General features: G+C 61.2%; 52 protein-coding genes and 1 tRNA gene (2 of these 53 cut by a window edge). 18 read left to right on the top strand and 35 right to left on the bottom strand.

From position 1 onward, the window contains the following. Both CR917_RS20340 and CR917_RS20345 read left to right on the top strand, forming a co-directional pair. A protein-coding gene (locus CR917_RS20340) for a GGDEF domain-containing protein (RefSeq protein ID WP_043863685.1) crosses the window boundary here: on the top strand, nt 1-494 show its 3' portion. 790 nt of this gene lie to the left of the window's left edge; the window shows 494 of its 1,284 coding nt (coding positions 791-1,284); the start codon falls outside the window, past its left edge; the stop codon is at nt 492-494. 122 nt (nt 495-616) lie between these two features. After that, nucleotides 617-2,395, top strand: coding sequence for an acyl-CoA dehydrogenase C-terminal domain-containing protein (locus CR917_RS20345; protein WP_104572862.1), 1,779 nt, complete (start codon nt 617-619; stop codon nt 2,393-2,395). Nucleotides 2,396-2,624: 229 nt separating this feature from the next. Here CR917_RS20345 and CR917_RS20350 read toward each other — a convergent pair whose 3' ends face one another. After that, nucleotides 2,625-3,545: a LysR family transcriptional regulator gene (locus CR917_RS20350; protein ID WP_043863687.1), complete on the bottom strand. Its 921-nt coding sequence runs from the start codon at nt 3,543-3,545 to the stop codon at nt 2,625-2,627. Nucleotides 3,546-3,647: 102 nt separating this feature from the next. Here CR917_RS20350 and CR917_RS20355 point away from each other — a divergent pair, with 102 nt between their 5' ends. The 3 genes from CR917_RS20355 to CR917_RS20365 all read left to right on the top strand — a co-directional run bounded on the left by CR917_RS20355 (nt 3,648) and on the right by CR917_RS20365 (nt 5,936). After that, nucleotides 3,648-4,346: an MOSC domain-containing protein gene (locus tag CR917_RS20355; protein ID WP_058541823.1), complete on the top strand. Its 699-nt coding sequence runs from the start codon at nt 3,648-3,650 to the stop codon at nt 4,344-4,346. Beyond that, nucleotides 4,343-5,614 carry an aspartate aminotransferase family protein gene (locus CR917_RS20360; protein WP_043863689.1) on the top strand — a complete coding sequence of 424 codons (1,272 nt, stop codon included), beginning with the start codon at nt 4,343-4,345 and terminating at the stop codon, nt 5,612-5,614. The genes CR917_RS20355 and CR917_RS20360 overlap by 4 nt, the downstream gene beginning before the upstream one ends. 163 nt (nt 5,615-5,777) lie before the next feature. Next, entirely contained in the window at nt 5,778-5,936 is a 159-nt protein-coding gene (locus CR917_RS20365; RefSeq protein WP_011063854.1) for a YqaE/Pmp3 family membrane protein, read from the top strand. 97 nt (nt 5,937-6,033) lie between these two features. Here CR917_RS20365 and CR917_RS20370 read toward each other — a convergent pair whose 3' ends face one another. The 11 genes from CR917_RS20370 to panB form a co-directional block, all read right to left on the bottom strand. Beyond that, nucleotides 6,034-7,869, bottom strand: a complete 1,836-nt coding sequence (locus tag CR917_RS20370) for a S9 family peptidase (protein ID WP_104572863.1) — start codon at nt 7,867-7,869, stop codon at nt 6,034-6,036. After that, complete coding sequence (pqqE, locus tag CR917_RS20375; protein ID WP_043863691.1) at nt 7,835-8,995, bottom strand: pyrroloquinoline quinone biosynthesis protein PqqE; 1,161 nt, start codon at nt 8,993-8,995, stop codon at nt 7,835-7,837. Before pqqE ends, CR917_RS20370 begins: the two co-directional genes overlap by 35 nt. After that, complete coding sequence (gene pqqD / locus CR917_RS20380) at nt 8,967-9,242, bottom strand: pyrroloquinoline quinone biosynthesis peptide chaperone PqqD (RefSeq protein WP_043863692.1); 276 nt, start codon at nt 9,240-9,242, stop codon at nt 8,967-8,969. The genes pqqE and pqqD overlap by 29 nt, the downstream gene beginning before the upstream one ends. Further along, nucleotides 9,239-9,994 carry a pyrroloquinoline-quinone synthase PqqC gene (gene pqqC, locus CR917_RS20385; RefSeq protein ID WP_054915971.1) on the bottom strand — a complete coding sequence of 252 codons (756 nt, stop codon included), beginning with the start codon at nt 9,992-9,994 and terminating at the stop codon, nt 9,239-9,241. The genes pqqD and pqqC overlap by 4 nt, the downstream gene beginning before the upstream one ends. Before the next feature lie 8 nt (nt 9,995-10,002). Beyond that, entirely contained in the window at nt 10,003-10,914 is a 912-nt protein-coding gene (pqqB, locus tag CR917_RS20390; protein WP_054915970.1) for a pyrroloquinoline quinone biosynthesis protein PqqB, read from the bottom strand. Between the two features lie 67 nt (nt 10,915-10,981). Continuing rightward, complete coding sequence (gene pqqA / locus CR917_RS20395; protein ID WP_008365141.1) at nt 10,982-11,053, bottom strand: pyrroloquinoline quinone precursor peptide PqqA; 72 nt, start codon at nt 11,051-11,053, stop codon at nt 10,982-10,984. 120 nt (nt 11,054-11,173) lie between these two features. Beyond that, a complete protein-coding gene (gene pqqF, locus CR917_RS20400) occupies nt 11,174-13,510 on the bottom strand; it encodes a pyrroloquinoline quinone biosynthesis protein PqqF (protein ID WP_104572864.1) in 2,337 nt (778 codons plus the stop codon). Nucleotides 13,511-13,552: 42 nt separating this feature from the next. Further along, the gene (locus tag CR917_RS20405) at nt 13,553-14,353 is read right to left on the bottom strand and encodes a carbon-nitrogen hydrolase family protein (RefSeq protein ID WP_054915968.1); all 801 of its coding nucleotides are present in this window, start codon (nt 14,351-14,353) and stop codon (nt 13,553-13,555) included. A 12-nt stretch (nt 14,354-14,365) separates the two neighbouring features. After that, nucleotides 14,366-16,048 carry an NAD(P)/FAD-dependent oxidoreductase gene (locus CR917_RS20410; protein ID WP_100634773.1) on the bottom strand — a complete coding sequence of 561 codons (1,683 nt, stop codon included), beginning with the start codon at nt 16,046-16,048 and terminating at the stop codon, nt 14,366-14,368. Between the two features lie 247 nt (nt 16,049-16,295). Continuing rightward, on the bottom strand, nt 16,296-16,754 hold the full coding sequence (locus CR917_RS20415; RefSeq protein ID WP_054915967.1) for an Lrp/AsnC family transcriptional regulator: 459 nt from the start codon (nt 16,752-16,754) through the stop codon (nt 16,296-16,298). Nucleotides 16,755-16,831: 77 nt separating this feature from the next. Next, nucleotides 16,832-17,653 (bottom strand): 3-methyl-2-oxobutanoate hydroxymethyltransferase, encoded by an 822-nt coding sequence (panB, locus tag CR917_RS20420; protein WP_043863699.1) that lies wholly within the window; start codon nt 17,651-17,653, stop codon nt 16,832-16,834. A gap of 87 nt (nt 17,654-17,740) precedes the next feature. On the opposite strand from panB, the gene CR917_RS20425 reads away from it, so the two are divergent. The 4 genes from CR917_RS20425 to CR917_RS27180 all read left to right on the top strand — a co-directional run bounded on the left by CR917_RS20425 (nt 17,741) and on the right by CR917_RS27180 (nt 22,230). After that, a complete protein-coding gene (locus tag CR917_RS20425; protein ID WP_054915965.1) occupies nt 17,741-18,532 on the top strand; it encodes a helix-turn-helix transcriptional regulator in 792 nt (263 codons plus the stop codon). A 399-nt stretch (nt 18,533-18,931) separates the two neighbouring features. Then, nucleotides 18,932-20,068: an RNA ligase RtcB family protein gene (locus tag CR917_RS20430; protein ID WP_011531823.1), complete on the top strand. Its 1,137-nt coding sequence runs from the start codon at nt 18,932-18,934 to the stop codon at nt 20,066-20,068. Next, nucleotides 20,068-20,688: a peptide chain release factor H gene (gene prfH, locus CR917_RS20435; protein WP_043863775.1), complete on the top strand. Its 621-nt coding sequence runs from the start codon at nt 20,068-20,070 to the stop codon at nt 20,686-20,688. Before CR917_RS20430 ends, prfH begins: the two co-directional genes overlap by 1 nt. 402 nt (nt 20,689-21,090) lie before the next feature. Then, complete coding sequence (locus CR917_RS27180) at nt 21,091-22,230, top strand: phospholipase D family protein (RefSeq protein ID WP_146095034.1); 1,140 nt, start codon at nt 21,091-21,093, stop codon at nt 22,228-22,230. Here CR917_RS27180 and CR917_RS20445 read toward each other — a convergent pair. Next, on the bottom strand, nt 22,227-23,630 hold the full coding sequence (locus CR917_RS20445) for a DNA adenine methylase (RefSeq protein ID WP_146095035.1): 1,404 nt from the start codon (nt 23,628-23,630) through the stop codon (nt 22,227-22,229). The genes CR917_RS27180 and CR917_RS20445 overlap by 4 nt on opposite strands. 44 nt (nt 23,631-23,674) lie before the next feature. Between CR917_RS20445 and CR917_RS20450 the strand changes: the two genes are divergently transcribed. Beyond that, nucleotides 23,675-24,796 carry a site-specific DNA-methyltransferase gene (locus CR917_RS20450; RefSeq protein ID WP_104572867.1) on the top strand — a complete coding sequence of 374 codons (1,122 nt, stop codon included), beginning with the start codon at nt 23,675-23,677 and terminating at the stop codon, nt 24,794-24,796. A 337-nt stretch (nt 24,797-25,133) separates the two neighbouring features. Here CR917_RS20450 and CR917_RS27185 read toward each other — a convergent pair whose 3' ends face one another. Both CR917_RS27185 and mobC read right to left on the bottom strand, forming a co-directional pair. After that, nucleotides 25,134-26,000: a DUF5677 domain-containing protein gene (locus tag CR917_RS27185; RefSeq protein ID WP_146095036.1), complete on the bottom strand. Its 867-nt coding sequence runs from the start codon at nt 25,998-26,000 to the stop codon at nt 25,134-25,136. A gap of 96 nt (nt 26,001-26,096) precedes the next feature. Beyond that, a complete protein-coding gene (gene mobC, locus CR917_RS20455; protein ID WP_104572868.1) occupies nt 26,097-26,651 on the bottom strand; it encodes a plasmid mobilization relaxosome protein MobC in 555 nt (184 codons plus the stop codon). 396 nt (nt 26,652-27,047) lie between these two features. On the opposite strand from mobC, the gene virB5 reads away from it, so the two are divergent. The 5 genes from virB5 (at nt 27,048) to CR917_RS20480 (ending at nt 30,117) form a co-directional block, all read left to right on the top strand. Beyond that, nucleotides 27,048-27,812, top strand: a complete 765-nt coding sequence (gene virB5 / locus CR917_RS20460) for a P-type DNA transfer protein VirB5 (RefSeq protein ID WP_104572869.1) — start codon at nt 27,048-27,050, stop codon at nt 27,810-27,812. A 1-nt stretch (nt 27,813) separates the two neighbouring features. Then, a complete protein-coding gene (locus CR917_RS20465; RefSeq protein ID WP_104572870.1) occupies nt 27,814-28,305 on the top strand; it encodes a hypothetical protein in 492 nt (163 codons plus the stop codon). Next, nucleotides 28,302-28,556, top strand: a complete 255-nt coding sequence (locus tag CR917_RS20470; RefSeq protein ID WP_104572871.1) for an EexN family lipoprotein — start codon at nt 28,302-28,304, stop codon at nt 28,554-28,556. The genes CR917_RS20465 and CR917_RS20470 overlap by 4 nt, the downstream gene beginning before the upstream one ends. Continuing rightward, the gene (locus CR917_RS20475; RefSeq protein WP_256589732.1) at nt 28,553-29,638 is read left to right on the top strand and encodes a type IV secretion system protein; all 1,086 of its coding nucleotides are present in this window, start codon (nt 28,553-28,555) and stop codon (nt 29,636-29,638) included. The genes CR917_RS20470 and CR917_RS20475 overlap by 4 nt, the downstream gene beginning before the upstream one ends. A gap of 287 nt (nt 29,639-29,925) precedes the next feature. After that, complete coding sequence (locus CR917_RS20480) at nt 29,926-30,117, top strand: antitoxin VbhA family protein (protein ID WP_104572872.1); 192 nt, start codon at nt 29,926-29,928, stop codon at nt 30,115-30,117. A 254-nt stretch (nt 30,118-30,371) separates the two neighbouring features. On the opposite strand, the gene CR917_RS20485 is transcribed toward CR917_RS20480, so the two are convergent. The 8 genes from CR917_RS20485 to rpsU all read right to left on the bottom strand — a co-directional run bounded on the left by CR917_RS20485 (nt 30,372) and on the right by rpsU (nt 41,160). Further along, on the bottom strand, nt 30,372-31,139 hold the full coding sequence (locus CR917_RS20485; RefSeq protein ID WP_104572873.1) for a helix-turn-helix domain-containing protein: 768 nt from the start codon (nt 31,137-31,139) through the stop codon (nt 30,372-30,374). Nucleotides 31,140-31,141: 2 nt separating this feature from the next. Further along, nucleotides 31,142-31,372, bottom strand: a complete 231-nt coding sequence (locus tag CR917_RS27805) for a hypothetical protein (protein ID WP_104572874.1) — start codon at nt 31,370-31,372, stop codon at nt 31,142-31,144. Nucleotides 31,373-31,577: 205 nt separating this feature from the next. Further along, the gene (locus tag CR917_RS20495; protein ID WP_104573202.1) at nt 31,578-32,639 is read right to left on the bottom strand and encodes a site-specific integrase; all 1,062 of its coding nucleotides are present in this window, start codon (nt 32,637-32,639) and stop codon (nt 31,578-31,580) included. Between the two features lie 126 nt (nt 32,640-32,765). Further along, nucleotides 32,766-32,842: transfer RNA gene (locus CR917_RS20500), tRNA-Ile, on the bottom strand. Between the two features lie 13 nt (nt 32,843-32,855). Next, on the bottom strand, nt 32,856-36,596 hold the full coding sequence (locus tag CR917_RS20505) for a bifunctional diguanylate cyclase/phosphodiesterase (RefSeq protein WP_104572875.1): 3,741 nt from the start codon (nt 36,594-36,596) through the stop codon (nt 32,856-32,858). Nucleotides 36,597-36,723: 127 nt separating this feature from the next. Beyond that, a complete protein-coding gene (gene rpoD / locus CR917_RS20510; RefSeq protein ID WP_043863742.1) occupies nt 36,724-38,577 on the bottom strand; it encodes an RNA polymerase sigma factor RpoD in 1,854 nt (617 codons plus the stop codon). Nucleotides 38,578-38,644: 67 nt separating this feature from the next. Further along, nucleotides 38,645-40,624: a DNA primase gene (gene dnaG / locus CR917_RS20515; protein ID WP_043863743.1), complete on the bottom strand. Its 1,980-nt coding sequence runs from the start codon at nt 40,622-40,624 to the stop codon at nt 38,645-38,647. A gap of 320 nt (nt 40,625-40,944) precedes the next feature. Further along, nucleotides 40,945-41,160: a 30S ribosomal protein S21 gene (gene rpsU, locus CR917_RS20520; RefSeq protein WP_002551877.1), complete on the bottom strand. Its 216-nt coding sequence runs from the start codon at nt 41,158-41,160 to the stop codon at nt 40,945-40,947. 202 nt (nt 41,161-41,362) lie between these two features. On the opposite strand from rpsU, the gene tsaD reads away from it, so the two are divergent. Continuing rightward, nucleotides 41,363-42,388 carry a tRNA (adenosine(37)-N6)-threonylcarbamoyltransferase complex transferase subunit TsaD gene (gene tsaD / locus CR917_RS20525; protein ID WP_054915962.1) on the top strand — a complete coding sequence of 342 codons (1,026 nt, stop codon included), beginning with the start codon at nt 41,363-41,365 and terminating at the stop codon, nt 42,386-42,388. A 26-nt stretch (nt 42,389-42,414) separates the two neighbouring features. On the opposite strand, the gene plsY is transcribed toward tsaD, so the two are convergent. Next, on the bottom strand, nt 42,415-42,984 hold the full coding sequence (plsY, locus tag CR917_RS20530; RefSeq protein ID WP_043863745.1) for a glycerol-3-phosphate 1-O-acyltransferase PlsY: 570 nt from the start codon (nt 42,982-42,984) through the stop codon (nt 42,415-42,417). A 74-nt stretch (nt 42,985-43,058) separates the two neighbouring features. Between plsY and folB the strand changes: the two genes are divergently transcribed. Together folB and folK are read left to right on the top strand one after the other, a co-directional pair. Then, on the top strand, nt 43,059-43,412 hold the full coding sequence (folB, locus tag CR917_RS20535) for a dihydroneopterin aldolase (protein WP_043863746.1): 354 nt from the start codon (nt 43,059-43,061) through the stop codon (nt 43,410-43,412). Further along, nucleotides 43,403-43,912 carry a 2-amino-4-hydroxy-6-hydroxymethyldihydropteridine diphosphokinase gene (gene folK, locus CR917_RS20540; RefSeq protein ID WP_043863747.1) on the top strand — a complete coding sequence of 170 codons (510 nt, stop codon included), beginning with the start codon at nt 43,403-43,405 and terminating at the stop codon, nt 43,910-43,912. Before folB ends, folK begins: the two co-directional genes overlap by 10 nt. A 48-nt stretch (nt 43,913-43,960) precedes the next feature. On the opposite strand, the gene CR917_RS20545 is transcribed toward folK, so the two are convergent. The 11 genes from CR917_RS20545 to CR917_RS20595 form a co-directional block, all read right to left on the bottom strand. Further along, complete coding sequence (locus CR917_RS20545; RefSeq protein ID WP_054915961.1) at nt 43,961-45,190, bottom strand: multifunctional CCA addition/repair protein; 1,230 nt, start codon at nt 45,188-45,190, stop codon at nt 43,961-43,963. 64 nt (nt 45,191-45,254) lie between these two features. After that, complete coding sequence (locus CR917_RS20550) at nt 45,255-46,817, bottom strand: SpoVR family protein (RefSeq protein WP_043863749.1); 1,563 nt, start codon at nt 46,815-46,817, stop codon at nt 45,255-45,257. Beyond that, complete coding sequence (locus CR917_RS20555; RefSeq protein ID WP_043863750.1) at nt 46,814-48,085, bottom strand: YeaH/YhbH family protein; 1,272 nt, start codon at nt 48,083-48,085, stop codon at nt 46,814-46,816. Before CR917_RS20555 ends, CR917_RS20550 begins: the two co-directional genes overlap by 4 nt. Nucleotides 48,086-48,208: 123 nt before the next feature. Continuing rightward, entirely contained in the window at nt 48,209-50,131 is a 1,923-nt protein-coding gene (locus CR917_RS20560) for a PrkA family serine protein kinase (RefSeq protein ID WP_043863751.1), read from the bottom strand. Between the two features lie 281 nt (nt 50,132-50,412). Next, nucleotides 50,413-50,742: a thiosulfate sulfurtransferase GlpE gene (gene glpE / locus CR917_RS20565; RefSeq protein WP_043863752.1), complete on the bottom strand. Its 330-nt coding sequence runs from the start codon at nt 50,740-50,742 to the stop codon at nt 50,413-50,415. Between the two features lie 11 nt (nt 50,743-50,753). Continuing rightward, nucleotides 50,754-51,629 (bottom strand): symmetrical bis(5'-nucleosyl)-tetraphosphatase, encoded by an 876-nt coding sequence (locus CR917_RS20570; protein WP_054915960.1) that lies wholly within the window; start codon nt 51,627-51,629, stop codon nt 50,754-50,756. Beyond that, complete coding sequence (gene apaG, locus CR917_RS20575) at nt 51,629-52,009, bottom strand: Co2+/Mg2+ efflux protein ApaG (protein ID WP_043863754.1); 381 nt, start codon at nt 52,007-52,009, stop codon at nt 51,629-51,631. Before apaG ends, CR917_RS20570 begins: the two co-directional genes overlap by 1 nt. Nucleotides 52,010-52,114: 105 nt before the next feature. After that, on the bottom strand, nt 52,115-52,915 hold the full coding sequence (gene rsmA, locus CR917_RS20580; RefSeq protein ID WP_043863755.1) for a 16S rRNA (adenine(1518)-N(6)/adenine(1519)-N(6))-dimethyltransferase RsmA: 801 nt from the start codon (nt 52,913-52,915) through the stop codon (nt 52,115-52,117). Continuing rightward, entirely contained in the window at nt 52,912-53,901 is a 990-nt protein-coding gene (gene pdxA / locus CR917_RS20585) for a 4-hydroxythreonine-4-phosphate dehydrogenase PdxA (RefSeq protein WP_078480892.1), read from the bottom strand. The genes rsmA and pdxA overlap by 4 nt, the downstream gene beginning before the upstream one ends. Continuing rightward, a complete protein-coding gene (locus tag CR917_RS20590; protein WP_104572876.1) occupies nt 53,898-55,214 on the bottom strand; it encodes a peptidylprolyl isomerase in 1,317 nt (438 codons plus the stop codon). Before CR917_RS20590 ends, pdxA begins: the two co-directional genes overlap by 4 nt. Then, nucleotides 55,195-56,551, bottom strand: the 3' portion of a protein-coding gene (locus CR917_RS20595; protein ID WP_104572877.1) for an LPS-assembly protein LptD. Its footprint extends 1,448 nt past the window's final position; 1,357 of the gene's 2,805 nt are visible here — the last part of the coding sequence; its start codon lies off the right edge, out of view; its stop codon occupies nt 55,195-55,197. The genes CR917_RS20590 and CR917_RS20595 overlap by 20 nt, the downstream gene beginning before the upstream one ends.

Raw genomic sequence — 56,551 nt, forward strand, 5'->3', positions numbered from 1 at the left:
GGCGCAACTATGTGCTGGCGATGACCGACGTCGACCACTTCAAGAAATTCAACGATACCCACGGGCACGACGTGGGCGACCAGGTGCTGCGCCTGGTGGCCAGCAAACTGTCCAAGGTCACCGGCGGGGGCCGCGCCTACCGCTATGGCGGCGAGGAGTTCGCCCTGGTGTTCGCGGCCAAGACCATCGAGGAATGCCTGCCGCACCTGGAGGCGGTGCGCGAGGTGATCGCCAACTACAATATCCAGCTGCGCAACCAGGACAGCCGCCCCCAGGACGACCAGCAGGGGCGACAACGCCGTGGGGCGGCCGGGGCCAGCAGCGTGTCGGTGACCATCAGCATCGGTGCCGCCGAGCGCCTGCCCGAGCACCGCAGCCCCGATGAGGTGCTCAAGTCGGCCGACCAGGCGCTGTACAGTGCCAAGGGAGCGGGGCGTAACTGCACCATGACCTACGGCCACCAGAGCAAGCGTGGAGCGGTGCGCACGGCGTGACCAGAAGTGACTATGCGGTCGCCAGATGACCCTATGTGTCACAAAAGTTGTTAGGTTACACTGGCTCGCAACTGTGTAGCGGCCCTGCGGGGCCGTCCCGACTCAAGGTGTGAGAGGTTGCCATGGCTGACTATAAAGCGCCCCTGCGCGATATGCGCTTCGTCCTCAACGAAGTCTTCGAAGTATCCCGGCTGTGGGCACAACTGCCCGGGCTGGCCGAGGCGGTCGACGAAGAAACCGCACTGGCGGTGCTCGAGGAAGCCGGCAAGGTCACCAGCCAGCGCATCGCTCCGCTGAGCCGCAGCGCCGACGAAGAGGGCTGCCATTGGGACAACGGCGCCGTGCGCACCCCGGCCGGCTTCATCGATGCCTACCGCACCTACGCCGATGGCGGCTGGGTGGGCGTGGGCGGCGACCCTGCCTATGGCGGCATGGGCATGCCCAAGGTGATCTCTGCCCAGGTCGAAGAAATGGTCAACTCCTCGAGCCTGGCCTTCGGCCTGTACCCGATGCTGACCGCCGGTGCCTGCCTGTCGATCAACGCCCATGCCAGCGAAGAGCTCAAGACGCGGTACCTGCCCAACATGTACGCCGGGGTCTGGGCCGGCTCCATGTGCCTGACCGAGCCCCACGCCGGTACCGACCTTGGCATCATCCGTACCCGCGCCGAGCCGCAGGCCGACGGCAGCTACAAGGTCACCGGCACCAAGATCTTCATCACCGGCGGCGAACACGACCTGACCGAGAACATCATCCACCTGGTGCTGGCCAAGCTGCCTGATGCCCCGGCCGGGCCCAAGGGCATCTCGCTGTTCCTGGTGCCCAAGTTCCTGGTCAACCCCGATGGCAGCCTGGGCGAGCGCAACCCGGCCACCTGTGGCTCCATCGAGCACAAGATGGGCATCCAGGCCTCGGCTACCTGCGTGATGAACTTCGACAGCGCCGTGGGCTACCTGGTCGGCGAGCCGAACAAGGGCCTGGCAGCGATGTTCACCATGATGAACTACGAGCGCCTGGGGGTCGGCATCCAGGGCCTGGCATCGGCCGAGCGTTCCTACCAGAACGCCATCGAATACGCCCGCGACCGCCTGCAGAGCCGTGCACCTACCGGGCCCCAGGCCAGGGACAAGACTGCCGACCCGATCATCGTGCACCCCGACGTGCGGCGCATGCTGCTGACCATGAAGGCACTGAACGAAGGCGGCCGGGCTTTCTCCACCTATGTTGCGATGCAGCTCGATACCGCCAAGTTCAGCGAAGACCGCGAGGCCCGCAAGCGCGCCGAAGACCTGGTGGCGCTGCTGACGCCGGTGTCCAAGGCGTTTCTCACCGACCTGGGCCTGGAAGTGACCGTGCATGGCCAGCAGGTGTTCGGCGGCCATGGCTACATTCGTGAGTGGGGCCAGGAGCAACTGGTGCGCGACGTGCGCATCACCCAGATCTACGAAGGCACCAATGGCATCCAGGCCCTGGACCTGATGGGCCGCAAGGTGGTGGGTAGCGGCGGGGCGTTCTACAAACTGTTCGCCGACGAGATCCGCCATTTCATCGCCACCGCCGACACGGCGCTGGGCGAGTTCGTCAAACCGCTGGAGACGGCGCTGGACAGCCTCGACGACCTGACCGCCTGGGTGCTCGACCGCGCCAAGGCGAACCCCAACGAAATCGGCGCGGCGTCGGTGGAGTACCTGCACGCCTTCGGCTACACCGCCTATGCCTACATGTGGGCACTGATGGCCCGCACGGCCCTGGCCAAACAGGGTGAGGACGACTTCTACGCCAGCAAACTGGGCACCGCGCGCTTCTACTTCGCCCGCCTGCTGCCGCGTATTCACTCGCTCAGCGCTTCGGTGAAGGCGGGCAGCGAGTCGTTGTACCTGCTCGACGTGGAACAGTTTTGATCTGACGGCGTCATGTAAGCATTTGCTTACATGACGTGGTGACGTTTGGCCTCTTCCGTAAGATTGGATCCACAGCTAATCTTCACCTCATGGACGTCGCGCAGGATGCGCACAGTACATAACAGGGACACGGAAGGATTTCCTGCCAGGACGGCGGGACGAAAAGGATGTCAGGGAAACAGTCTGCAAAACCCCGCTTCGGCGGGGTTTTCTTTTGCCCGGGTTTTTTCTAGCCGAGCACATCCAGAGGTGAACCGCCGATCTGGCGAGGGTCGATCTCTTCCTCCAGCAGATTGCGCAGCAACTCCACCGACGCCTGCTGGCGCTGCGCATCGCGAAACACCAAGCCTACCTTCAGTGGCACCCGCGGCTCGCTCAGCGGCTTCCAGAGCAGCTCTGGATCGTCCGTGGCGTCGCGCGCACGCCCCGGCAACACGGTTGCCAGCGAGGTATGCGCCAGGCTGTCGAGAATCCCGCCCATGTTGTTCATCTCGGCCTGCACCTGCGGGCGGCGCCCGAGGTTGGCCAGTTGCGCCTGCCAGATCTGGCGTACCTGGAACTCTTCGCCCAGCATCAGCATGGGCAGTTCGGCGGCCTGCTTGAGCGAGACCTTCTTGAATTCGCGCAGCGGGTGCGTGTGCGGGATCACCAGTTGCAGCTCGTCTTCGTACAGCAGCAGGCCGTGAAGGCCCGGCTGGCGCGGCGGCAGGTAGCTGATGCCGATGTCCAGGGTGCCGTTGAGCAGGCGCCGTTCGATCTCCAGCCCCGACAGTTCGTAGATCTGCACCACCAGGTGTGGTTGCGCCTTGCGCAGGCGGTCGAGCAGTTGCGGCACCAGGCTCGGCCGTACCGTCTGCAGCACGCCGATGGCCAGGGTCCGCAAGGCCTGCCCGCGGAAGTTGCGCAACGCCTCGCGGGCGCGTTGCAGGCCGTCGAGCAGGGGCAGGGCGTGGTTGTACAGTGTGTGTGCGGCCAGGGTTGGCAACAGGCGCTTGTTGCCCCGTTCGAACAGGCTCACATCGAGGCTGTGTTCGAGTTGGCGGATCTGCTGCGACAGCGCTGGCTGCGACAGTGAAAGGCGTTCGGCGGCCCGGCCCACATGGCCTTCTTCATACACCGCGACGAAATAACGCAGTTGGCGAAAATCCATAAGCAATACTTATCAAAAAAGCTCGAAAAACGAAATGGCCGAAGGCCCGCGAGAAGCCTAGTCTATCCCGTATTCACAAGGTTTACAGGGCCAGAAGGCGCGATGAATACCGTGTATGTGGATGGCGTTTACATAGGCAAGGCAAAAAATGTCGGTTATGGGTTACTCACCGATATCGATAAGGAACAGGTTGCAAGAAGGCTGTGGTTATGGCCACAGGGGCTGGGCAGCGACGAACACGGCGACCCGCGCTTCCATACCGGCCCCGAGCGGGCCTTGCACCACTATCCGGCCGAGCACTACGCCTGGTGGCGGCGACGTTATCCACAGATCGACTGGTGCGCGCCGGGTTTTGGCGAAAACCTCTCGACCCGCGGCCTTACCGAAGAGCACGTCTGCCTGGGCGACATGTTCCGCTGGGGCGGGGCGCTGCTGCAGGTCAGCCAGCCGCGCTCGCCGTGCTACCGCCTGAGCCATCGCTGGGGCTTGCCGAACCTGCCGCAACAGGCGCAGGACGCGCTGCGCTGCGGCTGGTTCTACCGGGTGCTCAAGCCTGGCTTCGTCAGCGCCGACGAGCCGTTCGAACTGATACAACGCAGCTATCCGGGCCTGACCGTGGCCTGGGCACTGCATACTTTTTACCGTGAACCTCTGGAGCATGCGGGTTTGAAAAAGCTGGTGGATTGTCCGGCCCTCTCGTCACGCTGGCGCGACATCGCGATCAAGCGCCTGCGCAGCGGCCAGGTCGAGGACTGGGCCGCGCGCCTGCTTGGCCTGCCGCTGGAAGGGCTGCGCGCATGAACCTGTTCAATCTGCGTCGCCAGGCGGCGCGCGCTGCCGAGCAGGCACCGGCGCCGGTGGCACTGGCCCAGGCCGAGCAGCTGTCGCGGGAATGCCTGATGCCGGCCACCGAGCGTGCGCCACAGGTGTTCGTGCGCGGCCAGGGTTCATGGCTGTGGGACAACGAAGGCCGCGCCTATCTGGATTTCACCCAGGGTTGCGCGGTGAACAGCCTCGGGCACAGCCCCAAGGCGCTGGTGCAGGCACTGAGCAGCCAGGCCCAGGCATTGATAAACCCCGGCGCCGGCTTTCATAACCGTGGCCTGTTGAGCCTGGTCAACCGCCTGTGCCAGAGCACCGGCAGCGATCAGGCCTACCTGCTCAACAGTGGTGCCGAAGCCTGCGAAGGTGCGATCAAGCTGGCGCGCAAGTGGGGCCAGCTGCATCGCAATGGCGCCTACCACATCATCACTGCGCGCCAGAGCTGCCACGGGCGCAGCCTGGGGGCGCTGTCGGCCTCCGACCCGTCGGCGTGCAACCGCTGCGAGCCCGGCCTGCCGGGTTTCAGCAAAGTGCCGTTCAACGATCTGGCCGCGCTGCATGCAGCAGTGGACTCGCGTACCGTGGCGATCATGCTCGAGCCGATCCAGGGCGAAGCCGGGGTGATCCCGGCCACCCAGCAGTACCTCAAGGGTGTCGAGCGCCTGTGCCGCGAACTGGGCATCCTGCTGATCCTGGATGAGGTGCAGACCGGCGTGGGCCGTTGCGGCGCGCTGCTGGCCGAGCAGACCTACGGCGTGCGCGCCGACATCATCACCCTGGGCAAGGGCCTGGGCGGCGGTGTGCCGCTGGCCGCCCTGCTGGCGCGGGGTACGGCCTGCTGCGCCGAGGCCGGCGAGCTGGAAGGCAGTCACCATGGCAATGCACTGATGAGTGCGGCGGGCCTGGCGATTCTCGATGCCGTGCTGGAGCCGGGCTTCATGGAGCAGGTGCAGGCGTCGGGGCGGCACCTGCGTGATGGCCTGAGCCACCTGGCGGGGCGTTATGGCCAGGGCGAGGTGCGCGGCCAGGGCTTGCTGTGGGGCCTGGAGCTGAGCGACGACTCGGCCGCGGCCCTGGTCAAGGCGGCGCTGCAGGAAGGGCTGCTGCTCAATGCGGCGCAGGCCAATGTGCTGCGCTTTTCGCCGGCGCTGACCGTCAGCCGCGGCAACATCGACGAAATGCTGCTGCGCCTGGCGCGTGCCTTTGCCCGTGTGCACACGGCGCAACTCAACCAGCGGCGTGCCTGACCCGGTAGCGCCGTACCGAATTCAACGAACCGTCTCGCGTTCCTGCGCATCGCCCCGGGCCTGATCCTTTTGGCCTGGGGCGTTTTTTTATGGGGGATGGCTATTTGAACCAGTGGGGGGTGCTTGCAGTCTGTAGTTAGGACTTTAGACAAGGAGCTGCCCGATGGACCTGATCCGAATTATCTTCGCCATTCTGTTGCCGCCGCTGGGCGTGTTCCTGCAGGTGGGTTTTGGTGGCGCCTTCTGGCTGAACATCCTGCTCACCTTGTGCGGTTACATTCCGGGGATCGTGCACGCGGTGTACATCATCGCCAAGCGCTAGACCGCGTCGCGGCCATCGCCTGTAGGAGCCGGCGTTGCCGGCGAATGGGCCTGTACGGTTCAGACCGCGCTGGGACATTCGCCAGCAAGGCTGGCTCCTACAATGGCAATGGCCGTGACAGAACCTCCCGGTAGAACTTCCACTCCTCTTCCAGCGCATGCGCCAGGTTCGCTGCCGTCCGGAACCCGTGCCGCTCGGTCGGGTAGAAATGCCCTTCGGCACGCACCCCATTGGCCTTCAGCGCCGCCAGCATCGAACGGGTCTGCTCCGGTACCACCACCGCATCCAGTTCGCCCTGGAAGAAAATCACCGGCACCTTGATCTGCGCGGCATGCAGCAGTGGCGTGCGCGCCTGATAACGCTGCACATCCTGATGCGGGTCGCCGATCAGCCAGTCCAGGTAAGCGCCTTCGAACTTGTGCGTGGCGCGCGTCAGCGCCAGCGGGTCGCTGACCCCGTACAGGCTCGCCCCGCCACGGAACACATTCTGGAACGCCAGCGCACACAGCGTGGTGTAGCCCCCGGCGCTGCCCCCGCGGATGAACGCCTGCGTCGGGTCGATCAACCCTTGCCCTGCCAGGAAGTCGACCACCGCGCAGGCATCCTGCACGTCCACTTCGCCCCAGCGCAGGTGCAGGGCCTGGCGATAGGCGCGGCCATAGCCGCTGCTGCCACGGTAGTTGAGGTCGGCCACTGCAAAGCCGCGCTGGGTCCAGTACTGGATGCGCGGGTCGAGCACCGGGAAGCACGCCGAGGTCGGTCCGCCATGCACGAACACCACCAGCGGCGGCGCCTCGACACCATTCATGGCCGGGTAGAAGAAGGCATGCGCCTGGGCATCGCCGCTGGGGTAGGTGATGCTGCGCGGCTGGCTGACCTGTTCGCTGGGCAAGGGCATCGCACCGCCGGCCAGCACCTGAACGGCATGGCTGTGGCGGTCGATGGCGATGACGGCGGGCGTGCTGACGGCAGAGGCGGCGATGGCATACAGGTACCGGTCGTCGATCTCCAGGCAGCGAAAGCGGGTGTAGACGTCACTGAAGTCTTCCAGGGTGCCATCGGCATGATGCACGCCCAGGCGGCTGAAGCCGCCCTCGAACCAGCTCGCCAGGTAGCCGCCGCCGTCCAGGGGCAGCCAGGTGCTGGCGCCCAGTTGCCACGGTGCGCCAGCATGGTCGGCACGCTCGGCCGGCAGTGCTGCCCAGCCCTGCGGGGTTTCGCCCCAGGGTTGCCAGTAGCCGTCACGATCCGACAGGCAGTACAGGCGACCGTCGGCATCGAAGCGCGGCTGCTGCAGCGATTCCGGTTGCGCCTCGCTGCCGGCGATGCAGCGCGGCGCTTCCCAGGTGTGTGCATCGCGGCGTTCGGCGCACAGCAGGCGGGTGGCAGTCCAGGGTTGGTGCGGGCGGCTCCATTCGATCCAGGCCAGGCGCTGGCCGTCGGCGCTGAGGGTGGGAGCGGCATAGAAGTCGGCGCCTTCGGCCAGTACCGTGCGGGTGCCGGCGGCGATCGATACCAGCCGGTGCACATCGGCGTCTTCTTCAACCGCCAGCACCTGGCCGGCGCCCCAGCGCAGGTCACCGTAGCGGCACGGGCCGTGGGTCAGCGGCTGCGGCTGCCCGCCGCCTAGCCCCTGGCTGTAGAGCTGCTGGTCGGCTTCGTTGACGAACACCAGCCCGTCGTCGCTCAGGCAGAAACCGCCGCCGCCATACTCGTAGACGCGGCTGCGCACGCTGAAGCCGTCGGGGGTCAGGCAGCGGGCCTGGCCGTCACGCCACTGCCAGATGCGGCAACCGCCGTCCTGGGGGCGAAACTCGTTCCAGAACAGCCCCAGCGGGCTGCGCTTGAGTTCGGCGTAGTCGGTGCCGGCGGCAACCGCCTGTTGTGCGCTGAAACGCTCAGCCGCGGGCGATGAGACGGGAGTTTCGATCATTGCGGAAGGTCATCTGGTCGATGGTCTGGGTGGCGGTTTCGGCCTCCTCCCGAGCAGCGAGGATGATCCCGTGGTCCGCCGATTTGGCGCAAACCGGGTCGGCATTGCTGGCGTCGCCGGTCAGCATGAAGGCCTGGCAGCGGCAGCCGCCGAAGTCCTTTTCTTTCTCGTCGCAGGAGCGGCACGGCTCGGGCATCCAGTCGTAACCGCGAAAACGATTGAAGCCGAACGAGTCATACCATATGTGCTGCATGCTGTGTTCGCGCACGTTGGGGAATTGTACCGGCAACTGGCGTGCGCCATGGCACGGCAGTGCGGTGCCGTCCGGGGTGACGGTGAGGAAGATGCTGCCCCAGCCGTTCATGCAGCCCTTGGGCCGCTCTTCATAGTAGTCGGGGGTGACGAAGATCAGCTTGCACGGGTTGCCCGCAGCCTGCAGTTTCTCGCGGTATTCGTTGGTGATGCGTTCGGCGCGCTCCAGCTGCGCGCGGGTGGGCAGCAGGCCGGCGCGGTTGAGCTTGGCCCAGCCGTAGAACTGGCACGTGGCGAGCTCGACGAAGTCGGCTTCCAGGGCGATGCACAGCTCGATGATGCGGTCGATCTTGTCGATGTTGTGCCGGTGGGTGACGAAGTTCAGCACCATCGGGTAGCCGTGGGCCTTGACCGCGCGCGCCATCTCCAGCTTCTGCGCGAAGGCTTTCTTCGAGCCGGCCAGCAGGTTGTTGACCTGTTCGTCGCTGGCCTGGAAGCTGATCTGGATGTGGTCCAGCCCGGCGCGCTTGAAGTCGGCGATCTTCTGTTCGGTCAGGCCGATGCCGGAGGTGATCAGGTTGGTGTAGTAGCCCAGGCGGCGCCCCTCGCCGATCAGCTCGGCCAGGTCCTGGCGCACCAGTGGCTCGCCGCCGGAAAAGCCCAGCTGCGCGGCGCCCATTTCACGCGCCTCGGCCATCACCTTGAACCACTGCTCGGTGCTCAACTCCTTGCCCTGCTCGGCGAAGTCCAGCGGGTTGGAGCAGTACGGGCATTGCAGCGGGCAGCGGTAGGTCAGCTCGGCCAGCAGCCACAGCGGCAGGCCGACTGCGGGCTTGGCCGGTACCTCACTCAAGGACGATCCAGTGTTGCTCACGGGCGACCTCCATGAATTGCTCGATGTCGTCACCGAGTTCGGGTACACCGGGGAATTGAACGTCCAGCTCGGCAATGATCGCGGCCACATCGCGCTTGCCGTCGATCAGCCCGCCGATCAGCGCGGCGCTTTCGTTGAGCTTGATCATGCCTTCGGGGTAGAGCAGCACATGGCCCTTCTGCGCCGGTTCGTACTGGAAGCGGTAGCCGGGTCGCCAGTGCGGCGTCTTCGAACGGTCGAAACTCATAAGGTGATCCCCTTGTGCCACACCCGCTCGCTGGTGACGCTGTGGTAGGGCGGGCGGTTCAGTTCATAGGCCATGCTCATGGCGTCGAGCATGCTCCACAGAATATCGAGCTTGAACTGAAGAATCTCCAGCATGCGTTGTTGACCCTGCACCGTGGTGTAGTGCTGCAGGGTGATGCTCAGGCCATGCTCCACATCGCGCCGGGCCTGGCCCAGGCGGGTGCGGAAGTACTCGTAGCCGGCCGGGTCGATCCAGGGATAGTGCTGTGGCCAGCTGTCCAGGCGTGACTGGTGGATCTGCGGGGCGAACAGTTCGGTCAGCGAGCTGCTGGCCGCTTCCTGCCAGCTGGCACGGCGGGCGAAGTTGACGTAGGCGTCGACCGCGAAGCGCACGCCGGGCAGCACCAGCTCCTGCGAGCGTAGCTGGTCGGGGTCCAGGCCCACGGCCTGGCCCAGGCGCAGCCAGGCTTCGATGCCGCCGTCTTCGCCGGGGGCGCCGTCGTGGTCGAGCAGGCGCTGGATCCACTCACGGCGGATCTCGCGGTCCGGGCAGTTGGCCAGGATCGCCGCATCCTTCATCGGGATGTTGACCTGGTAGTAGAAGCGGTTGGCGACCCAGCCCTGGATCTGCTCGCGGCTGGCGCGGCCTTCATACATGGCCACGTGGTAGGGGTGATGGATGTGGTAGTAGGCGCCCTTGGCGCGCAAGGCCTGCTCGAACGCGGCGGGGGAAAGCGGTACGGCTTCGCTCATGGGGGCTCCTACAGCTCGATGCTCATGCCGTCGAAGGCCACTTCGACGTTGCGGCGGGCCAGTTCGGCGCGCTCGGCGGAGTCTTCATCGAGAATCGGGTTGGTGTTGTTGATGTGGATAAGTACCTTGCGCTGGTCGGGGAAGCCTTCGAGTACCTCGAGCATGCCGCCGGGGCCATTCTGTGCCAGGTGACCCATCTCGCGGCCCGTGCGGGTACCGACACCGCGGCGCTGCATCTCATCATCCTCCCACAGCGTGCCGTCGACCAGCAGGCAATCGGCGTCGTGCATCAGTTGCAGCAGCTTGTCGTCGAACTGGCCAAGGCCCGGGGCGTAGAACAGCTTGCCGCCGGTGCGCAGGTCTTCGACCATCAGCCCCAGGTTGTCGCCCGGGTGCGGGTCGAAGCGGTGCGGCGAGTAGGGCGGCGCGGCGCTGCGCAGCGGGAACGGGGTAAAGCGCAGGTTCGGGCACGCCTCGATCACGAAGCTGCCTTCGAGCTCTATGCGGTTCCACTGCAGGCCACCGTTCCAGTGGCTGAGCATGGTGAACAGAGGGAAGCCGGTGCTCAGGTCCTGGTGGACCATGTCGGTGCACCACACCTGGTGCGGGCAACCTTCGCGCAGGCTGAGCAGGCCGGTGGTGTGGTCGATTTGGCTGTCGAGCAGGATGATCGCGTTGATCCCGGTGTCGCGCAGGGCGCGGGCCGGCTGCATGGGGGCGAAGCCTTGCAGCTGCGCGCGGATGTCCGGCGAGGCGTTGCACAGCACCCAGTGCACCCCGTCGTCGGACAGCGCGATCGAGGACTGGGTGCGTGCGCTGGCGCGCAAGGTGCCGTCGCGAAAGCCCTTGCAGTTGTCGCAGTTGCAGTTCCACTGCGGGAAACCGCCGCCGGCGGCGGAACCTAGAATCTGGATGTACATGGCCACTCCTGCTGCGTCCAAAAATGAAAACGCCCCGGCTGACCGAGGCGTTGTACCGCAAGCAGACTCAGCGACTTGCGAAATACATGGTCACTTCAAAGCCAATACGCAGGTCAGTGTAAGCAGGTTTGGTCCACATGGGAGTACTCCTTCCGGATAGGTCTGGGGGCGGGTGGCTACATATTTAGGCCCCCCTTTGAAACAAGGGGTTACAACGGCCCGGGTAGCGCCATCTTACTAAAATTAATGGACAGTTTGGTTAAACCTGCGAGAAAGGCTGTTGCGTTGCCGGTAACAATCCGCCCTGTGCGGCGCTGGCCAGGTACAGGGCGTTGTCGAACAGGTGCCGGGCGGCGTGTTCGAGCTGCTGTGCGGTGACGGCCAGCAGCTGCTGTCGCAGCGTGTCCAGGCTGGGGGTGTCGCTGCCTGCCAGCCGGGCCTGCCAGGCCCATTCGGCGACGTCGGCATTGCCCATGTCCGGTTCGTGGAACTGCGCCGCCAGGGCCTGACGCGCCTCGGCATCATCGGTCAGGTCATGGGTGAAGCCTGCGACCACGCAGCGCATGTGCTCGAGAATCTGTGCCGGGCCGGCCTTGGGCGACTGCACGCCCAGCAGCAGGCCGGTATGGCCCTGCACCTGGCGCAATGCGCTGAACACTGCATAGCCCAGTTGCAGCTCCACCCGCAGGCGCTGGTAGAAGGGCCCTTGCAGTCGATGCGCCAGCAGCCGGTACACCGCCTCGCTGCCGGGCGAGGCGGGGCAGAACACCAGCAGTGCGTGCTCGCCTTCGGGCAGCGGCACATGCTGCCAGGGCCCTGTGGCATCGCCGGTGATCGGCTCGGCCATGCCCGGCTGTCCCGGTACCTGGGCCAGCAGCGCATTCAGCGCCGGCTGCACCGCTTCGGTGAAGCCGCAGGTCATGCCCTGCCAGCGGGCATGCTGCCAGAGCGCGTCCAGCTCGGGCTGGGCGATCAGGCAGGCCGGCAATGGCCCCGGGTCACGCCCGACGATGTAGCTCGGCAACTGCTTTAGCAGCAGGCGGATCGGGATCAGCGCCGGCTCGGTGCCTGGGCCTGCGCTCCAGTCCTGGGCGGCAGGCAGGCGCAGCAGCGCCAATGCCTGCTCGACGACTGCGACCACGGCGGGCGGTGACCCGGCGCAGCGCAGTTGCCAGAGGTGCTCGCACTCGCTCCATTGCAGCTCCACCGAGGCGCGGGCGGCGCGCTCGACCAGTGGGCGCAGGGCACCTTCGAGTACGCGCCACAGCCGCGCGCGCAACGCCGAGCGCACCTGCCAGCGCAGGTAGATCAAGCCGTACTGCCGCACGGCCGGCAGCGCCGGGCTGTGGATAACCCCGGCGGGTGTCGGCGTAGCGGGTGCATCGCTGAACCCGACGGCCAGCAAGGGCTCGGCAGGTGGCAGTCGCCAGGGCTGGCGGGCTTGCTCGGTGAAGGGTTCGAGCAGGCCTTGCAGTGCCGCCAGGCCCTGGGCGTCGAGTGCACTGAATGGCTGGCCGCTGCTGTCGCGGCGCGCCAGTTCCAGGGCGCCGGCGGCCAGCGCGCGTGACTGCTGGATACGTGCATATTCGCTGTTCAGCGCCGTCAGGTCGGCATCGCGCAAGAAGCTCAGCCAATCCCGGAACAGGTCTTCGACCTGGTCGGCAGGTGCCGCGTCATTGAGCTTGAAGCGCGCGTGCAGCAGTGCCTGTGCGGCGAACTGATGCAATGCCGAAAAACTGAAATCCTCCAGCCAGCGCCGTTCGCGCAAAGCGGCCAGCAGCCCGCCCGGGCGGGTGTCCGAAAGCCAGGTGTCGAGAAAGGCGATCGCCTGGGCAGCGCCGGCGGGCAGCCGTTCATAGCCGAGCAGCACATCCCGTTGCCCGGGGAGCTGTTCAACCCGCGCAGCGCGAAGCTGCAGCGCCGGTGCCGGGCCTTGTTCGATAGGCTGCCCGGGTGCGAAGACGGCGCCGTACTGCATGGCCAGGGCTTCAAGGGTGGCCAGCGGCTGTGGGCCGACCAGGCTCAGGGTCATCTGCCCGGCCTGGTAGTAGCGTTGGTGAAAGGCTTGCAGGGCGCTCTGGAAGGCCGCGTCGGGTACCGGCAGGCTGTAGCGGTTGCCAGCGTGAAAACTTCTCAGCGGATGCTGCGCCGACACGCTCTGCAGCAGTGCGTGCTGACGCTGCGCTTCGGGGTTGCGCGCCCAGGCAATGAACTCGGCATGGATCACTTCGCGCTCGCGCAGCTGTTGCGCACGGTCGGCCTGGGGGTTGGCGAGCATTTCACACAAGCGCTCGATGCCCCCCTCGAAGGCGGCAGCCGGCACTTCGAAGAAGAAGTCGGTGGTGCGCTCCCGCGTGCTGGCATTGACCTGGCCGCCCTGGCGCTGCACGTAGCGCATCAGGGCGTCGTCGATGGCAAAGCGCGGGTTGCCGAGAAAGAACAGGTGTTCGAGAAAGTGCGCCAGCCCCGGCCAGGCGTTGGGAGCATCGTGGCTGCCGGCGCGAACCCGCACTGCCGCTGCACAGCGCTTGAGCCGCGGTGCATGGCGCAGGGTGACGTGCAGGCCGTTGGGCAGGGTGAGGTGGGCGCAGGACATGACGGCTCCGGTAACGTGCGAACCGTCATGCTAGCGGATAAATCAGTGCTTGCGCGGGCCGCCGTGGAGTTCCACACGCAGGTCGTGCAGGTACGGTGTGCTGGCGCGGCCTTCGTGCACCCGTTGCAGCTCGAGGTCGGCCACCAGCAGCGTGGGCTCATGCCCGGCCATGGCCAGCAGGCTGCCGTCCGGGCCGATGATGCTGCTTTGGCCGCAATAGTGGATCTGCTCCTCGGCGCCGCAGTAGTTGGCATACACCAGGTAGCACTGGTTCTCCTGGGCGCGTACGCGCACGGTGAACTGGCAGATGAAATCGTAGGGCCGCATGTTGGCTGTCGGCACCACGATCAGCTCGGCCCCGGCCAGGGCCAGGCGGCGGGCGTTTTCCGGGAACTCGATGTCGTAGCAGATCAACAGGCCCAGCTGCCAGCCATTGAGCGTGACCACCGGGAAATGGTCGGGGCCGGGGCTGAACATGGCGCGGTCCAGCCCGCCGAACAGGTGGGTCTTGCGGTAGTTGGCCAGGCTGCTGCCGTGGGCGTCGATCAACTGCACGCTGTTGTACACCTGGCCGTCCTCGCCAAGCTCGGGGTAGCCGTAGACGATGGCGATGCGGTTGGCCTGGGCGATTTCTACCACGGCCATGGCCGATGCGCCGTCCTGCGGCTCTGCCAGGCGTGCGACCGCTTCGCTGCCGATGTTGTAGCCGCTGAGGAACATCTCGGGGCACACCAGCAGTTCGGCGCCGCGTGCCGCCGCCAGCTGCGCCTGCTGGTGCAGGCGCTCGAGGTTGCCGGCCACGTCCATCGGGTGGGGCTGGCCCTGGTACAGGGCTATGCGCATGGGTCTCTCCTTTCAGTCGGCCAGGGCGATCGGGCCGATCTCGTTGAATACATCGCCAGGGCCGGGGTTGTCGACGTGGGTGCGGCCACCGAAGTGGTTCATGATGCCCCATACCGCGTTGAGCGAGGTCTGCACCGCGCCTTCGACCCAGGCCGGGGTCCAGGAGACGTCGTCGCCTGCGATAAAGATGCCGCGCTGCTCGGCAGGCAGGTCCTGCTGCATGAAGTGCGCGTACATGCGCTGATTGTAACGATAATGGCCGGGCAGGGCGCCCTTGAACGCCCCCAGGAAATGCGGGTCGGCTTCCCACGACACAGTGATCGGGTCGCCGATGATGTGCCCGGCGATATCGACCTTGGGGTAGATCTTCTTCAGGGCGTCCAGCGCCAGTTTCACGCGTTTTTCCACCGGGTGCGGCAGCATCTTGAGCGCATCGCTCATCCACGAGTACGACAGGCAGATCACCCCCGGCCTGTCGTCGCCGTTGTCGAACAGGTAGGTGCCGCGGGTGAGGCGGTCGGTGAGGGTCATGCTCATCAGGTCGCGGCCGGTCTGCGGGTCCTTGTCCTTCCAGAACGGGCGGTCGACCATCACGAAGGTCTTGGACGACTGCATGTAGCGGGTGCGGTCCAGGGCCATCCACATCTTCTGCGAGAACAGCGACTCCTCGCACTCGATCTGGGTGGTCAGCAGCCAGCTCTGACAGGTGGTGAGCACCGCGGCGTAATGGCGGGTGACGCCCCAGGTGTCGGTAACGGCCAGGCGCCCATCGTCGGCGCGGGCGATGCTTTTCACCCCTGAATGTGGCGTGCCACGGTGCAACGAGCTGAGGCTGGTGCCTTGCGGCCAGTGGGCGCAGCGTTGCGGCACATGCCGCCAGATGCCCAGGGGCACCTGCTCGACACCGCCCACCACCAGGTGCTGGTGATCGTCGCAGTTGGTCATCACCACGCGGAAGATCTCGAGCATCGAGTTGGGGAAGTCGGAGTCCCAGCCGCCGGTGCCGAAGCCGACCTGGCCGAACACTTCGCGGTGCAGGAAGCTGAGCTTGGCGAAGGCCTTGGAGGTGGCGACGAAGTCGTAGAAGGTGCGGTCGTCCCACAGCGGCACCAGGGTGTTCCACAGTGCCTTCAGGCGCGGCACGTCGCGATCGCGGATTGCCTGCTGGATGTCGCCGAAGCGTGCGCCATCCTCCAGCGCATCGGCCCAGGCATCGGCCACTTCCTGGAACAGTGCCGGCAGGTCGCTGAGTTTTTCGGCGTAGTGGGTCTGGCCCTCGAGGTCGATCACCGTGCTGCCGGAGGCGGGGGTCAGCGGGTTGGGGAAGGGTCTGGTCTCCAGGCCCAGCTTGTCGACGTAGTGATAGAAGGCCGTGGAAGACACCGGGAAGCGCATGCCACCCAGCTCGGCGACGATGCCTTCGGCGCCGGAGAAGGTCTGCGAGCGCAGGCGCCCGCCCATTTTCGACGCCTCGTACACCACCGGCTTGAGGCCCAGCTTCATCAGCTCGTAGGCGGCCACCAGGCCGGCGATGCCGGCACCGACGATGGCCACCTCCTCACCGTGGCGCTCGGCGGGAATGCTGCCCAGGCCGGCCGGGTGCTCGATCCAGTCGTCGAAGGCGAAGGGGAAGTCCGGGCCGAAGATGGTGACCGGTTTTTTGCCGTCGGCGGGGTGGCGATTGTTCTTGTTCATGGGAGACCTTGCCAGGGCTGCGCGGGGAGCGGAGCTTGAGTATAGGAAATGCTGGCGGTCATTCTACGAGGGGAGGGTGTTGGTTATTAAGATGCAGAGTGTCGTCGTTTTGTGGGGATTTTTGTCATTGTGACGGGATGCTTGAGCAGAGTGATGCCTTCGCCGGCAAGGCCGGCTCCTACAGGTTTGCGAGCACCGTTAGCATGCTTGCCAGCGAAGGGCCCTATCTGTTCCCCGCTAACCCATGTCAAACCGGTTGGCCGCGGTCCACCTTGCTGCTGAGGATGATCGAGGTGGTGGTTTTCTCCACGCCCTCGACACTGCCGATCTGGTCGAGCAACTGGTCCAGTTGTTCGGGCGAATCGCTGCGCAGCCACGCCACATAGTCGAACTCGCCACTGACCGCACACAACTGCTGGATCTGCCCCATGGCGCTCAGGCGGCGTACCACCTCCTTGCCCGAGCGGGGGCGCACGGTGATGCCCACATAGGCCTGCAGGCCGCCGTCGATCACGCGCTGGCCAAGGCGCACGCCGTAACCGCTGATGACGTTGGTTTTCTCCAGGCGCGCCAGGCGCGAGGTCACGGTGGTGCGGGCAATGCCCAGTTGCCGGGCAAGCATGGCCACGCTTTCGCGGGCGTTGATCTGCAGGGCGGCGATCAGTTGACGGTCGATTTCATCGAGGGCGACAGGGCGGGTGGGCATGGACAGGGATCGTTTCTTTCGCTTGGGAAGTGGGCCGATTAAGGCAGCTAATCGACCCACTGTCCACGCCGGTGCTATCAGGGCGCGGCCTTGAAGCAGTGCTCCAGCCCCGGGAACTCGCCGCTGCGCACCTCGCGGGCGTAGTGCTCCAGTGCCTGTTCGATCTGCGGTTGCAGCTCGGCATAGCGTTTGACGAAGCGCGGCTGGTACTCGCCGAACAGGCCCAGCAGGTCCTCGGTCACCAGCACCTGCCCATCGCACGCAGGGGATGCGCCAATGCCGATGGTGGGGATGTGCAACGCTTCGCTCAGGCTGCGGGCCAGCGGCTCGGCGATGCCCTCGAGCACCACCGAGAACGCCCCCGCCGCCTGCATGGCCAAGGCATCGTCGCGCACCTTGGTTGCGCTTTGTTCATCCCGCCCCTGGGCCTTGAAGCCGCCCATGCTGTTGACCTGCTGCGGCATCAGGCCCACGTGCGCCATCACCGGAATGCCACGGCGCACCAGAAATTCGACGGTGTGGGCCATTTCGGCGCCGCCTTCGAGCTTGATGCCCTGTGCACCGGTTTCGCGCAGCACCCGGGCGGCGCTGACAAACGCCTGCTCGGGCGAGGCCTGATAGCAGCCGAACGGCAGGTCGACCACCACGCAGGCGCGCTCTGCCCCGCGCATCACCGCCTGGCCATGGGCAATCATCATGTCCAGGGTCACGCCCAGGGTGCTGGGCATGCCGTACAGCACCATGCCCACCGAATCGCCGACGATGATCAGGTCGGCATGGGCATCCACCCAGCGGGCCATGGGCAGGCTGTAGGCGGTCAGCACCACCAGGCTGCCGGCGCCCTTGCGCTGCTGGATGGCGGGTATGGTCAGGCGGTTTTGACGTACATGGGTGCTCATCGATAAGTCTCCGATCAGGTTGTGCAACGGGTCGCGGCGCAGGCTACCATCGGCACTTTTGGCTCACTTGAGCAAAGGGGACAGCTGATGCCGCAAGCGGGACAGATACCGCAGGTGCCGCCCGTACCGCTGGCGCTTTCGCGCCCGGTGCAGCGGCGCATGTTCGGCATACCGGCAGGTTATGAAGTGCAGATGCACAGCCATGACTGGGTGCAGTTCACCTATGCCAGCGCCGGGATCATGCAGGTGCTGACCGAGCGCCACAGCTATCTGCTGCCGCCGCAGTGCGCGTTGTGGATTCCGCCGGGGGTGCAGCACACGGCGTTCAGCGAGCAGGCGCTGGCGTTTCGCGGGCTGTATCTGGATGCCGCGGTGCTGCCGGGCGCTCGCCGTGACTGCGCGGTACTGCAGGTGACGCCGCTGGTGCGCGAGCTGATCGAACGGGTCAGCCACTTTCCCGCCGACTACCCTGACGACGGGCCGCAGGCGCGCCTGCTGCAGGTGCTGGTGGACGAGTTGCAGGGGCTGGCCGAAGCACCGTTCAGCCTGCCGCTGCCCAGCGACCCGCGCCTGCGCCGGATCACCGATGCACTGCAGGCCGAGCCTGGGGACAACCGCACCCTCGAGCAATGGGCGCAGCAGGTGGGGGCATCGCGGCGCACCCTGGTGCGCCTGTTTCAGGCGCAGACCCAGCTTTCATTCCGTGAATGGCGCCAGCGCCTGCGCTTGCTGGCCGCATTGCCGTTGCTGGCGCAGGGCATGAGCGTGACTCGGCTGGCGAATGAACTGGGGTATGACTCGGTGTCGGCGTTCATCGGGTTGTTTCAGCGCCACTATGGGAAGACGCCGGGGGTGTATGCGGCCAGTTTGGGGATGTGATTGTGAAGTTCTGAGGGCCGGAAACGCAATGCGCGGCTTTGAGTATGGTGGGCCCACACGGACTAGTGTTTAGCGTAATTGGCGAAATGGTTGGAAGCTGGGCACTGTACCGCCAGGGTATGTTTTTTGTACCGCGGAGCGGTCAGGTTTTGCGGCCATGACGTTGTTCTCCTGGTAAAAATGTGATCAAGGTTGTTGCAGGGTGGCAATTACACACCTAAGATGCCCGCCTTCTCTCACCCGACAGCAAAGGAGGTACATCATGCAACAGTTGATCACCCTTTGCAGGTCGCGCCTGGCTTGAACGCATTCGCCGCTACTCGTTAGCGGTACCGCAACGCCCGGCCTCTGGCCTGCCAATCCGAACATCTTTTTGTTTCAACCCATCAGGATTGGACTATGGGCACTTGCATTCGCAATTTGTCCGACGGCGCCGTATTGGTCGCCGCGGACGACACCTGGATCGAAGGAAAAGCGATCCAACAACTCGAAACCACCGCTCGCCTAGGGGGCATGCATCGGGTGGCCGGCATGCCGGACCTGCATCCGGGGCGTGGCTATCCGGTCGGCGCGGCATTCTTTTCCGTGGGGCGTTTGTACCCGGCGCTGGTCGGCAATGACATCGGCTGTGGCATGGCGCTGTGGCGTACGGACATCCCGACCGCCAAGCTGCATCTGGACAAGCTGGAGAAACGCCTTGGCAACCTCGACCTGCCGCTCGACGAGACGTGGCAGGAGGCCGTCGCCAGCTTCGGTTTGCCTGCCACGGGGCACGAGCGTTCTCTAGGCACCATTGGTGGTGGGAACCACTTCGCCGAGCTGCAGCAACTCGATGAAAACTACGACGATGCGGCCCTGGCAGCCTTGGGCATCGAGCGCAAACACCTGCTGTTGCTGGTGCACAGCGGCTCGCGTGGTTTGGGCGAGGCGATCTTGCGTGAGCAGGTCGACCTGTTCGGTCATCACGGGCTGGAGGCGGGCAGCGAGGCCAGCACTCATTACCTGGGCCGGCACGACGGCGCGCTGCGTTTTGCCGAAGCCAACCGTCAGTTGATTGCCCGGCGCATGCTCGACCGCTTGCGTGCCGATGGCGATGTACTGCTCGACATCAACCACAACCTGGTGTCGCCAGCGCAGGTCGACGGGCTCGATGGTTGGCTGCATCGCAAAGGCGCCACACCGTCGGATCAGGGGGCGGTGGTGATCCCTGGTTCGCGCGGCGACTACAGCTACTTGGTACAGCCGATCGCCGACGAGCGCAGCCTGTTGTCCCTGGCCCATGGCGCCGGACGCAAATGGATGCGCAGCGAGTGCAAGGACCGCCTCGCCTCGCGCTACAGCGTCGAGCAACTGAGTCGTACGGCACTAGGCAGCCGCGTGATCTGCGCCGACCGGGCGCTGATCTACGAGGAAGCGCCGGAGGCCTACAAGGCTATCGACTCGGTGGTGGGTGCCTTGCGTGAAGCGGGGTTGGTTCGCGTGCTGGCACGACTGAAACCGGTGCTGACCTACAAGACGCGCGGAGGGTGCTGCTGATGATCCTGCTGCAACTCTCGGCGGCTCAGGGGCCGGAAGAATGTGCCCTGGCAGTGGCCAAGGCATTGCTCAGGCTGCAGGCCGAAGCGGATGCCCAGGCCGTGGCGGTACGGATACTCGAAGAAGAGCCGGGGCCGCGGCGCGGTACCTTGCGCTCGGTGTTGCTGGCACTGGATGGCGAGCAGGCCGAGCGCCTGGCGGATCACTGGACGGGCTCGCTGCAATGGACGTGCAGCAGTCCGTACCGGCCGGGGCATGCGCGCAAGAACTGGTTCTTTGGGGGTGCACGGTTTGCGCCACCGGCACCGGAATTGGCGAGCGAGATCCACTTCGAGACCTTGCGTTCGTCCGGGCCGGGTGGTCAGCATGTCAACACCACCGACTCGGCAGTGCGCGCCACGCACCTGGCCAGCGGCGTCAGCGTCAAGGTACAGAGCGAGCGTAGCCAGCACGCCAACAAACGCTTGGCGCTGCTGCTCATCGGGCAACGCCTGGCGCAACAGGCAGAGCAGGTCGACAGCGAACTGCGCGCGGAGCGGCGGTTGTTCCATCACCGCATCGAGCGTGGCAATCCACGTCGGGTGTTTCGCGGCGAGCGCTTCGAGCCGGCTGACGAGTAGATTGTGTGCGAAGAGTCGTCGAGCAAAAGTCAGGCCGGGCGGCGTAGGCGATGCCGGCCTCATAAAAACGGATGAGGAAAGGACCCGGCTCGCACTCGGGTTTACGAGTTGCAAATGAGCACTGCGTATCTGAGGCGATCCCGCCAAAAACGCAAAAGCCGCGCAATGCGCGGCTTTGAGTATGGTGGGCCCACACGGACTTGAACCGTGGACCAAAGGATTATGAGTTTGCGCGTGATACTAAAAGGCTAGTAGAGTCTCGTGTAGCCTATGTAAAGCTGTGTAAAAGAGCGAAAAGCTTGCTTTCGTATCTAGCAGTAACCAAGCGAAGCTTCGAAAAGCTTAGCACTGTACCTCCAGTGTACCTGTGCTGGAGAACAAAATCCTCCATGGACGACATGCATGACCACCCAAATTTGCATCCAAGATCCTGATTACCAAGCCTCCGTATCACTACATGAAGCGCTGAATGCTGCAGGCGAGGGCGCGACGTCGGCCGCTGGTGCCTACGCATTCGTTTCAAAGGGTGGTGTTGATCTGTTGATGGGCGCGCCCTCATTCAGCCAAATGCTTGGGAGAAATCCCGTTCAGCTCATCGTAGGAATGGACGCCATCACAAATGAGGCGGCCATAGGTGCACTACAGGCTCTCCAAGGGCGTCACCAAGGGCTACAGATCACTGCTTTTGTTCATGACAAGAAAGGAACAGTTTTCCACCCAAAAGTATGCTGGTTTAGAAACGACCAAGGTGGAGTTGTGGTCGCAGGGTCCGGAAATCTTACGGTGGGTGGACTCAGGAAAAATCGCGAGGTTTTCTCTGTAGCAAAAGTAGATGCGGATGAGATCGACTCAATTGAGCAGAATTGGCAAGCGTGGATTGAGTCCAATAGGGAGAATCTACACCCGCTTGATAGCGATGTCGTGTCGGAGCGGGCTAAACTAAACAACATTCGAAAAGCTGTATTTCTTGATGATCTTGAGAATGCGGATGTTGTCGGAGAAAAGCAGCTTCAAGAGGTTCAGGTGTTTGACGCTGCTGATGCAGTGGCAGCAGAAGACCTAGAAGATTGGAGTTTCGATTCTGACGCCTACTTTTTAGTTGCAGAAATCCCTAAAAGTGGCAAGCGGTGGAAACAGGCAAACTTTAGTCTTCAAACCTTCGTTGATTTTTTTGGCGGTATTCGCGGTGATAACTCCAAGCGCTTAGTGTTGCGAGCTATTTATGACTCGGGTGTCTATGGAGATCTTGAGGATCGCCCTTGCGTCACAGTAGCAAGTGACAATTTTAGGGTCGAGCTTGAAGCGGCATCCGGTTTAGATTACCCAGCAGAAGGACGTCCTATAGGGGTGTTTGTTCGAATATCTGTCAGGATGTTTGCATACTATCTGAGTATGCCTGGTGCTCCATCATATGAAATTCTGCAGGACTGGCTGGACCAGAATGCGGCGGCAGGTCGGAATGTACGGCGAGTGATTTCTTCCGTTGACCACTCGCCTGAAGTAATTGAGGCAACTCCACTTGCGAAATTTTTGAAAAACTAATTCTTGCAAACTATGAGGATCTCGCCGTGAGGCTTTTGCTCGAAACTATTTTTCCGGCTATTTAACTTGTTGTGCTTGAATTCTCCTGGGCACACTGTATAAATTTCTTGGAAATGGTTTCGGGCAAGCGCTGTCAAATCTTCTATTGTCATGACCCTCGGGTGCTCGCCTTCACGAACAATGTGGGGTGAGTACGATAATACCAAGCTTGCGCCCAATTTCGAAACTTTGTCGAATAGTGTTGTGAAGGCTTGAGGAGCTTGTGACCGGATGCAGAATGGGGACTGATGACGCTGTTCCCTATAAAGACCTCGGCTGAGACGCAAACTTCCCCCGATTTTGGTTCGAGAAACGGTTGGCGAGTCTCTAAGGCAAAGCGTCTCAAGAACGTGATAGAACCGGCTATAATGATCACGTGTGTAGGGGGGGTCGGCATACACAACCCGAGTATCTTTCGGCAACTGATCCAGCGCTTCCGAATAGTCCATGCACAGGGCTTGGTGCGGAAGCCCACTACAGTTCAACTCTACGTATCTCTGTAGGTTCTCAAAAAACACCTCAAAAATATCGATTTCTCGATCCTTTTTGACTTTTGCTGCAATTCCTTTTTTGGGTTGTCCGTTAGCCATGCGGGGCTGTATTGGCTGAGCAAACTGCTTGCCGATTGTATTTACTGCGCTGCTGACCGCGCTCAGCAAGGCCGCAAGTAACGTATCTCTATCCCGGACGTCAGAGTTTTCTATCTCATAAAGAATAGCGTCGATAGCTGCTGTTTGCTTGAATGAAAAATAGATGCCGCCATAGTACAGGGTTGCCGTGCACGAACCTTCGCGTCTACCTTCAAGTCCCATGAGTTTTTGATATGAAGTTTTGAGTGCACGTTCCAGGAGTCCAGTGCAGTTGCGATAATTTTCGTCAGCGGACTTCATGAAAGACCCCTCCTCTAAAAATTCACACAGTTGCAAAGGTAGTCCCTGAAACGCTCTTGAGATTGCCTCCTCTTCATACTGGATAACTTCTGCGCAGGACGCTGTAAGGGCGGCATACATGCTTGAAGAGCGGCACCTCTCAACAATCTCTTCAGGTTGGATAGAGTTGCTTGGAGTTAATATGGCTGAGCATATGACGCGAGAGTACTCTTGGATGTCGGCTGAAATGACTGTTCTCGATTGGGATAAGAATCGAGATACGGAGCCCGAACCAGCGAATAGATCTACTACAACATCATCTGGAACTGATAGCTCATCAATAACTTCCCCGATGGTGTCGAGCATTCTTAGTTTGCTCCCAAGGTAGTTTAGGGAGCGGAAAAAATACTTCTTGTCATTGGTGAGTGATGGTATAATCTGCTCATTTTTAATAAGCGAATTAAGATCTCCGGAAGGGGTAATCTGATTCAAAGTTGTCCCCTCTGAGACCTTAAGGCTAGCGAGCAATATTCGGAATGTTGAAGAAAATTAAAAAGCATAGTTACGATGAGGCAGGTGTAAATGGAGAGATTATACACGGGGACAACCTCCTAGCGCTACAGGAGCTTTCAAAAAAATACTGCAGCGCCGTTAAGTGTGTCTACATAGATCCACCTTATAATAATGGTGAGGATTATAATCACTACATGGATAGTCGAGAGCATGTGGAATGGCTTTCAATGATCGAGGCTAGGCTAAAAGCTTTAAAACATCTTCTTTCTGACGACGGAAGCATTTGGATCTCCATAGATGATGGAGAGGTTCATTACCTGAAAGTGGCAGCCGACAAGATTTTTGGTCGGGAAAATTTTGTAACAACTGTCATATGGCAGCAGAGGACTACGCGTGAGAATCGGAAAGCATTTTCCAACAATCATGAATATATCCTCGTGTATTCGAAAAACGTCAAAGCGTTTTCGGCTGTGGCAAATAAGTTACCCGGCACCCAAGAGATTTTAGATCGTTATAAAAATCCTGACAACGACCCACGGGGGCCGTGGCAATCGGTTTCGGCAAATGTCCAAGCGGGTCATGCAGTGCCTAGCCAGTTCTACCCAATAATCTCTCCGCGCGGTCGAGTTCACTCGCCTCCTAATGGTCGGTGTTGGGCGTATAATAAAATCAGAATGGATAAGGAAATCTCTGAAAATAATGTTTGGTTCGGGAAGGACGGTAATGGAGTGCCTAGGATAAAAAAATTTCTCAAGGATAAGATTGTAAAGGTCACGCCGGAGACAATCTGGCTGGCGGAAGAATGCGGAACTAGCAAAAGTGCCAAGAAACATGTGCTCAAAATGTTTCCCGATGAAACTGTTTTTGATACTCCGAAGCCAGAAGAATTGGTCAGGAAGGTGCTTTCGATTGCCACTAACCCTGGAGATCTAGTCCTGGATGCTTTTTTAGGGTCGGGAACCACTGCTGCAGTTGCGCACAAGATGGGGCGTCGATATATAGGAATTGAAGCAGGTGATCACATCGTAGATATAGTGGCTCGAAGGCTTCGCTATGTAGTTGAGGGAGAAGCTGGTGGTATTTCTAAGCTTGAAGGGTGGCATGGCGGAGGCGGATTTGAGTTTTACCGTTATGTCTCAGAATGAAAAGGCTTAATGCTAAAAGTAAGTTGCATGCCATTTATCTGGCGGCGGATAAATTGTTTTTACGCTAGATTGATTGGGTTTCTGGTAGTTCTATGAGTTAAGGGGGCGGCGTTCAATTTTAATTATATGGGGCGTCGCAGGTTCCGGGGGCGTCGAAATAGATGTCGGGGTTCCTAGCAAAGCTAGCACTATAAAAAATATTTTTATAGCTTGGCATGTCCATTATTGTCTCCGGTTATCCGGTAAGTAATCTTGAATTAAACTGCTGGGCATTAAGTATTGCGTGCTTGTTTTCGTTATTGCAAAATATGTGTTAACGGTAGGTGCGAGGGGCGCTCTAAATGTTTATCGCAAATTCATCAGGTTTCGCCCTGCCTGATTCCATTTCTTTCAGCCGAGAATGATCAAAAAAATCATGACGCATTATTAGCGTATTGATTTTTTTTAAAATCCCTTCTGATGATATTTCATGTAAGTCTGGGGCTAGGGAAGAACAACATCTTGAGTATGCTTCAGTGCGCAGTCCGATAGCGACTGCATAATGATAAATTGCCAAACGTAGTCTCTCTTTGTTCCAGTAGGCTAGCGATTTTGCTGCCTCGGCTTCCGATACCGAATACAGATCGCTAAAATCTACAAGTGCGGACATTTCATCGGAAAAGCTATGAACTGAGTCACAAAGCGGTGAATAAAATGCGTAATAGTGACTTTCCCAGCCTAGCGCAGAAAACAGGCCTTTGCCACCTGGATAACGCTTTATATCGGGCCAGCGCTTGTCTATTCTCTCTAGCATCGCAGCCCCAGAAACTTGCCTCGCCTGGGCGGCGGGGTTGGCGGCGCTTTGCGAAGATAGATACTTCGCCCAAGCTTTACCGTTGCTTTCTGTGAGCTGCTTACTACTGCGGAGTAAAGCGCGCGCATTACTTCCGCCATCCATAGATATGTATAGCATGTTGGCCGATTGCTCCATTATTACACGGCTTAATGCCTCTAGTGTCGAGTACGCTTTGGCATCCAAGCAAGCACAAGCTTGCCGGCAGAGCTCGTGTAAGATACCCAGGTAGCGCCGAATAATTACTCGCTGCGGAGCATCTTGTACGGAGTCTAATAGATCTTCTTTGTGTTGCTTTATCGCCTCGTTTAGCTCTTTGTTTATGATCTTTATTTCTAGTGTGTCTTGCTTTAAGTCAATAAGTGGTTTCATGATAAGTGGCTTATTGTGGTTTATAAGTTGGAAGTGCGTGTATGTGCTTGGCTGCGATTCTTGATCTAAGTGTCAGCTCGTGTCCGTGCGCGGTACTTAATTTTGCCGGGTAATGCTCCAGCGCTCTAAACTTGCTCTAATCGCATTGCTAACAACAGTTGTGTGTTTGTCTATAAGGCGGCTCAGCGCTTCGATACGTTTTACGGTGATCGGCTCGTAGTGACCCTCATTCAAGCGCCGGGCAATCTGGTTGAGGTTTCGGCCTAGGGCGAGTAACTGATAGTTGGACTCGCCCAGGGCGTCGATTTCGGACATCCCGAATTGCGGTTCATGGGTCAGACCGTTGCGGATGGCATCGATAACCCAGCGACGCATTGAACAGCGCTCAACATGCGCCCGCTCTTTGATGCCGGCTTTTTCGGAAGCGGTTAGAAGAATTTCGAAGCGCTCTTTCGGTTCCTTGGTGGTTTCCGTTTGATGGTAGGTTTTGGGAGTCGAGAGGGCTTCAGCGGCTTTTAGCTGTTGCTCGATAGCCTCTTTGATGGCCGAGCTGGGGGCACGCCCTAAGCCTTCGCAATAGGTTTCCCAGCGCTCTTTAAGGTCAGGCCCTAGCCTGACACTAAGAATCGGTGATTTCTTCTCACTACCCATAACGAGAATCCTATTTAGGCCCGATGGACCAAGTGGCATACAGGATGTATGACACTCTACCGGCGATTAGCCTATCCTGCAGTGGTCCTTCGTAGCAATCGAGATTTCGTCATGACGAAGAATTTAGGATATATGGCACTTTCCGATAGTGCGCCAAAGTGAGATAATAAATATCGCCAAAGTACAGTGCTTTGGTTTAATTCCATGAATGCTGTAATCGTCTCGCTGATGCTTAATGCATTATGGGCGCGGCCCTCAAAAGACGGGGCCTACACCGGGTAAGACTGGCGCATAGTCACCCCAAGAACGGTACACCCGTGCTGGGTGCGATTCCTAAACAGATCGACAGGTCGGACAGACGGCCCAGTGTTCACCATGTCCAATGGAGAGGTGACTATGGGTCTGTTCAAGCGTCTCGCCTTCAACGGCGTCCGGCCATTTAGTTTCGCGACAACCCTCGTGTTGATGCTCGGCTCGCAGCAGGGATACGCGCAAATCCCTGTAACCGTTACTACCCAAGTGACGGATTCCCCCATGACTGTTGCAGAGTTCGCATCTAACACGACTCGCTGGGCCCAGCAGGTTCAGCAGATGACATCTCAGATTGATCAGATGAAGCAGCAGTACGGCGCGCTCACGGGGTCGCGTGGGCTCGGACGAGTTTTCGATGACCCGCAGCTGCGAGATTATCTGCCTCAGGACTGGCAGGCTGTGTATGACGCAGTGAAGCGTGGCGGCTATTCAGGCCTGAATGGTCGTGCTGGCTCGATCTACGCGGATAACAAGGTGTTCGATGCCTGCGAAAGCCTGGTTCAGGATCAGCAGCGCGATGCTTGCCGAGCACAGGCGGTGAAGCCTTCGCAAGATAAAGCGTTTGCGCTGGAAGCCTATGAGCAGGCCGCAGCCCGATTACGCCAGATTGACCAGCTGATGGGGCAGATCAATCAAACGCAAGATCCCAAAGGGATCGCAGAGCTGCAAGGTCGCATCGCGGCAGAGCAAGCGATGATCCAAAACGAGCAGACCAAATTGCAGATGTTCCAAATGGTCGCTGAGGCTGAGGGCAAGATCCAGGAGCAGCGACAACGGGAATTAAATGCCCAGGTGCTCGACAAGAGAGGCTACAAGAATCGCGAATTGCTGAACCTGGGAGGCAACTGAAATGATTTCATACGCTCATATCCTCCCCTTGGCCGTGTGCTTCTTCATCCTCACTTCCTTACGACGATTCTGGATTTGTATTGGTCGGTTCGGGGCTTTAAAAAAGGTGTCAAGACGTGCACCTGAGTTGATCCAGAGCGATCTCCTGGCGGCGTCGGCCGCGATCATGCCTTTTGTACTGGCGCTTGCCGATTGGTTGCAGATAGTGCCGCCCCGAGCAACTGGACCAATCTCTTCAACGCTCGCCGTTTTGATCTCGTTCGCATGTGCACTGGGTTCATCGCTATTGATTTCGAGGTCTGAATACCGCATCGCGGGTAGTTGGGCTGGGACAAGGGAAAGCGCGTTGAGAACGCTTGCAGCACTTCAGATTATCAACGCTGCTGAGCTGGCCTATTCGCTGAAATTTGCTGGGGAATTCCGCACGGAGGCGGAGCATGTGCTGCCTCGTGATGTGAATGGGACGGATCAGAATCGGGAGGTCCGGAAATGACAGCCTCTCGTTTCTCAATTGTCGTTTTATTTCTGCTCACGGGCTGCGGGGCGGATGAACCGGTCCAATCTGTCGATTGGTACAAAGCCCACAGTTCGGAAAGGGATATTCGTATATCGGAGTGCGTGCGACATGCCGGGACCCTGGCCCTTACGCCGAACTGCGTTAATGCCAAGCAGGCCAGGAATGAGCAGCAGCTTGATCAGCGCGGCTATCGGAAGCGTGAAATGCTGAATTTGGAGGGGCAATGACCATGGAGTCCAATTTTTACGAATGGGTAGGTGGCTCAATCGACTTGGTGTTGAACGGCTACGTGCAACTCATGGCATATAGTGTCATTAGTAATTCCTTGGGCCTGCTCGTTGCTGGCGGTGGCCTTTTCTTCATGATCCTGGGCCTTCTGTCAGTCGGCGGCTTCATCGAGCATCCTCTCCCGCATGTCTTCAAGCTCATGTTGAAATGGGTATTCATCGGCGCATTGGCACTCAATGCTGATACGTACCTCGGTTGGGTCGTGGAAGCGATTCGCGGCCTGGAGGTTGGCTTGGCAGATGCGTTCTCGCCAAATGGCAAAGGTGTGGCTGCCACATCGGTGTATCAGGTGATTGATAGAGCCATGACCGATGGATTTGATATCGCTTCCGATCTGATTGCTCGCGCCGGACGTCGTGGCATGACCGAGATAGGCATGATTCTTTATGACTGGCTTATTGCAGGAACGATGATCATCGCAACATTCCTGATTACGCTGCCCGCTGGAGCGATGATCATCACGGCCAAGGTGCTGTTGGCGTTTTTGCTGGGGTGCGGACCCCTTTTCATCACACTGCTGCTGTTTGGGCAGATGACCAGCAAGTGGTTCGATCAATGGTTCGCCCAGGTGATGACCTACATCATTCAATGCGCAGCGATCACGTCAGTGCTTACGCTGGGGATGAAGTTCTTCTCGACAATGCTGGCTGATGTGCAGCCCACTGCTGGAAACGGTCCAGCGACCGACATGCTGGAGATCCTCGCGTTGAGTGGGATCGTGCTCTACATGGTTTATCAGGCTTACTCATTGGGAGGTCAGCTTGCAGGTGGTCTGTCGTCCAGTGCGATCACATTGCGGCAGATGACTCAGGCTGCGTTAAACCCAGCCAAGGCGGTCTTCAACACCGTTAACCCGATGTCAACGCGCCGTGACCTGCAGTCGGGCATGATGACCACTGCAAGAGGTTTGAATCATGTGATCGCAGGAAACAGCGTTTGGAATCCCGCCTACCGGCAGCATGTCATGCAGAACCTAGGTAAGAACTGGGGTAGGGCGAGAGGAGGGAAGGTCGGCAGTTAAAGGTTTATTGGTGCCGTGGAGCATGCTGCGCGCCCTGGCGGGCTTACCCAAAGGGGCTCTGCCCCTCTGGACTTCCCGCCCTCGCCGGTAGCAGGGGCCGCTGGGAACGGCATCCAGCAGCCCCCGCATGTAGGATTGGAGGTGCGCAGCGTCAAGGGTTCGCTTCGCCGTCATCCTCGCCCGGTCCCGTTTCACGGGCTGCGGCCTCCGGTGACGCCCTTGACCCTCGTTTATCTGTTCAGCGCTGAAATTGTCTTGCTTTAGTCACCGACACGAGGGGAAAGCCCGTGAATACTTCGGAGAGCATCATCACCACGAGTGCTGAGCGGGAGCGGCGTCGGAAGGCTGTCGAGTATGCTTGCGCGTCAATCGGGCTCGAGGGCTTTGTAATGAGCGTTGAAGAAAAGCGACGCGCTCAAGCTTTTGTGGACGGGAAGCTCACCTTGACCGAATTTGTTTCAGCCAGCATCCACGAATAGCTGGAAGCTGGGTCAAGGGCATCACCGCAAGCCGCAGCGGAGCGCAGCCCGGAGGGCGAGCACCGAACGGGTGAGGATGATGGGCGTAGCCGTACCCTTGATGCAGCTGTAAGCGACCAAGCCTAGCGACAGGGGGAGGAACAAGGCGAAGCCGCCGGACCTGCCCCTGCCGCCCGTCCGGCAAGGATAGGACGCGGGATGCAACCGAAGGGGTTGCCCAAGCGAAGCGCGGAGTGTTCGGAACCATGATGTTCTCATTGGTTAGGACGGTTTCGCTGCAGCTTGGCGAGGAACTTGTTTCCAATCTCACGATTGATTTCGAGCACTTGCGCGTTCTGGCGTTCTTGGGCAGGCATCGCGGATTTTCGTTTTCTTTCCCTGGCGATTTCGAGTCCCAGGTTTGCTCTGAACTGCCCCGCCCGGTACTTCATCGCGACTCCTGAAAGCCAATACTCGGGAGCTTTCCTGATGAGGCCGTTGGCCATAGCTCCTGCCAGTTCATCGAGGAGCATTTGCGCATCATCAAGCGAAATGCCCTGGAGTATCCGATCAACCGAGCTTTTCGAGTGCATAGACAACCCACCGGGATAGGCCAACTGCGAGACGTTTCCTAGCGCTTCCCGTAGTGGTGTCTTTGATTTTGTTTTCTTTGGTAGTTCTTGGTCCGTCACCTTATCGACAGTGGGTGGTGACCCTATGCTGCCACTCCCCCCTGCCACATTGATGTCATGGGGGGGTGACACAGCTGTGTCGTTCTCTATCATGTTGACTGTGTAGAAATTGCTCGTTTGTGAGCCGTCGCTCCTGAAGCGCGGAGTGGAAATGACGTATCCGGCACTGCACAATTTTTTAAGAATTCTCTGAATGGTGCGCGTGGATACCCCGCATTTATTGGCCAGGTGCTTTACACTTGCAAAGCAAGGCTCGTTCGGGTTTTCGCACTTTGCGATGTATACCAATATCAGCTTTTCCTGCGCAGGCAGATTCTGGTTGTACACCCAGTCAATCGTGCTGTAGCTCATAGTTAAGCTCGCAAAGCAGGTGCGTCGAGAGATAGTGCTTGGTTGACTTGTAGCGTGCGGAAGTACACTCGACGTCCCACGCGGACTACGGCAGGCTTCAGCTTTCGTGAAAGCTCTGAATCGCTGTACATGGCGACTCTGAAGCCATCTGGTGATCTGTCCAATAGGCTTGCAACCTGTGCCATGCTCATCAAAGGGCCGAATCGGTCTAGAAGGTACTCTTCAGCAGTCATGGACTTTCTCCTTGCTTACGTTGAATTACGTATCTTTGTAAGTTCGGAGTGAAGCTATCAATTAAGTTTGGTGACAGTAAAGACTGTGGATTGTCGTTGAGTTGTCACCAAACCTCGTTATAAGACCTGCTGGAAAACAGTTTTGAAAACACGTTGACAACAACGTGGCAACAGAAAGAAAACAATAGGAAAACAAAAAAGGCGGTTATTTAGTTCCTAGTCTATCGAGCTTGTGAACTAAATCTTCAGCCCGCAGATGAGTGTAACGCTTGAGCATCTGCATCGATTTATGCCCGCTGATTGCCGAGACTTCTTGATCTGAAAGGCCGCCCTCAACCAGTCTACTCACGGCTTCGTGACGCAGATCGTGAAAACGGAAGTCCGGCACGCCAGCCTTTTTCTTGATGGCGGCCCAGATCTTGGTGAACGCATAGGGGCGACGCTTTCCATCACGCCCAGGCTCACCGAAAAAAACCAGATCGCAGTCAATTGGCCGCACGGGATTCGCCAAGGCGACGCGGAAAACCTCGGTAGCGAGCTTCGTCAACGGAACCGTGCGAGCACTATCATTTTTTGTATCCGACAGCCGGACGATCCGTTTATGGACGTCCACCTGTGATCGCCGCAGACCTGCGATCTCCGATGCACGCATACCTGTCGCCAAGGCTATCTGGACGATCCAGCCCAGCATTGGATTGCTGTGCTTGCCCACAGCGACCATGAGACGCTTTTCTTCATCAGCCATCAGGCGTCTGTTACGACCTTCACCGGGGCTCGGTTTTCGAATGTTGAGCACGGGGTTAAAGGTGAGGCCAAGTCCCCACTCCTGAATTGCGACTGTGAACAGGTGGCTGAGTAGGGCAAGCTCCAGCCGCACAGTGTTATTGCTCGTGGGTTGGCCGCGGTTCGTCAGCGATCCCAGGCGTGTATCGCGATAGTTGGCGATCACCTCGGATGACAGAGCTGCGAGCGAATATTTTCCCAGGTGCTGGATCAGCTGCTGAGCCTTGGTTGCCTCAGCCTTCTGCGTGGTGGGCTTTTTGGTGGGGCTGACTTCGCGCAGATATCGCTGCAGTGCGTTTTCGAGTGTCAGTCGCTCGGAACCGCTGCGCTGGATATACACACCCCGCACCATTTCATCTTCGGTACGTCGTGACCAATCCTCGGCGTCGCGTTTGGTGCGGAAGGTTTTAGCGTTAGTAGGCCATCCGGTCTTGCGGATGACGGCCTTCCAGGTGCCGGCAGGGGTTTTGACGATTGTGGCCATCTGAAGGACTCCAAAGGCGTGCAAGCGAAGCCGCACTGTACCTAATTTGTACCTTCGGACCATAGGACTGATCCGGCTGCCACAAACCCAAAAAGCCGAAAGCCGCGTAATACGCGGCTTCAAGGTTGGTGGGCCCACACGGACTCGAACCGTGGACCAAAGGATTATGAGTCCTCTGCTCTAACCAACTGAGCTATAGGCCCCAGTGGTCGCGGATTATAGCGAGGGTTTCGAGGCTGTGCTATCCGAAAGATCCGAAACTGCCCGGCGTAGAAAGGTCGCGGCGAATTCAGGCGCCGCCAGCGGCAGGCTGACGATGTAGCCCTGGATCTGTTCGCAACCCTCGGCCGCCAGAAATTGCTGCTGCGCCTGGTTCTCCACGCCCTCGGCGATGATGGTCAACTGCATGCTGCGCCCCAGCGCAATGATCGCCCGCGCAATTGCCGCATCGTGCGGGTCATCCGGCAGGCCGCGGATGAACGACTGGTCGATCTTGAGGATGTCCAGAGGCAGGCGTTTGAGGTAACTGAGCGAGGAGTAGCCGGTGCCGAAGTCGTCGATGGCCAGTTGTACACCGATGCGCTTGAGCTGGTGCAGGATGGCCAGCGCCTCCTCGGCCTGGCTCATGATGAAGTTCTCGGTGATCTCCAGCTGCAGGTCACCCGCCTTGAGCTGGTGAGTGCGCAGCAATTGCTCGATGCGCTGTACCAGCAACGGCTGACGCAACTGCGCGCCCGCCAGGTTGACCGACAGCGGCCCGAACGCAAGGTAGCTGTGCTTCCACGCTTGCATCTGCCGGCACGCCTGCTCCAGCACCCAGTCGCCCAGCTGCAGAATCATGCCGTTTTCTTCAGCCAGCGAGATGAAGTGCTCCGGCGGTACGTCGCCGAAGGTCGGGTGGCGCCAGCGAATCAGTGCCTCGGCGCCCACCAGGCTCTGGGTCTTGAGGCTGAACTTGGGCTGGTAGCTCAGGCTCAGTTCCTTGCGCTCGATGGCGCGGCGCAGTTCGTGCTCCAGCGCGATGCGCTCGGCGGCCTGGGCGGTCAGGTCGCGGGTGTAGCTCTCGACCCGGTTGCGCCCCTTGGCCTTGGAGCGGTACATGGCCGCATCGGCGTTGCGGATCAACGAGGCCACGTCGGTGCCGTCCTGGGGGTACAGGCTGGTGCCGATACTGGCACTGGTGAAGAACTCGTGTTCGCCGGCCTGGAACGGTGCGCCAAAGCAGGCCAGTAGCTTGTTGGCGATATGCTCGGCATCGCTTGGCTGGTGCAGGCCGGGCAGCAGGATGATGAATTCGTCCCCGCCCAGGCGTGCCACGGTGTCGTTGTCGCGCACCTGTTCTTTCAGGCGCTGCGCGATTGCCTTGAGCAGCAGGTCGCCGACCGGGTGGCCGAGGCTGTCGTTGATGTGCTTGAAGCGGTCCAGGTCGAGGAACAGTACCGCGCCCTGGCGACCCGAAGGCTGTGGGCTGCTGAGTGCGGCCTGCAGCCGGCTTTCAAACAGGGTGCGGTTGGGCAGGCCGGTGAGGGGGTCATGGTGGGCCTGGTAGTCGAGCTCGGCCTGGGCATGCTTGAGGCTGGAGATGTCGGCGAACACGGCGACGAAGTGGGTGATCTCACGCTCGTGATTACGCACGGCGCTGATGGTCAGCCACGCAGGGTAGAGCTCGCCGCTCTTGCGCCGGTTCTGGATTTCGCCCTGCCAGTGACCCTCGGCGGTCAGCTGGTGCCACAGGGCGGCGTAGAAGGCGCTGTCGTGCTGGCCCGAGGCGAGCAGGCGCGGGGTCTGGCCCAGCGCTTCGAACTCGCTGTAGCCGGTGATTTCGCTGAACGCGCGGTTGACCGCACTGATGTGCTGGTCGATGTCGGTGATCAGTACGCCTTCGGCCGTGTTTTCGAACACAGTGGCCGCCAGTTGCAGTTTTTCCTGCATCAGATGGCGTTCGGTGATGTCGCGGGCGATGGTCAGCATGCAGTCCACGCCGGCAATCGGCAGCGGCCGCGCCGAGACTTCGCACAGGCGGATCTGCCCGTCGGCGCGGCGGATGTGGCAGCTGAAGTCGCGTACGAAGCCGTTTCGGTTCAGCAGCTCGAGCAGTTGCCGGCGCTCGTTGAGGTCTACCCAGATGCCCAGCTCCAGGGTGCTGTGGTCCAGTACCTGGCTATCGAAGCCGGTGATGCGGCAGAACCCGTCGTTGACCTCGATCAGCAGCCCGTCGCTCTGGCGCGACAGCAGCAGGCCGTCAGGCGAGGCGTGGAAGGCCTTGGCGAACTTTTCTTCGGAGGTCTGCAGTTGCTCCTGGGTCTGTTTGAGCTGGCTGATGTCGCGCACCGCCACCACCAGCGCCGGGGTGCTGTCCAGGTCGAAGATCTCCGCCGAGGTGAGCCCGGTGAACAGCTGGCCGTTGCTGCGCCGAAAAGGCATTTCGAGGTTGCGGATGTTGCCGCCCTGCAGGCGCTGCAGCGGGGCTGGCCCCTGGTCTTCGATGCCCCACAGGTTGAGCTCGGCGGCGGTGCGGCCGATCACCTGGTCCTGGCTCAGGCCGATCTGGTCCTCGAAGGCTTCGTTGACCTCCAGCAGGCAGCCATCGCTGACCCGGGCGATCAGCAGGATGTCGGGGCATTGCTGGAACACCGAGGCGAATTTCTGCTCCGACAGACGCAGGGCCTGCTCGGTGTTCTTGGTTTCGCTGATGTCGATCATCAGCCCGCGTATCACCGGGGTGTGCCCATGCTCGATCAGGCTGACGATGTCGCGTACCCACAGCACCCTGCCATCGGCGCGGATCACCCGGTAGTCCAGGCTGTGGTCGCGGCCGGCGGCGGTTTCGCTGTCGCAGTAGGCCTGGGCCCAGAGGGCGTCGTCCGGGTGCAGGATGTCGCGCCAGAAGCCGGGCTTGAGCCATTGGCTGATCGGGTAGCCGAGCAGGTCTTCGGCGTGGGGCGAGACATAGCTGTAGGTGAAGTTGTTGGCATCGGCTTCCCAGGCAATCGCCGAGAGGCTCTCGACCAGGCCGCGGTAGTGGTACTCGCTGCTGCGCAGCTCCTGTTCCAGGGCTATGCGCCGGGAAATTTCCGAGCTTAGCCGACGGTTGACGCGCATCACCGCCGCCAGTATCGCCACCAGCAGCAGGATGCCGGGCAGGCCGTAGAGCAGCAGGTCGCGCCAGCGGTTGCTGTTTTCCAGCACTTTGCCGACCCAGCGCTCCTGGATATGACTGAGCTCGGCCGGGCTCATGTCGGCAATCACCTTGTCGAGGATGCCGATCAGCATCTTCTGTTGGCGCGGGGCCGCCATGGCCAGCTGGTAGCGGTAAGGGGTTTCGCCGCTGACGTAGAGCCCTTCGAGCTTTAGCTGGCGCAGGCTCCAGACGCTGGAGGCGAGGTCGCCGACCACGGCATCGACTTCGTCGGTGGCCAGGGCCTGAAGCGCTGAACTGACATTGGGCAGCGCCACCAGGTTGAGGTCGGGGTGGTGGGTACGCAGCAGTTCGTGTGGGGCGTAGTTCTCCACCACGGCGACTTTCAGGCCGTACAGCTCCTTGAGGTCACGTGGCCTGGGCCCGCCTTCGTGGGCCAGGATCACGATGGGGAAGTCGAGGTAAGGGCGGGTGAAGGCCAGGTAGCCCTGGCGTTCGGGGGTGGACATGATGCCGGGCAGCAGGTCCAGCTGGCCCTGCCGGGCCTGTTCGAGCACGGCCGACCAACTGCTCGGCTCGATTGGCGTGAACACAACACCCAGGCGCTCCTGGATCAACGCAATGTAGTCGGCGGCCAATCCCTGGTACTTGCCGTCCTGGTCACGGTATTCGAAGGGTGGCCAGGATGCGTCGACGCCCAGGCGCAGCTGCGGATGCGCACTGAGCCAGGCTTTCTCTTCGTCGTTCAGGGTCAAGGCGCCGGCCGCTGCACTCCACATCAGCAGGAGGGGCAGCACGAGGGCCGGCAGTCTGGGCATAGCGGCCTCGTCACTCAAGTGGATAGATTCGAGTGTAGACGGGGGTTTGGCCGAAGGGCGAAGAACGCAGGGGTTAAAACGTCAGGGCCTGAAAAAGAAAAACCCCGGCATTTGCCGGGGTTCGTCATTACTCGTCGAGGAAGGAGCGCAGATGCTCGCTTCGCGTCGGGTGGCGCAGCTTGCGCAACGCCTTGGCTTCGATCTGACGGATCCGCTCGCGGGTCACGTCAAACTGCTTGCCTACCTCTTCGAGGGTGTGGTCGGTGTTCATGTCGATACCGAAACGCATGCGCAGCACCTTGGCTTCACGTGCGGTCAGGCCGGAGAGCACGTCCCGGGTCGCTTCCTTCAGGCTTTCGACCGTGGCCACATCGATTGGCGACTGCATGGTCGAGTCCTCGATGAAGTCACCCAGGTGCGAATCTTCGTCGTCACCGATCGGGGTTTCCATGGAGATCGGCTCTTTGGCGATCTTCAGTACCTTGCGGATCTTGTCCTCAGGCATCTCCATGCGCTCACCCAGCTCTTCCGGGGTCGGTTCACGACCCATTTCCTGCAGCATCTGCCGGGAAATGCGGTTGAGCTTGTTGATCGTCTCGATCATGTGCACCGGAATACGGATGGTGCGGGCCTGGTCGGCGATCGAGCGAGTGATCGCCTGACGGATCCACCAGGTGGCATAGGTCGAGAACTTGTAGCCACGACGGTATTCGAACTTGTCCACCGCTTTCATCAAGCCGATGTTGCCTTCCTGGATCAGGTCGAGGAATTGCAGGCCACGGTTGGTGTACTTCTTGGCGATGGAGATCACCAGACGCAAGTTGGCTTCGACCATCTCTTTCTTCGCGCGGCGGGCCTTGGCCTCACCGATCGACATGCGACGGTTGATGTCCTTGATCTCGGCGATCGTCAGGCCGGTCTCTTCCTGCAGGTCGATCAGCTTTTGCTGGCAACGCACGATATCGGCGTCCAGGCGGCCCAGTGCTTCGGCCCACTTGGCGCTGCGCTTGGACAGATCGCCGCTCCAGGTGGTGTCCACTTCGTTGCTCGGGAACAGACGCAGGAAGTCGGCACGTGGCATGCGGGCATCACGCACACACAGTTGCATGATGGCGCGTTCCTGGGCGCGCAGGCGCTCCAGGGCGCTGCGCACGCGCTCCACCAGTACTTCGAACTGCTTGGGTACCAGCTTGATCGGCATGAACAGCTCGGCCAGTTGCAGCAGCTCGGCAATACCTTGCTTGCTGTGGCGACCGTGCTTTTTCAGGACCTTGGCGGTTGCTTCCAGCTGGTCGGCGACAGCGCCGAAACGCTGCTGGGCGACGACCGGATCGGGGCCGCTTTCGACCTCGTCCTCTTCATCGCTGGCGCCTTCCTTCTCTTCTTCCTCGTCGTCGTCCGCATCGGCCTTGGCCGGGGCTTTTGGATCGACAGGCGGCGGTACTTCGGCCGGCGGCGCGATGCCGTCATCCGGGTCGATGTAGCCACTGAGCACGTCGGACAGACGGCCACCTTCGGTGGTGACGCGGTCGTATTCGCCGAGGATGTAGTCGACGGTGCCCGGGAAGTGCGCAATGGCGCCCATCACTTCACGGATACCTTCTTCGATACGCTTGGCGATTTCGATTTCGCCTTCGCGGGTCAGAAGCTCGACGGTACCCATTTCACGCATGTACATGCGCACCGGGTCTGTCGTGCGACCGATATCGGTCTCCACGGCCGCCAACGCTGCGGCAGCTTCTTCGGCGGCGGCTTCGTCGGTATCGGCCTCGGCCAACAAAAGGGCATCCGCATCCGGAGCACTCTCGAATACGTTGATCCCCATGTCGTTGATCATGCGGATGATGTCTTCCACCTGCTCCGGATCTGAAATATCCTCTGGCAGGTGGTCGTTGACCTCCGCGTAAGTCAGGTAGCCCTGCTCACGACCGCGGGTGATCAACTCTTTGATGCGAGACTGCTGTTGCGCTTTTCCGGACATAACACCCTATCCACTGAAGGTCTTGGCGGGCAAAAAACAAGCCGAGGATTATACCCGAGCTAGGACCTCACGCGCCAGTTGAGGTCGGGGTTTGTGCGGGAACATTCCGGCTTAACAGGTCACGCAGCTGATTTTTCTCGTCTGCGCTCAACTCACTTTGACGTGCTTTCCTGAGCAGATGTTCCAGGCTGCGCTCGCGTTGGCGAGCGGACAAGCTAGTTATGGTGTCGAAAAACTGTTGTTCAAGGTTGTCGGCATCGATCAGCCATTCCTTTTCTGCCAATGCGCGCAACAATCGGCCCTGTTCGGTGCCGTGCCAACGCGCGATCAGCTGTAAGGAGCGTAGCTCAGGATTCTTTTGCAAGGCTTCGAGCAACGCCACCAGCAGCTGGGCATACACATGCTCTTCAGCGGCGAAATGGCTGGCATCCTCGACCTTCTTGGCCAGTTGCGGATGGTGCATGAGGGTGCGCAGGGCGCTCAAGGTCGGCGGTTCCACCGACGTCGGCACCCGCGGCGGTGGCTGGAAGTCGCGTTTGCCGTTCTTGTCCCACGGCTTGCCCTTCTTGTCCCAGGGCTTGCCTTCCCACTTCTTCTTCTGCCCGCCCTGGCTTGGTGTCCATTGTTGCTGCTGCGGCTGGAAATGCTCGGGCTGGTGGAAGTCGCTGTAATCCGGGCTGTAGTCGGGAATCGCATCGTAGTCGATGCCCGGGTCGTACGCCGGTGGCGCCTCGCTGGGGGCGCTGTGGGCCAGTTGTTCGACCTGGTGCAGGTCCAGGCCGGTTATTTCGCGCAGGCGGTTGCGCATCAGGGCCTTGAGGTTGGCACCGGGCACTTTGTCGATCAACGGCGCGGCCAGGGTCACCATGTGCGCCTTGCCTTCGAGCGACCGCGGGTCGGCTTCTTCGGTCAGTTGCTGGAAGAAGTAATCGGCCAGCGGCTGAGCATGCTGGTTGATGCGCGCACGGAAGGCGTCGGTGCCCTCGGCACGCACCAGGGTGTCCGGGTCTTCGCCTTCGGGCAGGAACAGAAAGCGCGCCTTGCGCCCGTCCTGCAGGCTCGACAGCGTGGCTTCCAGGGCACGCCAGGCGGCATTGCGGCCGGCCTGGTCGCCGTCGAAGCAGAACAGCACGCTGGGCACCACGCGGAACAGGCGCTTGAGGTGGTCTTCGCTGGTGGCGGTGCCAAGGGTGGCCACGGCATTGCGCAAACCTTGCTGGGCCAGGGCGATGACGTCCATGTAGCCCTCGACCACGATGATCTCGTCGAGGTTGCGGTTGAACTTGCGTGCCTCGTACAGCCCGTAGAGCTCCTGGCCCTTGTGGAACACAGGGGTTTCGGGGGAGTTCAGGTACTTGGGCTTGTCGTCGCCCAGCACCCGCCCACCGAAGGCGATGACCCGGCCACGGCTGTCGCGGATGGGAAACATCACGCGGTCGCGGAAGCGGTCATAGCGCTTGCCGGTCTCGGCATTCTCGATCAGCAGGCCGGCGTCGACCATGGCCTTTTGCTGCAGGGCGTCGCTGCTCAGGTGCTTGAACAGGTTGTCCCAGCCCGGCGGCGCGAAGCCCAGGCCGAAGTCGCGAGCGATTTCGCCGGACAGGCCGCGGCCCTTGAGGTATTCGACGGCCGAGCGGCGTGTCGGGTGGTTCTTCAGGGCCTGGCGATAGAACTCGGCAGCGGCCTCGAGCAGCGGGTACAGCGGCGAATCGGTGGGCTGGCGGGGCTTTTGCCCGCGGCTGCTCTCTTCGCGCGGCACTTCCATGCCGGCGGCCTTGGCCAGCTCTTCGACAGCCTGGGGGAAGTCCAGGTTGTCGTGGTCCATGATGAAGCCCAAGGCGTTGCCGCCGGCGCCGCAACCGAAGCAGTAGTAGAACTGCTTGTCGGGGCTGACGCTGAAGGAGGGGGTCTTCTCCTTGTGGAACGGGCAGCAGGCCGTGTGGTTCTTGCCGGACTTTTTCAGGTTTACACGCGAACTCACCACGTCGACGATGTCGGTGCGGTTGAGGAGGTCGTCAATAAAACTCTGGGGAATCAGCCCGGCCATGGCACTCTCGTCATCAGGCGACAATCAAGTGTAATCGCTAATGCTGCGGGAACAGCGACGCATTCGACGCAAGCTCGAATGACGTGACACAAAAAAGGAAAGGGGTGTGCTCGTCTGCAGCCGGTGAAGGCTCGTCAGGGGTGACGTGCACTGCTGGCGGTTAGGCCAGGTCTGACGTGTGAGGCAGGCTTGCCCTTGCTGCATAGCAGTTTGGGCATCTCAGGCGCTCGACCCGAAGGTCCAGGCCAGAGGAAACAGCATCAACTGCCGACAGCCCGGCTTGCACCGGGCATGGCAGAAGCTGGCGACGAACGTCTGTATCAGTACAGACGAACGGCGCGGCGCTGTTCGCGCTGAACTTTCTTGGCGTGGCGTTTGACAGCGGCTGCTGCCTTGCGCTTACGCTCGGAAGTTGGCTTCTCGTAAAATTCGCGGCTACGAACTTCAGCCAGTACACCGGCTTTTTCGCAGGAGCGCTTGAAACGACGCAGAGCTACGTCGAAGGGTTCGTTCTCTTTAACTTTGACGGCTGGCATCCAGAGCTACCTTCATTCATTACCGGGGGTCAACGAACTCGTGGCAAATATGTGCACTGGAGAACGTCGGTTTTTAAGGGTTGCGGATGTTAACCCTTAGCTGGCCTGAATGCAAAGCCTCTGATCGAAAACCGCTGGTCGGCACCGGGAGCGAGGACTATCATGCGCGCCTTCGAATTCAGCCCCAACAAGGCGCAAACCCATGCTAGTACTGGGATTGGAAACATCCTGCGACGAAACTGGTGTCGCATTATACGACAGCGAACGCGGCCTGCTGGCCGATGCACTGTTCAGTCAGATCGACCTGCACCGCGCGTATGGCGGGGTTGTGCCGGAGCTGGCCTCGCGTGATCACGTCAAGCGCATGCTGCCGTTGATCCGCCAGGTGCTGGCCGAGGCCGACTGCGTGGCCACCGAGATCGACGCCATCGCCTACACGGCAGGCCCTGGCCTGGTCGGGGCGCTGCTGGTGGGTGCTTCGTGCGCCCAGGCGCTGGCCTTTGCCTGGGGCATCCCGGCCCTGGGCGTGCACCACATGGAGGGCCACCTGCTGGCACCGATGCTCGAGGCGCAACCGCCGGAGTTTCCGTTCGTCGCCTTGCTGGTGTCGGGCGGCCATACGCAGTTGGTACGTGTGGATGGCATCGGCCAGTACGAACTGCTTGGCGAGTCCCTCGACGATGCGGCCGGCGAAGCGTTTGACAAGACGGCCAAGATGATGGGCCTGAACTATCCCGGTGGCCCGGAGATCGCGCGCCTGGCGCTGCAGGGCGTGCCGGGTCGGTTCGTGTTCCCGCGGCCGATGACCGATCGTCCGGGCCTGGATTTCAGCTTCAGCGGCCTGAAGACCTTTGCCCTGAACACCTGGCAGCAGTGTCAGCGTACCGGGGACGACACCGAGCAGACCCGTTGCGACATCGCGCTGGCGTTCCAGCAGGCGGTGGTGGAGACTTTGACCATCAAATGCAAGCGCGCCCTCAAGCAGGCCGGGCTCAAGCGCCTGGTGATCGCAGGTGGGGTGAGTGCCAACAAGGCCCTGCGTGCCTCGCTGGAGGAGATGCTGGCCGGGCTCAAGGGCAATGTGTACTACGCGCGCCCCGAGTTCTGCACCGACAACGGCGCGATGATCGCCTATGCCGGGTGCCAGCGTCTGGCGGCCGGGCAGCGGGAAACCCTGGCGATCAGCGTGCAGGCACGCTGGCCGATGGAGCAGTTGCAGGGGCTGTGAGCATGAGCGCCGCTCATGTGAACGCCTCAGAAATGCCGTTCGCGCCCGGCAAAAAGGTCGCGTAGATTGCCGCGATGGCGCCATACGATGAGCACGGTCAGCACGCTCATCGGCAGCAGCGCCTCGGGCTCGCGCCAGGCCAGCAGGGGCAGGGCCAGGGGCGTTGCGATCAAGGCGGCCAGCGAGCTGGTGCGGGTCAGGTAGAAGGTCAGCAGCCATGCGCTGATGGCCAGCAGGGCGGCCGGGGGGTAGAGCCCCAGCAGCACGCCGGCGGCAGTGGCCACGCCCTTGCCGCCGCGAAAGCGGAAGTACAGCGGAAACAGGTGGCCGACCACCGCGCACAGGCCTATCCAGGCCTGCTGCTGCTCGTTGAGGCCGACCAGGCTGGCGATCAGCACGGGCAACAGGCCCTTGCACAGGTCGCCAAGCAGGGTCAGGATCGCCAGCTTGCGGCCTGCCAGACGCAGCATGTTGGTGGCGCCGGCATTGCCTGAGCCGCAGGCACGCGGGTCGGGGCTGCCGCTCAGGCGGCTGAGAACGATGGCGAAGGACAGCGAGCCGAGCAGGTAGGCGAGCGACGCCAGTAACCAAAACATGCTAACTATTCCGGGCGAGGACGCCCTGATTCTAGCGGCGCAAGGCGCCCTTGTCGTGCTGTGGAGAGAAGTGCTTGGACAGAGTGTTCATCGAAGGGCTGGAAGTCGACACCGTGATCGGCGCCTATGACTGGGAACGCGGTATTCGCCAGTGCCTGCGCCTGGACCTGCGGTTCGCCTGGGACAATCGCCCGGCGGCGGCCGGCGACGACCTGAGCCTGGCCCTGGACTATGCCAGCGTCACGGCACGTATCCAGGCATTTGCCGAACAGGCCAGCTATGAGCTGGTCGAGACGTTCGCCGAACGCCTGGCCAAGGTGCTGATGGACGAGTTCCAGATTCCCTGGCTGCAACTGAAGCTGACCAAGCCTGGCGCCATCGCGGCGGCAAGCGGGGTGGGCGTGGAGATCGAGCGCGGATGTCTCTGACCCCGGTATACCTAGGCCTTGGCAGCAACATCGAGCGCGAGCGGCACCTCGGCGCCGGGCTCGATGCGCTGGCTGCGATGCTCAGGGACATGCGCTGCTCGACGGTGTTCGAAAGCCAGGCGGTGGGCATCAAGAGCGGGCCGTTTTTCAATCTGGTGGTCACCGGCCTGACCGACCTGCCATTGCTTGAACTGGACCGTCGCCTGAAGTTCATCGAGGCCGACAACGGCCGTTATGCTCCGGATCGCAAGGGGCTGCCGCTGGATATCGACGTGCTGATGTATGGTGACCTGCACGGCAGTTTCGACGGCCTGGTGTTGCCAAGGGCCGAAATTCTCAAGAATGCGTTCGTCTTGTGGCCATTGTCGTTGATCGCGCCGGAACTGGTGCACCCTGGAGCAGGCAAGAGCATGGCCCAGTTGTGGCAGCAGGCGCAGATCGACCAGGTACTCGAACCGGTGCCATTCACCTGGAATGGCAAGGCGCTGCCGCTGGACTGACGGTCAGGGGCGGCAATCAGGAATCGCCGCCCTTGCCGGCCTAACGATTCAGGGTTTGGCGCTTTCCTTGTAGGCCTTGAGCGCATTCAGCCGCTCGCGCTTGATCGCCTCGCCCAGGCCCTGGCCGGTGAAGCCCTTCTCTACCAGTGGCTGCACCGCCACTGCCCGCGCGGCGTCTGCTGCGCCACGCAGGTAGGCGGCCTGTGGATAATCACGCTCCTCCAACCCCAGTCGCCCGCGCGCGTCCATCTCGCACGCGGCGATGAACTCTTCAAAGCGTTGCGGGCGCCGGTACACGTCGAAGCGCTGCAGCAACTCCAGCAAGGTCGATGCCTTCAGCTCCAGGGCCCGGTGGCCATGGGTATGGTACTCGCCCACCAGCAAGGCCAGTTCCTGGCAGTCGCGCGGTACCTTGAAGCGCTGGTTGACCGCCTTGATCGCCTTCAGCCCGCGGTGCTCATGGGCGATATGCCGCGGCCACTCCTCTTCGGGGGTCAGGCCTTTGCCCAGGTCATGCAGCAGGCAGGCCCAGCGTACCGTCAGCGGCTGGTTGTGACGGGCCGCCTGCTCCAGCACCGACAGGGTATGCACGCCGGTGTCGATTTCAGGATGATGCGCCGCAGGTTGCGGAACGCCGAACAGCACGTCGAGTTCGGGCATCAACTGCTTCAGCGCCCCGCAATCACGCAGCACCTGAATGAACACCTGGGGTTGCTCTTCCATCAGGGCGCGGGCGATTTCCTTCCAGCTGCGCTCGGCGGTAAGGGCCTGCAGTTCACCCGACTCGCTCAGCTCGCGCATCAGTGCGAGGGTTTCGGGGGCTACCTGGAAACCCAGCCCGGCATAGCGCGCAGCGAAACGCGCTACGCGCAGCACACGCAGGGGATCTTCGGCGAACGCGGGGGAAACGTGGCGTAAAATCCGGTCTTGGAGATCCTGCTGGCCCTTGTACGGGTCGGTGATCCGGCCCTGTTCGTCCTCGGCCATTGCATTGATGGTCAGGTCGCGCCGCACCAGGTCTTCTTCCAGTGTGACCTCGGGGCTGGCATGGAAGGTGAAGCCGCCATAGCCGCGCCCGCTTTTGCGCTCCGTACGCGCCAGTGCATATTCTTCACCGCTGTGAGGGTGAAGGAAGACGGGGAAGTCGGCCCCCACCGGACGGTAGCCCTGGGCCTGCATCTGCTCGACCGTCGCACCCACCACCACCCAGTCGATATCGGTGACCGGCCTGCCCAGCAGGCGGTCGCGCACGGCACCACCGACTTTATAGATCTGCATGAAAAAACCTCCGTTGAGGCCACAGGATACCCTGTCTGGCCACAACGGAGGTTGGCGCGGGCGGCTACAGGTGGACGACAGCCAGGTCCAGCCGTCCGTAGTCACCTTCGCCGTGTTCGCCCTTTGGGGGGACGTGGTGGGTCTTCATCACCTGGTCGCCTTGCAGGGTCTCCAGATGGATGTCGAAGCCCCACAGGCGGTGCAGGTGCTTGAGCACCTCGTCGGTGGAGTCGCCCAGCGGTTTGCGGTCATGTTGCTGGTGACGCAGCGTCAGCGAGCGGTCGCCACGCCGGTCTATGCTCCAGATCTGCACGTTGGGTTCGCGGTTGCCCAGGTTGTATTGCGCGGCCAGGATCTCGCGGATGGTGCGGTAGCCTGCTTCGTCGTGGATGGCCGGTACCAGCAGGTCGTCCTTCTGGTCGTCGTCCAGGATGCTGAACAGCTTGAGGTCGCGAATCACCGTGGGCGACAGGTACTGCAGGATGAAGCTCTCGTCCTTGAAGCTGCTCATGGCGAACTTGATGGTCGACAGCCAGTCGCTGCCGGCAATCTCGGGGAACCAGCGGCGGTCTTCCTCAGTGGGGTGCTCGCACATGCGCCGGATGTCGCGGTACATGGCAAAACCCAGGGCATAGGGGTTGATGCCGCTGTAATAGGGGCTGTCGAAGCCTGGCTGGAACACCACGCTGGTGTGCGACTGCAGAAACTCCATCATGAAGCCCTCGGTCACGAGGCCCTCGTCGTACAGGTCGTTCATCAGGGTGTAGTGCCAGAAGGTCGCCCAGCCTTCGTTCATCACCTGGGTCTGGCGTTGCGGGTAGAAGTACTGTGCGATCTTGCGCACGATGCGCACGATCTCGCGTTGCCAGGGTTCGAGCAGCGGGGCGTGCTTCTCGATGAAGTACAGGATGTTTTCCTGCGGTTCGGCCGGGAAGCGCGCGTTGTCTTTCTCGTTGTACTTGTCGGTGCCTTTGGGAATGGTGCGCCACAGGTCGTTGATCTGCTTTTGCAGGTGTTCTTCGCGGTCCTTCTGGCGGCGACGCTCTTCTTCGGCGGAGATCGGGTAGGGCCGCTTGTAGCGGTCGACGCCGTAGTTCATCAGGGCATGGCAGGAGTCCAGCAGGTCTTCCACCGCGTCGATGCCGTGGCGCTCCTCGCACTGGGTGATGTACTGCTTGGCGAACACCAGGTAGTCGATGATCGAGCTGGCGTCGGTCCAGGTGCGGAACAGGTAGTTGCCCTTGAAGAAGCTGTTGTGCCCGTAGCACGCGTGCGCCACCACCAACGCCTGCATGCAGATGGTGTTCTCCTCCATCAGGTAGGCGATGCAGGGGTCGGAGTTGATCACGATTTCGTAGGCCAGGCCCATCTGGCCGCGACTGTACGATTTTTCTGTGCTCAGGAAATGCTTGCCGTAGGACCAGTGGTGATAGCCCAGCGGCATGCCGACCGACGCATAGGCGTCCATCATCTGCTCGGCGGTAATCACCTCGATCTGGTTGGGGTAGGTGTCCAGGGCGTAGCGCTCGGCCAGGCGACTGATTTCGCGGTCGTATGCCTGGATCAGCTCGAACGTCCACTCGGACCCGGTGGAAAGGGGTTGGCGCTTCTGCTCTCTGGCGGTCATGTGGCTAACCTGCGCTGGAAGAGTTCACGGAAGACCGGGTAGATATCGCCGGCCGACACCAGCTGCTGCTGGGCGAAGGTATCGGCGAAGGCTTCGCCGATGCGTTCGTATTCGAACCACAAGGCCTGGTGCTCGCGAGGGGTGATCTCGACGTAAGTGTAGTACTGCACGAACGGCATGATCTGCTTGGTGAGGATCTCGCGGCAGATGGGCGAGTCGTCGTTCCAGTTGTCACCGTCCGAAGCCTGGGCCGCGTAGATGTTCCATTCGCTGGCCTGATAGCGCTCGGCCATGATTTCCTGCATCAGTTTCAGGGCGCTGGAGACGATGGTGCCGCCCGTCTCGCGGGAATAGAAGAACTCTTCCTCATCCACTTCGCGCGCGCTGGTGTGATGGCGGATGAACACCACCTCGATCTTGTCGTAGTTTCGCTTCAGGAACAGGTACAGCAGGATGAAGAAGCGCTTGGCGATGTCCTTCGTGGCCTGGGTCATGGAGCCGGACACGTCCATCAGACAGAACATCACGGCCTTGGAACTGGGGTTGGGCTGCTTGACCAGCAGGTTGTACTTGAGGTCGAAGGTGTCGAGAAAGGGTACGCGGTGGATACGTGCACTCAGACGTTCTATTTCCCCTTCGATTTCCTGGATATCGCCGAAGTTGTCCGGCTCTTCGCGCTTCAGACGTGCAAGTTCTTCCTGGGCGGCGCGCAGTTTGGCGCGGCTGCTGCCCGACAGCGCAATGCGCCGCGCATGGGCTGAGCGCAGGGTGCGGATGATATTGATGCGCGAGGGGTTGCCTTCATTGCTGATGCCCGCGCGCACGGTCTTGAAGGTGTCGGTGCCGGTCAGGTGACGCTTGACCAGGTTGGGCAGCTCGAGGTCTTCGAACATGAACTCGAGGAATTCTTCCTGGGTGATCTGGAAGACGAACTCGTCCATGCCTTCGCCGGAATTGCCGGCCTTGCCCTTGCCGCCACCTCCACCGCCGCCCTGCGGGCGCGCGATATGCTCGCCGGCGGTGAACTCCTTGTTGCCCGGGTGTACGACGGTCTGCTTGCCGCCGCGTCCATGGTGCAGTACCGGTTCGTCGATATCCCGGCCAGGAATGCTGATCTGTTCGCCATGCTCCATGTCGGTGATGGAGCGACGGCTCACGGCCTCTTCGACGGCCTTCTTGATGTGGTCACGGTAACGCCGCAGAAAGCGCTGGCGGTTGACCGTGCTCTTGTTCTTGCCGTTCAGGCGTCGGTCGATCACATAGCTCATAGGCCCCTCCGGGAGTAGGCAGTAGCTGCAAGCTTCAAGCTTCTAGCTTCAAGATGGGCAGCGCTGTCGCTGCAGGCCCGGCGCGTACTCCGGGCTTGCCGCTGACAGCCTGACGCTTGCCGCTTATTGCGATTTCCTGACCCGCAGGTACCATTCCGAGAGCAGCCGGACCTGTTTGTCCGTGTAGCCGCGTTCGACCATTCGCGTAACGAAGTCGTTGTGCTTCTGCTGGTCCTCCTTGCTCGCCTTGGCGTTGAAGCTGATGACCGGCAGCAGGTCTTCGGTATTGGAGAACATTTTCTTCTCGATCACCACCCGCAGTTTTTCGTAGCTCAGCCAGGTCGGGTTCTTGCCGTTGTTGTTGGCCCGCGCGCGCAGCACGAAGTTGACGATCTCGTTGCGGAAATCCTTCGGATTGCTGATGCCAGCCGGTTTCTCGATCTTCTCCAGCTCCTCGTTGAGGGCGATGCGGTTGAGGATCTCGCCGGTTTCGGGGTCGCGGTACTCCTGGTCCTGAATCCAGAAGTCGGCGTACAGCACATAACGGTCGAAGATGTTCTGCCCGTATTCGCTGTAGGACTCCAGGTAGGCGGTCTGGATTTCCTTGCCGATGAACTCGATGTAGCGCGGTGCCAGGTATTCCTTGAGGTAGCGCAGGTAGCGCTCGCGCACCTCGGCCGGGAACTGTTCCTGTTCGATCTGCTGCTCCAGCACGTACAGCAGGTGCACCGGGTTGGCCGCGATTTCATGGGGGTCGAAGTTGAACACCTTGGACAGGATCTTGAAGGCGAAGCGGGTCGACAGACCGTTCATGCCTTCGTCGACACCGGCCGAGTCGCGGTACTCCTGGATCGACTTGGCCTTCGGATCGGTGTCCTTGAGGTTCTCGCCGTCATACACGCGCATCTTGGAGTAGATGTTCGAGTTCTCCGGCTCCTTGAGGCGCGACAGCACCGTGAACTGGGCCAGCATCTTCAGGGTGTCGGGTGCGCAGTGGGCCTTGGCCAGGGAGCTGTTGAACAGCAGCTTGTCGTAGATCTTGATCTCGTCGCTCACGCGCAGGCAGTACGGCACCTTGACGATGTAGATCCGGTCGATGAACGCCTCGTTGTTCTTGTTGTTGCGAAAGCTGTGCCATTCCGATTCGTTGGAGTGGGCCAGCAGAATCCCGGAGTAGGGGATGGCGCCGAGGCCCTCGGTGCTGTTGTAGTTGCCCTCCTGGGTGGCGGTGAGCAGCGGGTGCAGGACCTTGATTGGTGCCTTGAACATCTCGACGAATTCCATCAGGCCCTGGTTGGCCCGGCACAGTGCGCCCGAATAGCTGTAGGCGTCGGCGTCGTTCTGCGGGAATTCCTCGAGCTTGCGGATATCGACCTTGCCCACCAGCGCCGAGATGTCCTGGTTGTTCTCGTCGCCCGGCTCGGTCTTGGCCACGGCGATCTGGTTGAGGATCGAGGGGTAGAGCTTGACCACCTTGAACTGGCTGATGTCGCCGCCGAACTCGGCCAGGCGCTTGGTCGCCCAGGGCGACATGATGGTGTTCAGGTAGCGGCGCGGGATGCCGAAGTCCTCTTCGAGGATGGCGCCGTCCTCGGTGGCGTTGAACAGCCCCAGCGGGGACTCGAACACCGGCGAGCCCTTGATGGCGTAGAAGGGCACCTTTTCCATCAGTTGCTTGAGTTTTTCAGCCAGGGACGACTTGCCGCCACCCACCGGGCCGAGCAGGTAGAGGATCTGTTTCTTTTCCTCCAGGCCCTGTGCGGCATGGCGGAAGTAGGAAACGATCTGGTCGATGCATTCTTCCATGCCATGGAAGTCTTCGAAGGCGGGGTAGCGCCGGATCACCTTGTTGGAGAAGATCCGCGACAGCCGCGAATTGTTCGACGTGTCGACCAGTTCCGGCTCACCAATAGCCATCAACAGGCGTTCGGCCGCCGACGCATAGGCACTACGGTCCTGCTTGCAGAGCTCAAGATACTCCTGCAGCGAGAGCTCTTCCTGACGGGTGGACTCGAAACGTTGTTGGAAGTGGCTAAAAATACTCATGACGTCACCTCGCTCGATACGTGGAGCCGACGTCGGATCGATCAGTTGATGCTGGAATGCAGGCGGCACTGCCGCCTGCTGTATACCCCCCAGAACACCCTTGGAACCTTACCGATGACCCGCACGCCGGTGTACCGGCTCTCCCCTTTTTGGATGGCCTGGGCTTAAGGATAGTTGGTAATCGGCGAGGTCAAGGGCGGTTGGGCGATTAGTTCGCCACGACCGTTCGTCTGGTCTGGCGCGAGCCCGCGCAGGGCGCGGGCTGCAGGCCAACAAAAAAATTATTCGGCAGAGCCCTGGGCGGTTTCTGCCGGGAAGGTGGCGCGCCACAGCTCGAAGCCGCCGTCGAGGCTGTAGACGTCGGAAAAACCCTGGCTGACCAGATACGCGGCCGCGCTCTGGCTGGAGTTGCCGTGGTAGCAGACCACCACGGTGGGGGCGTCGAGGTCGGCCCCGCGGATGAAATCGGCGACCGACTGGTTGTCCAGGTGGCGGGCGCCGGTGATGTGGCCGTTGGCAAAGGTGGGCTGGTCGCGGATATCGACCACCACGGCGCCTTGCGCACGCAGCGCCTGAGCCTGCTCTGGAGGGATACGTTTGAATTCGCTCATGGGCGGGTCCTTCAGGATTGATCGGCTATTCTAGCCGGTTGCACGGGGCTGGCCAGCGGGCGTACGGTGCCTTCTTCGGTGCACTCGCAGCGGTGGTACTGGCCGGTATCGACATTGAACAGGGTCATCGCACCGCCCCACACGCAGCCGGTATCCAGTGCGTACACGCCTGGCTCGGTGCAGCGGCCCTCGAGGGCTGCCCAGTGTCCAAAGATGATCTTCACGTGACGCGAGCGACGGCCCTTGTGGGCGAACCACGGTTTGTAGCCGGGTGGGGCGGTGTCGGCGCCTTCCTTGCCCTTGAGGTCCAGTTTGCCCTCGGCGGTGCAGAAGCGCATGCGGGTGAAATAATTGGTGATGACCCGCAGGCGTTCGACCCCGCCCAGGTTCTTGCTCCACTTGTTCGGCTCGTTGCCGTACATGCCGTCCAGATAGAGCTTGAGCCGATTGTCATCGCGTAGCACTTCTTCGACCTCGCCAGCCAGCTCCAGCGCCTTGCCCAGGGTCCACTGCGGTGGAATGCCGGCATGCACCATCGCCACGCCGCGCTGCTCGTCGTAATGCAGCAGCTTTTGCCGGCGCAGCCAGTCGAGCAGTTCGTCGGCATCCGGGGCGTCGAGAATCTCGCGCAGGGTGTCGCTTTTCTTCAGGCGCTCGATGTTGTGCCAGGCGGCCAGCAGGTGCAGGTCGTGGTTGCCCAGCACGCACACCAGCGAGTCGCGCATGGCGTACAGATAGCGCAGGGTTTCCAGCGACTCGGGGCCGCGGTTGACCAGGTCGCCGACCAGCCACAGGCGGTCGACCGACGGGTTGAAGTTGACCCGCTCGAGCAGGCATTTGAGCGGTTGCAGGCAGCCCTGGAGATCGCCGACGGCATACACCGCCATCAGTGCAGCGACCCGGGTACGGCCAGGCGGAACGCCTTGATCGGGGCCTCGAAACGGATGCCATCCTCGGCGAACATCTGATAGCTGCCTTCCATGGTGCCCACCTGGGTGCTGAGCACGGCACCACTGCTGTAGGTGTGGCTCTGGCCAGGCTCGATCAGCGGCTGCTGACCGATCACCCCGGCGCCCTTGACCTCTTCCACCTGGCCATCGCCATTGGTGATGAGCCAGTGACGCGACATCAGCTTGGCGGCCACCGAACCGTTGTTGTGCACGGTAATGGTGTAGGCAAAGGCAAAGCGGTCGTTTTCGGGATCGGAATGTTCTTTGAGGAAGCGGGTGACGACGTCGACGTCGACCTGATAGCGGGGATCGGACATTCAAGAGGGCCTTGGCAACAGACGCGAATACGGCAATGGCATCAGTCTAGGCTATCGGCGGGGTTGCCGGCCAGTCATGCGGGCATGACCGGCCGTTATCAGGTGTTACTGCGGCTGTTCGGCCAGCTTGTCGGCCAGGCGCACGAAGGCGGCCAGGTCCAGTTGCTCGGGGCGCAGGCTGCCATCGACACCGGCGGCGGCGATCTCGTCGCTGCTGAGCAGGGCCTTCAAGGTGTTGCGCAGTGTCTTGCGGCGCTGGTTGAACGCTTCGCGCACGATGCGCTCGAGCAGGCGATGGTCCTTTGCCGGGTGCGGCAGGGTGGTGTGGGGCACCAGGCGCACGATGGCCGAATCGACCTTGGGCGGTGGGTTGAACGCCCCCGGGCCGACGTTGAACAGGTGTTCCACGCGGCAGTGGTACTGCACCATGATCGACAGGCGGCCCCAGTCGCCACCGCCCGGGCCGGCGGCCAGGCGCTCGACCACTTCCTTCTGCAGCATGAAGTGCATGTCGCGGATCAGCTCGGCGTTGGCCAGCAGGTGAAAGATCAGTGGGGTGGAGATGTTGTACGGCAGGTTGCCGACCACCCGCAGGCTGCGCGGCGCGGCGCCCAGGCTGGTGAAGTCGAACTTGAGCGCATCGCCCTGGTGCAGGCGGAAGTTGTCACGGCCGGCGAACTGCTGGTTGAGGATCGGTACCAGGTCCTTGTCCAGTTCCACCACATCCAGCTGGCCGCCGCTGTTGAGCAGGCCCTGGGTCAGGGCGCCCTGGCCCGGACCGATTTCCAGCAGGCGCTCACCTGCCTTGGCGCTGATCGAGCGCAGGATGCGGTCGATGACGCCGGCGTCGTGCAGAAAGTTCTGGCCGAAGCGCTTGCGCGCCTTGTGTTGGTATTGCTCGGTCATAAATGGGTCTCGGCCATCTGGTAGGCGGTTTCCAGTGCTACCTGCAGGCTGCCGGTGTCGATCCTGCCGGTGCCGGCAAGGTCCAGGGCGGTGCCGTGGTCCACCGATGTGCGAATGATCGGCAGGCCCAGGGTAACGTTCAAGGCGGCGCCGAAGCCCTTGTACTTGAGCACCGGCAGGCCCTGGTCGTGGTACATCGCCAGCACTGCGTCGCAGTGCTCCAGATATTTGGGGGTAAACAGGGTGTCGGCAGGCAACGGGCCGCGCAGGTCCATGCCTTCGCTGCGCAGGCGCGCCAATGTCGGTTCGATGATGTCTATTTCTTCGCTGCCCAGGTGGCCGCCTTCACCCGCATGCGGGTTGAGCCCGCACACCAGGATGCGTGGCTGGGCGATGCCGAACTTGCTCTGCAGGTCGGCATGCAGGATCCGCGTGACCCGCTCCAGGCGTTCGGCGGTGATGGCGTCGGCCACTGCGCGCAGCGGCAGGTGCGTGGTCACCAGGGCCACGCGCAGCCCGCGGGTGGCAAGCATCATCACCACTTGCGCAGTGTGGGTCAGCTCGGCGAGGAATTCGGTATGCCCGGAAAACGCAATGCCGCTTTCGTTGATCACGCCCTTGTGCACGGGCGCGGTGATCATCCCGGCAAAGTGCCCGTGAAGGCAGCCCTGGCCCGCACGGGTCAGGGTTTGCAGTACGAAGGCGGCGTTGCGTTTGTCCAGCTGCCCGGCGACTACCCGGCTTGCCAGCGGCGTGTCCCACACGTACAGGCTGCCCGCAGGGGCAGGCGCATCCGGGAAGGCGTCGGGGCTGACAGGCAGCAGCGTGACGGCCAAGCCCAGTTGCGCGGCCCGCTCGACGAGCAGGTCACGACTGGTAATGGCGATCAGGGGGTGGGGCTGGGCGTGCTCGGCGAGCAGCAGGCACAGGTCAGGTCCTATGCCGGCCGGCTCGCCGGGTGTCAGGGCGAAGCGCTGGTGTTTCACTGGGCTGCCTGGTCGGCGCCAGGAAGTTTGATTTCAACATAGGCTTCGTCGCGGATCTGACGCAGCCAGCTTTGCAGCTCTTCGTCGTACTTGCGGTTGCGCAGCACGTTCATGGCTTGCTGCTCGCGTGCCTGTTCGGTGCTGTCGGTGGAGCGACGGCCCAGGACTTCCAGTACGTGCCAGCCGTATTGGGTCTGGAACGGCTTGGACAGCTGACCCTGAGGGGTGCTGGCCATGACTTCGCGGAACTCGGGTACCAGTGCGTTCGGATCGACCCAGTTGAGGTCGCCGCCATTGAGCGCTGAACCCGGATCTTCGGAGAAGCTCTTCGCCAGCTCGGCGAAATCTTCGCCGGCGCTGATGCGTTCATAGAGCTTTTCCGCCAGTTGCTGGGTGGCGGCTTCGCTGCGCACTTCGCTTGGCTTGATCAGGATGTGGCGAACATGCACTTCGTCGCGCAGCTGTGTCTGGCCGCCGCGCTTTTCCTGCAGCTTCAGGATGATGAAGCCACCCGGTGTGCGTACAGGCTCGGTGACGTCACCCACAGCCATGGTGCTGAGCAGGCGATCGAAAGGAGGTGGCAGCTGGGCGGCCTTGCGCCAGCCCATCTCGCCACCTTCCAGTGCGTTCTCGCTGGCCGAACGGGCAGTCGCCAGCTGGGCGAAGTCGGCGCCTTGCTTGAGCTGCTGGTAGATCGCGGCCGCTTGCTGGCCAGACGCCTGGATAGCCGCCGAGTTGGCGCTTTCCGGGGTCGGGATCAGGATGTTGGCCAGGCGGAACTCTTCGGACAACTGCATCTTGCCCAGGTCCGAGGCGAGGAAGTTCTTCACTTCCTGTTCCGAAACCTGGATGCGTTCGGCTACCCGGCGCTGGCGCACGCGGCTGATGATCATCTCGCGACGGACCTGCTCGCGGGCGTCATCGAACGACAGGCCGTCATGGGCCAGGGCCGCACGGAACTGGCTCATGTTCATGCCGTTGCGCTGAGCAATGGTGTCCATGGCCTGGTTGAGTTCTTCATCGGTGATGCGGATGCCGGAGCGATCGCCAATCTGCAGTTGCAGGTTTTCCACGATCAGGCGCTCCAGCACCTGCTGGTCGAGCACGCCGGGTGGAGGTGTGGCGCCGCCGCGCTTGGCGATGGTCTGTTCGACCTCGCGCACGCGCTGGTCCAGCTGGCTTTGCATGACCACGTCGTTGTCGACGATGGCCACCACCTTGTCCAGGGTCTGCACCGCGGCGTGCGCGGTGCTGCTCAGTAATACAGCGCCCAGCATCAGCGGGCGCAGACAATCAATAAGCTTGGTCTTCACGTGCACGGTAACCTTGAATGCCTTCGTCGAGGAAAGTTTCGACCTTTTTACCCACTACACCACCGAGGCCTTTCAGCACGATCTGCAGGAAGATCCCATGGTCGCCTTTTTCGTTGGAGGGTGCGTCCTGGCTGAACTCGTCGTAATCGACCCAGTAGCGGTTGATCAGACGCAGCTTCCAGCAGCAGTTGTCATATTCGAAACCGCCCATGGCTTCCAGGGTGCGGTTGCGGTTGTAGTCGTGCTGCCAGCGGGCGATTGCGGTCCACTGCGGAACGATCGGCCACATGACGGAGAAGTCATGCTGCTGGATCTTGTAGTAGTCCTTGACGTAGCCCGGTTGGCCTGGGGTGCCGTAGTCGCCACCACCCACCTGCCATTGGCCGGTGCTCTGGTTGTAACGCACTGTGTCGTTACGATAGCGATAACCCAGGTTGACGATCTTGTTGACATTGTCTTCCGGCTGGTAGTGGAACATGGTGCTGCCGGAGCGTGTGCTGTGGCTGTCCGGGTCCCAGTTGAAGTCGGATCTCAAGCTCCAGTCCCGGTTAAAGCGATACTCGTGTTCCAGCGCGTAGGGCGAAACATTGGCTTGCGCGTCATCACGGTTTTTATAGTAGATGCCAGGCAACTGAACCTTGCGGTCCTTGAAGTACATAGCTTGACCAATGCTGAAGCGCATACGTTCAAAGCCGTTTTCTTCAATCCAGCGGTTTGTTACGCCCAGCGACAACTTGTTCTCGTCGCCGATGCGGTCTGAACCACTGAAGCGATTGTCACGGAACAGGGATGAGTAGCTGAACGTGCTTTCGCTGGTATCAAATACCGGGATGTCGTTCTGATCCCTGTATGGCACGTTCAGGTAGAACAGACGTGGTTCCAGAGACTGACGGTAGTTGTTGCCGAACCACTGGGTATCACGGTCGAAATACAGGCCGCTGTCGACACTGAAGATCGGTACGTTACGACTTTGTGAGCTGCTGAACGACTCTCGAGTGTTCGAGTTCAAGTTCTGGTTACTAGCCAGAAAGTCTTTGCCTTGCTGGTCTAGATCAAGGTCGTATCGGGTATAGGCATACTTAACGGACGGCTTGATAAAGCCATAACTCCATTCCATCGGAAGGCTGACCTCAGGTACGGCGTTGATTCGATTGCCGTTGGAGCGAGCCAAGCCCCTGACTCGTTCGTCATAACGAAGTTCTGGGTTACCATTTTTATCAATGAAATTGCCGTTACGTAGATCACGCTCGAAGCGTACGAACTCGGTCTTGTAGGCGAAGTCCAGACCCCCAGGGTTGTACGGCAGCTTGCCGTTGAACGTAACCTGCGGCAGGCGC

This window comes from Pseudomonas sp. BRM28 (genome assembly GCF_002939405.1).
Lineage (GTDB): Bacteria > Pseudomonadota > Gammaproteobacteria > Pseudomonadales > Pseudomonadaceae > Aquipseudomonas > Aquipseudomonas palmensis.

Bases quoted from the DNA above. Each gene is read 5' to 3' on its own strand.
- CR917_RS20345 (WP_104572862.1), top strand. From the start codon at position 617: ATGGCTGACTATAAAGCGCCCCTGCGCGATATGCGCTTCGTCCTCAAC.
- CR917_RS20350 (WP_043863687.1), bottom strand. From the start codon at position 3,545: ATGGATTTTCGCCAACTGCGTTATTTCGTCGCGGTGTATGAAGAAGGC.
- CR917_RS20355 (WP_058541823.1), top strand. From the start codon at position 3,648: ATGAATACCGTGTATGTGGATGGCGTTTACATAGGCAAGGCAAAAAAT.
- CR917_RS20360 (WP_043863689.1), top strand. From the start codon at position 4,343: ATGAACCTGTTCAATCTGCGTCGCCAGGCGGCGCGCGCTGCCGAGCAG.
- CR917_RS20365 (WP_011063854.1), top strand. From the start codon at position 5,778: ATGGACCTGATCCGAATTATCTTCGCCATTCTGTTGCCGCCGCTGGGC.
- CR917_RS20370 (WP_104572863.1), bottom strand. From the start codon at position 7,869: ATGATCGAAACTCCCGTCTCATCGCCCGCGGCTGAGCGTTTCAGCGCA.
- pqqD (WP_043863692.1), bottom strand. From the start codon at position 9,242: ATGAGTTTCGACCGTTCGAAGACGCCGCACTGGCGACCCGGCTACCGC.
- pqqC (WP_054915971.1), bottom strand. From the start codon at position 9,994: ATGAGCGAAGCCGTACCGCTTTCCCCCGCCGCGTTCGAGCAGGCCTTG.
- pqqB (WP_054915970.1), bottom strand. From the start codon at position 10,914: ATGTACATCCAGATTCTAGGTTCCGCCGCCGGCGGCGGTTTCCCGCAG.
- pqqF (WP_104572864.1), bottom strand. From the start codon at position 13,510: ATGTCCTGCGCCCACCTCACCCTGCCCAACGGCCTGCACGTCACCCTG.
- CR917_RS20405 (WP_054915968.1), bottom strand. From the start codon at position 14,353: ATGCGCATAGCCCTGTACCAGGGCCAGCCCCACCCGATGGACGTGGCC.
- CR917_RS20410 (WP_100634773.1), bottom strand. From the start codon at position 16,048: ATGAACAAGAACAATCGCCACCCCGCCGACGGCAAAAAACCGGTCACC.
- CR917_RS20415 (WP_054915967.1), bottom strand. From the start codon at position 16,754: ATGCCCACCCGCCCTGTCGCCCTCGATGAAATCGACCGTCAACTGATC.
- panB (WP_043863699.1), bottom strand. From the start codon at position 17,653: ATGAGCACCCATGTACGTCAAAACCGCCTGACCATACCCGCCATCCAG.
- CR917_RS20425 (WP_054915965.1), top strand. From the start codon at position 17,741: ATGCCGCAAGCGGGACAGATACCGCAGGTGCCGCCCGTACCGCTGGCG.
- CR917_RS20430 (WP_011531823.1), top strand. From the start codon at position 18,932: ATGGGCACTTGCATTCGCAATTTGTCCGACGGCGCCGTATTGGTCGCC.
- prfH (WP_043863775.1), top strand. From the start codon at position 20,068: ATGATCCTGCTGCAACTCTCGGCGGCTCAGGGGCCGGAAGAATGTGCC.
- CR917_RS27180 (WP_146095034.1), top strand. From the start codon at position 21,091: ATGACCACCCAAATTTGCATCCAAGATCCTGATTACCAAGCCTCCGTA.
- CR917_RS20450 (WP_104572867.1), top strand. From the start codon at position 23,675: ATGTTGAAGAAAATTAAAAAGCATAGTTACGATGAGGCAGGTGTAAAT.
- CR917_RS27185 (WP_146095036.1), bottom strand. From the start codon at position 26,000: ATGAAACCACTTATTGACTTAAAGCAAGACACACTAGAAATAAAGATC.
- mobC (WP_104572868.1), bottom strand. From the start codon at position 26,651: ATGGGTAGTGAGAAGAAATCACCGATTCTTAGTGTCAGGCTAGGGCCT.
- virB5 (WP_104572869.1), top strand. From the start codon at position 27,048: ATGGGTCTGTTCAAGCGTCTCGCCTTCAACGGCGTCCGGCCATTTAGT.
- CR917_RS20465 (WP_104572870.1), top strand. From the start codon at position 27,814: ATGATTTCATACGCTCATATCCTCCCCTTGGCCGTGTGCTTCTTCATC.
- CR917_RS20470 (WP_104572871.1), top strand. From the start codon at position 28,302: ATGACAGCCTCTCGTTTCTCAATTGTCGTTTTATTTCTGCTCACGGGC.
- CR917_RS20475 (WP_256589732.1), top strand. From the start codon at position 28,553: ATGACCATGGAGTCCAATTTTTACGAATGGGTAGGTGGCTCAATCGAC.
- CR917_RS20485 (WP_104572873.1), bottom strand. From the start codon at position 31,139: ATGAGCTACAGCACGATTGACTGGGTGTACAACCAGAATCTGCCTGCG.
- CR917_RS27805 (WP_104572874.1), bottom strand. From the start codon at position 31,372: ATGACTGCTGAAGAGTACCTTCTAGACCGATTCGGCCCTTTGATGAGC.
- CR917_RS20495 (WP_104573202.1), bottom strand. From the start codon at position 32,639: ATGGCCACAATCGTCAAAACCCCTGCCGGCACCTGGAAGGCCGTCATC.
- CR917_RS20505 (WP_104572875.1), bottom strand. From the start codon at position 36,596: ATGCCCAGACTGCCGGCCCTCGTGCTGCCCCTCCTGCTGATGTGGAGT.
- rpoD (WP_043863742.1), bottom strand. From the start codon at position 38,577: ATGTCCGGAAAAGCGCAACAGCAGTCTCGCATCAAAGAGTTGATCACC.
- dnaG (WP_043863743.1), bottom strand. From the start codon at position 40,624: ATGGCCGGGCTGATTCCCCAGAGTTTTATTGACGACCTCCTCAACCGC.
- rpsU (WP_002551877.1), bottom strand. From the start codon at position 41,160: ATGCCAGCCGTCAAAGTTAAAGAGAACGAACCCTTCGACGTAGCTCTG.
- tsaD (WP_054915962.1), top strand. From the start codon at position 41,363: ATGCTAGTACTGGGATTGGAAACATCCTGCGACGAAACTGGTGTCGCA.
- plsY (WP_043863745.1), bottom strand. From the start codon at position 42,984: ATGTTTTGGTTACTGGCGTCGCTCGCCTACCTGCTCGGCTCGCTGTCC.
- folK (WP_043863747.1), top strand. From the start codon at position 43,403: ATGTCTCTGACCCCGGTATACCTAGGCCTTGGCAGCAACATCGAGCGC.
- CR917_RS20545 (WP_054915961.1), bottom strand. From the start codon at position 45,190: ATGCAGATCTATAAAGTCGGTGGTGCCGTGCGCGACCGCCTGCTGGGC.
- CR917_RS20550 (WP_043863749.1), bottom strand. From the start codon at position 46,817: ATGACCGCCAGAGAGCAGAAGCGCCAACCCCTTTCCACCGGGTCCGAG.
- CR917_RS20555 (WP_043863750.1), bottom strand. From the start codon at position 48,085: ATGAGCTATGTGATCGACCGACGCCTGAACGGCAAGAACAAGAGCACG.
- CR917_RS20560 (WP_043863751.1), bottom strand. From the start codon at position 50,131: ATGAGTATTTTTAGCCACTTCCAACAACGTTTCGAGTCCACCCGTCAG.
- glpE (WP_043863752.1), bottom strand. From the start codon at position 50,742: ATGAGCGAATTCAAACGTATCCCTCCAGAGCAGGCTCAGGCGCTGCGT.
- CR917_RS20570 (WP_054915960.1), bottom strand. From the start codon at position 51,629: ATGGCGGTGTATGCCGTCGGCGATCTCCAGGGCTGCCTGCAACCGCTC.
- apaG (WP_043863754.1), bottom strand. From the start codon at position 52,009: ATGTCCGATCCCCGCTATCAGGTCGACGTCGACGTCGTCACCCGCTTC.
- rsmA (WP_043863755.1), bottom strand. From the start codon at position 52,915: ATGACCGAGCAATACCAACACAAGGCGCGCAAGCGCTTCGGCCAGAAC.